The sequence below is a fragment of the Paludisphaera mucosa genome (genome assembly GCF_029589435.1).
Taxonomy (GTDB): domain Bacteria; phylum Planctomycetota; class Planctomycetia; order Isosphaerales; family Isosphaeraceae; genus Paludisphaera; species Paludisphaera mucosa.
In genome coordinates, this window is the sequence record NZ_JARRAG010000005.1 from 1 (window position 1) to 57,285 (window position 57,285).

A 57,285-nucleotide genomic window follows, 5' to 3' on the forward strand; every position below is an offset into this window, starting at 1 on the left:
GCGAGCATCTCGCGCGCGCCGTCCTCGTCGGGGACCTCGACCGCCCGGCCGGCGTCGGCCTCCAGGCCGGCGAGCTCGGCGGCGACGGCCTCGCGCTCGCGCCGCAGCCCCTGCAACTTCGATTTGGACTCGCGGACGTCGCGGTCGCCGAGCCCGGGGTCGTCCATCAGGAATCCGATCCGCCGCGTCAGCGAGCCGTCCCGCGCCCGCAGCCCCGCGAGGCGGGCCGGGTCCGGGGCCTGCAGCGCGGCCGCCGCGGCGCGGCAGGCCGCCACGACCTCCGCCGCCAGGCCCTCGTCCCTCCGGAGCCGGCGGGCCAGGGCCGCGCAGGTCAGGGTCAGGGCCAGGCCCCGGTTGAGCACCGAGCAGAGGGGCTTCAGGGCCTTGCCCGTCGCCTGGCAGTCCTTGCAGATCATCATCTTGCCGTGGCCGCCGCCGGCGTACATCCTGCGGCCGTGCGCGGCGCAGAAGAAAAGGCCGGCCAGGGTCCTGGGCCGGGAGCGGCGGTCGCCGTCGCGGGGCTTGCGGCCGGCGGCGCGGCGGTCCCCTTCGCCGAGCCGGACCTGGGCCCGGAACCAGAGGTCGTCGGGGACGATCCGCAGGGGTTCCCACTGGGCCGACATCAGGGGCTCGTCCCTGCGGACCTGGACGACGTAGTCCTCCCGGCCCTTGTAGACGGACTGGTAGCGGCCGTATTCCCACGCCCCCCGGTATCGGCCGTTGGCCAGGAGCCGGCGGACCGACGCCTGGGACCAGCCGGCGACGAGCTTGGGGTTGAGGGGGGCCGTCGGCTCGTCGTTGAGGCGGCGCGCGACCTCGGCGATCGAGACGCCGTCGCGGGCGTACCATTCGAACGCCCGCGCCACCCAGGGGGCGGCCTCGGGGTCGACCTCGTAGCGGCGGGCGGGCAGTCCTTTCTTGGTGACCCGGCCCTCGATCGCGCGGCCGACGTAGCCGAAGCCCACCGCGCCGTGGACCAGGCCCAGCGCGAACAGGCCCTCCTGGCCGGCGCGGATGTGGCCGGAGGCCGCGGCGACGACGACCTCGTCGACCATGGAGTTGGCGTGCAGCATCAGCGACCAGCGTTCGCCGTCGGCCGTGTCGATGCCGCTCGAGGTGAAGACGCAGCGCACGCCGCGTTCGACGATCTCCTCGCGGACGAACTGCAGCGACCGGTAGGACCTGCGCGAGAGCCGGTTGGTGGCGAAGATGAGGACGACCTGCAAGGCGCCGCGCCGGGCAAGGAGGGCGCGGAGCCGGTCGAAGCCGGGGCGGCGGTCCTTGCAGCCCCGGACGGCGGCGTCGTAGCAGACGTGCTCCCGGGGCACGAAGACCTTGAGCTTGAGGGCCGCCTCGAGGACGGACCGGACCTGGTCGCCGATGCTGCCCTGGGTCCTGGTGGAATAGCGTGCGTAGATCGCGCCGACGAGCTCGCACTCGTCGCGGGGGAGCCGGCGGTGGGCGTCGGCGATCAGGCCGTCGATCTCGATCTCGAGCTCGACGTCGCGGGGGGCGGGGTGCCCGTCCGGGGATGCTGGGCGGCGCATGTCTCTTCTCCTTGGGGTCGGGCGGGTCCGTGCGCGTCCGGAAGGTGTCGCGCCCCGGAAATCGCCGAGCGGCGGGCCCGAGGCCCCGCCCGACGCGCCGATCTTCGCAGGGCGCGCGCAACGGTACGGGGCCCCGAGATCCGGATTCTCGGGGCCCCGCGGGATTCCGACCTTCGAGGGCGGGCGCGACGGGGCCGGGGGCCTCCCGGCGGGCGGGGGATCCGGCGTCAGGGGCGGGCGTCGGGGGGGGGCGTCGGGGTCGCGGGCCTACGCCTGAGGCGGGCGGAGGCCGCCTTGCGCCACTTGCGGACCCGATTCTCGTGGAGGGGGAGCGACCCGGCCAGGCCGCGGACGAGGTCGGCCACGAACCCCGAGGTCCGCCTCGCCGTCCGATAGCGCGCCGAGGCGACGCGCTCCCAGTGCAGGATCTCGAACATGCGCGCCAGCCCCGCGTGGCCGGGGGGGCCCGCGGCGGCGTCGGCGAGGCCGGAGGCGAGGGCCTGCGCCCGATGCGCCCGGCGGACGTCCCGGAGCAGACGCGCGTCGCCGTCGAGGTCGTGGTGGAACGGGATGAAGACGTGGACGCCGAGGGCGCGCGGGGCGGTCGACGCGGGCGGGGCGCCCGAGACGACGGGGCCCAGGGGCTCGGGCAGGTCCCACGTCGCGGCCCCCGCGAGCGCCCAGCGGTCGCAGAATCCGGCGAAGGCCGTCGCGAAGGCGCCCGCCGCCCCCGGCCCCGCGTCGAGGCCGTCGCGACGGATCGGGAGCCTGGGGCGGGCGTCTTCCGGCAGGGCGGCCCACCGAACCCGCTGGGCCTCGAAGTCGCGGACGAAGGCGGGGTCGGTGACCAGCCGCGCCGCGCAGGCCTTGAGGCGGAGGTCGGGGTCCCCGAGGCGGCGGCCGTCGGCCTCCGAGTCCCTCGATCGGACCGAGGCGCGGGCGGCCGGCTCGGCGGAGCCGGGGGCGAGGAATCGATAGGCGACGGGAGTCCCGTCGCGGTGGAAGCCCGGGGCGGAGGCGCGCCGGCACAGCCCTGCGAGCGCCCGTTCGGCCGCCCGGGCGGGGGCGTCGATGTGCTTGGCGGCCGCCAGCGTTTCGATCAGGCCCTCCGGGAGGCCGTACACGGGGCCCTCCCGGGGGAGCTTTTCCAGCCAGGGCGCATGGCGCTCGCAGAATCGGGCCCACGGGCTAGGATTCGAAGGGTCGGGGGCGGGGGGCCGCCGCGGGCGTCCCGGGGCCGGCTCATCCGGGGGGGCGGTGCTCATGGTCGGGAGTCCTCGCGGCCTCGGGCCCGCCGGCGGGGGGCCGGCCCCCCTCGCCGCGGCGTTCGAGCAGCCAGCGGCGGGCGAGGATCCGGCCCAGGAGCCCGACCAGGCGCTCGCGTCGCGGGTCGGCCGCGTCGGCCGGGCGGGGGGGGGCCGGCGGGGGCGCGGCGTCGGACGTCTCCGGGGCGTTCGTTTCGAAGGGGGATTCCATCGGGATTCTCCTCGGGGATGGGACGCCGCCCGCGCGGCCCGCGCCCCGGGCGGGGCGGTCCGGGTCGCGGGGCGGAGGCCTTCGCATGGATCCATGAAGACGACGCGGAAAGGACTGCGATCGAGCGGCGTCCGGCCGTCGCGGAGGATGACGCGCGGCGCGCCCGATCATGGGTGCGGCCGGGCCGGGCCGTCAAGCCCGGCCCGGGGGACGATCCGGACGCCGCGGGCGCGGGCCCTCAAGGGCCCGCGCCCGCGCGATTCTCCTTCGACGCCCGAGGAAGGCCGGGGGGCGTCACGACGCGACGGCGAGCCGGGCGGCGTCGGCCCCCTCCCCGGGCCCGAGCTCCGCGGCCCCGGCGGGCGCGGGGGCGGCGAGGCCTTCGAGGTCCCAGCCGCGGCGGTGCAGGTTTTCGAGCTCGGCCGCCGGGAACCAGGCCGGCCGCGGCTGGGTCGAGGCGACGATCGGCCGGAGGGGGTCGAGCAGGGCCGCCATGAGGTCGGCCGGCGCGTACGCGACCAGGGCCGAGAGCCGCCCGCGCATCGCCTCGCAGAGCGCGAGGCGGTCCCCGGGCGTGAACTCGGCGGCGTCGGCCAGCCGGGCCGCCGCGGCGTCGACCCGGGCGCGGTCGTCGCGGCGGTCGCGCGGCCCCAGCAGGCCGAATCGTTTGTAGATCTCGAGGGCCGGGTTCGGCGCCTCGAGCCCGCCCAGCCGCGCGGTCGCGGCGTAGACCGCCGCGCCGCCCGGGGGGCGGAGGGGCCGCCCGCCTTCCACGTCGATCGCGCCCGGGGCCCCCTCGGCGGACGAGGACAGGTACTCGACCGGATAGAGGAAGCGGTCCCGCCGGCCCGGGATCCGGAGCACCGCGGGGACGCCCTCCCAGGCCTCGCGGACCTGGGACGGGGCGGGATCGCCGCCGAAGGCCCGGGCGAGCCGCGCGGCGAACTCGGCCGACCGCCGGGGTCGGACGCGGGCCGCGTAGCCCAGGTACGTCCTGGGGATCGGCGGGGCCGCGGCCGGGGCCGAGGGCCGGCGGCGGGCGATCATGTCGGCGACGCGGCGGGCCAGGTCGCCCAGCGGCGAGTCGTCGGCCCGGAGGGAGGCCGGCGAGCGGTCGCGCAGGGAGAGGTCCCAGGCCCCCTGGACGTCGTCGGCCCCGAGCGCGACGACGCCGGCGTCGTCGACGCGGGGCTGCAGGCAGGCCAGGATCGGCCGGCCGCCGGCCTCGCGGACGAGCCAGAGCCGGAGGTCGGCCGCGCGTTCGAACGGGCCGCCGAAGCGGGGGGCGTCCCACCGCGTCCACACCGCGGCCGCGCGGCCGGCGGCCTTTTCGAACCAGCTGGGATCGGTGAAGCGGAAGTCGAAAAAGTCGCTGCGGATCCGGGTCTTGCGGGGCATCGTCGGGCCTTTCGTCGGTGGGTCGGGTCGTTCCGCGGCCGCTCGCTAAGCGGCTCCAGGTCTGTATGACGCGGATTCCGCCGCGATTCAGGCCCCGCGGAGCGGATTCGAGGCGCGATCAAGCCCGCCGAGCGTCGATACGGACCGGGGTCGCCCGATCGAGGTCGCGCCGGCCGCAGCGCGAATGCCGACCTTCGGACGCGGTCCGGAATCGGTGGATCCGCCGCCCCTTGAGCGTCCGTCCCCAAGGGTCGATTTGAATGTCGAGATACTCGGGCCGCCCTCGGTCGGGCCCGCCCCGGGATCGGTATCCGAGGCCGAGACGCCCGATTCGAAAGGCGCGGAAGGGGGGCGTGGAGAAGGCCGCGGGCGCCGCGAGTCGGGCGGCCCCGGCCACGACCCCGGGCGGGGAGTCGGCTCCCCGCGGCCTCCGACCCGGCTTTGAAGCGGCCGATGCCTACGGACCGGGCGGCGTCGAGGAAGGCGAGGCGCTCGGGCGTGGAGATCGCGTCGTCCCGTCCCGAGGCCGAGACGCCCGCACGCGGCATGTTCGACGAGGCGGCGTGGAGGAAGCCGGGCGGCCGACTCCGGCGTCCGGCGCGCCCGCCGACGCGATCCGGGGGCGGCTCGGCGATCCGCCCCGGGCCGGTCGGTCCCGGCCCCGACCTTTCGAGGAGGCGATCCGTGGACGGACGTACCACCCTGGAATACATCGTCGAGAACCGCTTCGCCCTGCTCGCCGACCTCGACCTGCGGCGGGCGATCGTCCGCGACCGCGTGCGCGGCGCGGCCGAGGGGGCTCGACGGGCCTGTACCTCTACGGCCGGCCGGGGACGGCCGAGACCTATATCGTGCGAAGCGTCCTCGAGGACGAGGTCCGCGAGATCTACACCTACCAGCGGGGGCATCTCAGGCCGCCGGGGCTGTTCGATCTGCTCGCCGAGCATCCCGACGAGGTGATCGTCCTGGACGACCTCGGCGCGGTCCTGAAGAGCCACGTGGCGCTGCAGATCCTCCCGGCCGCCCTGGAGCCGCCGACGTCCCGGGACCGCGTCCGGGCCGTGAAGCATCGCCGCCGGGGCGTTGAATCCAGGGTCGACTTCGGCGGATCGATCATCTGCATCTCCAACGTCGAGCTGCACGACGACGACCTGCCGGGGGCCTTCAAGAGCCGCGTCCAGACCCTGGACTACGACCCGAGCGACGCCCAGCTCGGGGCGCTGATGCTCGACGTCGCCTCCCGGGGCTGGCCGGCGCACCGGCCGGAGACGTCGCCCGAGAAGGCGCTGGAGGTGGCGGAGCACCTCATCGCCGAGATGATCCGGCTGGGCTGCCGCTTCGACGTGCGGCTGCTGGTCGGCAAGGCCCTGCCGGACTACCAGCAGTGGGCGGACGGCGAGGCCGAGAGCGATCGGCGGGACCTGGTCACGTCCTCCATCGGGGAGCGCCTGGGCGCCGTCCGGCGCGAGGCCGTGCCGGCCGCGACGCGCGAGGCCCGGATGGCGGAGGATCGCGCGGCCGCGCGGCGGATCTTCGAGGCCCATCCGAGTCGCGAAGGGCGGGCCGAGGCCTGGATCGCGCTGACCGGCAAGTCGGAGCGGGCGTATTACCGGCGCCTGGCGGAGACGAGTTGACGTTTTCCGGGGGCGTCAATCCGTCAAACCGTCGAAGCCCGCGCGACCCGAGGGGCGCGCGGAGCGGCCCGGGGGCCGAGGGAGGTTCGACTCGAAGCCCGCGCCGAAACGGGCGGCGCGTCCGCCGTACCGGCTCGCCGGCGCAGCGAATCACGGCACATCCCCGCCGCCGCCCGGTATGCGAGCGTGATGGAGCAGGAACTCGGAGGGCGGCCGCGGTACGGCGTCGTCGCGATTCGAGTCCGAGGCGCCGGCGGTCGTCCGGCGGATTCGCGAGCATGAGATGGGGCTCGACGACGGGCTTCCCGCCAGGCGATCCGTCTGGAAACGTCGGCCTGCGATCGGCGGGGGAACCGTCGGCGAACCGGCGCATGATCGGCTTCTCGACGCCCGTGCAAACGCCCGAGAAATCAAGAATCTCGTCGCGGCGGAGGGACCGCCGGGGCGGCAGAACGAGGCCGAAACCCTCCTGCTGGTGGGAACCCCAAGAAGACTCCGCGAACCGAGAGCGACCGACTCGTCTTCGGCCCGTACCGAGCCCCCCGATGCCGCGTCGGGAAGGCGCTGGAGTGCGAGGCCCGAGGACGCACCGTCGTCGTCGCCGGGATGAGCGACGCCCCCATTCAATGGCCCTACGCGAAAAAGCGAGGCAACCGCTCGCTCATCCTCTGCGGCGACCTGGTGAAGGCCGTCGGCTTGGAATCGAAGACGGCGATCGCCCACCATTGGGGCGTCTCCGTCACGACGGTCAGGCTCTGGCGTCCTGCTCTGGGGTGCCCGCCCAGACCGTCGGCTCCTTCAGGCTCAGGCGGCACTACATCACCATCGGAAGGGAAATCTCCCGCTCGCCGGAATCCCGGGCCAAGATGAGCGCCGCCCACGCCCATCGACAGCCGTGCCCCCAGTTCCACGCCGCGGCTTTGGAGGCGGCCAAACGGCCGAAGTCCGAAGCCTGGAAGAAAGCCCTGTCGGAGCGGATGAAACGGGAATGGGCCGAGGGGACTCGCCGCAACCCATTCGGCAGGAGCGGCGATGCCGAGTAATCACATGGCTTCGGAGGCGGCCGATTCGCAGCGGAATCGGCCAAGGGGTGAGACATGGCGAAACCGCATCCGGGGAACGGTTCGGGCAGGTTCGGGGTCGGCGTCCACGACATGGGGGGATGGGTCCAGGTGAAGGCCGACGGCCGTCCGGCCGGCCCGGATGAGCTGGCCGTGTATCTCTCGCACCGGCTCGCGGAGCGGTTCCGCGAGAACGCCCAGCTTCGACTCCTGTGCGTCGTGCCGGTCAGCAAAGACGGGACGACGGTCGAGCTCCACGCCTGGTACGAGCAACACGTCTTCCCGGATAAGAGCCCCCTGGCTCGCGGGCAATGAGAGCTTAGGAATCCGCCTCCTCCTGATGAACATTCCTCCTGACCAGGTTTTTCGTTTATTGCGATTATAGCTCGCGTGTGCTAGCCTGGAGGGAGTCGAGAAAGAACGGAGGGGATGATATGCAGCTGCTCAACGGCAACGAGGTGATAACGCCGAGCAAAGCCGACGCGGCACTCGCCGAGGAATCGGGGCGAAAGCTCGCGGCCCATCTGGACCGCGACGCCGAGCTTCGCTTGGAAGTGAAGGGGACGAAGGAGGAGTTGAAGCTCCCCGCGACCGCGTTGCGGCTCCTCGTGCGTGTCCTGGCCGAGCTGGGGCGGGGGAACGCCATCACGCTCACCCCGCTCCGCGCCGAGCTGACGACGCAGCAGGCGGCCGACCTCCTGAACGTCTCCCGACCGCACCTGGTGAAGCTCCTCGACGAGGGGGCGATGCCGTCCACGAAGGTCGGCAGCCACCGGCGGGTCCTGCTCACGAACCTCATGGCCTATCGGGAGGAGTGGCACGCGAAGCGGCATGCCACCCTGGACGAACTCGCGGCGTTGAGCCAAGACCTCGAGATGGGCTACTGACATCGTGGCCCCGAGAGTCCTTTACGACGCCTGCGTGCTCTATCCGGCACCGCTCCGCGACCTCCTCATGCGTCTCGCCCTTGCGAATCTGTTTCAGGCTCGCTGGACGGACGAAATCCATGACGAGTGGACGCGTAACGTGGCGGCAAACCGCCCCGACGTCTCGCCCGAGAGCCTGGCTCGCTGCCGCAGGCTGATGAACGAGCACGTCCCGGACAGCCTGGTGACGGGCTACGAGTCGCTCATCCAGAGTCTCAGCCTTCCCGACCCGGACGACAGGCATGTGCTCGCGGCGGCGATTCACGGAGGTGCCGGGCTCATCGTGACGTTCAACCTGAGCGACTTCCCGGCCTCGGCCCTCGGCGGCTATTCCATCGAGGCGATTCACCCCGACGAGTTCCTCGCGAACCTCTGGGGCGAGTTCCCGGAGGCGGTGCTCGATGCGGTGAGCCGCCAGCGTGCCGGCCTGAAGAACCCGCCGAGGTCGGCGGGCGAGCTGCTGGCCACGCTCGAACAGTGCGGCCTCGCCGAGACGGTCGCTCGGCTGCGTGCCCACGCGGAAGAGATTTGACGAACGGGCGAATCGTGCAGCAGCTTGCTGCACGAATTCGCTCGAAGCGAGTTCCAGCCCTCGAGACGCGAGGACGGGCGACGTCCGGGCGGAATCCTCGCCGCCGGGGCGTTTAGAACAGCCGTTTCTGCTTCAAGCGACCCCGGTCCCGCACCTCGAGCATGGCGGGTAGCGGAACGGGAAGGGGTGGGGACGTCACCGTGCCCGCGAGGACGACCGCCATCGGGGTCGGCTCGGTCGTCCCTCCCGAAGCGACGGGCTCGACCCGAGCCTCCGCCTCGTCCTCCGTCCCTCCCGGGACGACCACGCCCCGCCCCCGGATGCGGGCGGTGACGGGGCGTTCGCCGGTGGACGTCCTCACGCCCCGCGACGGCGGCGGGGTCGCGTCGAGGGATTGCGAATCCTTGAGGGCCTGCACCCGCTCGGCGAGTTCCCCGGCCGACGGCAGCGGCTCTGCATTCGGGTCGGGCGGGGTCCCCGCGAGGGCGACCTTGAGGAGGTCTCGGAGCCCGGCCAATTCGGCGAAATAGGCGTTGTGCCGGAACGGCCTGCCGAGCCGGTCTTGATAGTCGCGTCGTTGTCCCTCCGCGAGGGCCAACTCGCTTTGGGCCGAGGCCCTCTGGCCGTCGGTGCCGGACGCGAGGCGTTCCACGGCGTTCATCACGGCCCGCGGCCCGTGGGAGTCGCGGGAGAGGGAGGTATGCCGCACGGCGGCCCCTTCGAGGTAGACCTCGGGGCCGGACTCCGGGTGGACCACGAAGCCGAATTGCAATCCGCGGTAGACGCCGAGCGGGAAGCGGCGGGTCCGGGGGACGAGCTCGGGCGTCGAGTCGAGGCGACGCCCGAGCACGGCCTGGACTTCGTCGCGGCGGCACTCGCGGCCGTCGACGGTCACGGGGTCGTCAGCGTGCCTCGCCAGCGTGGCGAGGTCGGCCGTGAGGTCGGCGAGCCGCTTCGCATGCCGGGCGACGGCCTCGGGCAAGTCGCGGAGATTGCGGCGGGCCAGTAACTGCTCGTCGGCGTGGTGCTTCCGCAAGGTCGAGAGCCGCTGCAATTCGGCGTCCGCCTCGGCGAGCGTCAAGACGGCGGGATCCCCCGAGGCGATGGCCTTCACCTCGGCGTACGACGACTCCTGCCCGCCGACGTCCTCGGCCCGCCGTGTGCCCGACTCGCCCGTGACGACCTGGGCGATGAACCGGGCCTTGGTCTCCAGGGCCTGCCACATGTAGGCGTCGAACGAGCCCTCGGTCACGTACCGGAAGATTTGCACCTCCTCGTTCAGGTTGCCCTGCCGGAGAATCCGGACCTCCCGCTGCTCGACCTCGGCGGGCTTCCACGGGGCGTCTAGGTGGTGCAACGCGACGAGCCTCCGCTGGACGTTGGCGCCGGTCCCCATCTTCTGCGTGCTGCCTATCAGGACCCGCACCGAGCCGTTCCTGACCTTCCCGAAGAGGACCTGGGTCTTGGCGTCGGCGTCGCCGACGGCGGCCATCTGCTCACGCGGGACGCCGCAGGCCGCGAGCTTGGCGACGAGGTCGCCGTAGGCGGAATATCCCCACGGAGTCGGGTGGACCCCCATGTCGCAGAAGACGAGCTGCGTCCCCCGATTGTGTGCGGAGGCCCGCCAAATCGACTCGATGTTGGCGACCGCCGCGTTCACCTTCGAGGCCGGGAAATCCGGGGCCCGACTCGCGATGAGGCGGGCCTCCAAGGCGAGCTTCCGGCCGTCGGTCGTGATGGCCAGGGCGTTGTCCTCGCGGGGGTCGACCTTCTGCGAGCGGATCCGCTCGTAGCGGGCCACGAGGTGCTGCTGGATGCCCCGCTGCTCGTCGGACATCGGGCAGGCGACGATTTCGGCCTTGCCCCCCGCGAGCTGGGGGCGGGGGAGGTCGAGCCTCTCGGCCGTCTGCACGTCCGAGAACGCCCGGAACATCTGCTGGAGTTCCGGCAGGTTGATGAACCGGGCGAACCGGCTGCGGGGCCTCAGGCTCGCCCCGTCCGGGGATATCTCCATCACGTCGACGACCTCGCCGAACGTCGCGGCCCAGGCGTCGAAGTGCTCGATGCCCCGGCGTGAGAGCCCCTCGGGGTCGAGGAACCGCTGCATCGTGTACATCTCGACCATCGTGTTGCTGATGGGCGTGCCGGTGGCGAAGACGAGCCCGTGCCCGGGATGATTCTCGTGGAGGTATCGACCCTTCATGAAGAGGTCGAACGCCCGCTCGCTGCCGCCCGTCTGGATGCCCGCGACCCTCTCCATCTTGGTGGGGGTTTCGAGGTTCTTGAAGTAGTGGGCCTCGTCCACGAACAGGTTGTCGACGCCGAGCTCGTCGAAGACGAGCCCGTCGTCCTTCTTCCCCTCGGCGAGGAGTTCCTTGAGGCGGGCCTCGCGTCGGGCCTTCTGCTTCTCGACGGCCTTCGTCAAATTCCGGTTCCCTCGCGAGGCGTCGCCGCGGTCCGAGTCGCGAAGGAGCTGGTCGTACTCGGCGATTTGCTCGCGGAGGAACCGGGCCTGGTAACCCGTGACATCCCGATGCGTTCGAACGAGCTGTGGGTGACGATGACGCCATCCCACTCCCCGCTGGCCATCTTCGCGGTGAGCACCTTCCTCCGCTCGCGGGCGAGGTCGTCCTTCGCGGCGATGAGCAGCCGTGCGTTGGGGTAGAGCTGCATGAACTCGCGGGCGAACTGCTCCTTTGACGGTCAGCCGAAGTTCTTGAGAACGTCGTCGGCCGTGAGGATGCCGCTGATGCTGAAGAGTCGCTGCAAGCCGTCCGAACCCAGGGAGACCTGCAAGGGGTTGCGTAGTCTCGCGTCGACCATGGCCACCAATGCGGCAGCCTCCAAGAGGCAGACCTCGTTCGTGTCCGTCTCCATCTTGATGGAGCGGATGAGGTCGTCGTAGTCGTCCTTGAACCCGCTCGAAACGACGGCGTAGTAGATGTTCCGTAGGGTCTTCTTCCGCTTCAACTCGCGGCTCTGGGTCATGACGTACTCGCGGATGGCCCGGTCGTCGGTGCCCATGCTGTAGCCGTCTTCGCGGACCTTCGCATCCCAGAGGATGGCGTACGAGTTGTCGTGCTCCAACGCGAGCCCGTCCGGGACGCGACCGCTACCCTGGCCGAGGAGCTTCGTGTCGAAGCCCAGGACGGTGAACGCGGCATGGATGCTCTTCTCGAAAGCCCTCGGCAAACTGGTCCCAGAAGCTTTGGCCACGGCCTCCAAGCCGGGCTCGTTCCGAGCCATACTCGTGAGAATGGCTACGACCGGCGGGACGTAACTTTCGGGCAACCGGGAGGACGCCGCGGCGTCCTGCACGGTCGGTGGAATCGGCGGCGTTGGCGTCGGCCTTTCTCCGTCGCGGAGCGGCTTCGAGTCGCCGTAGGGGTTTCCGCCCTTGAACCAGAAGACGTGCTCGACCCCGTACAGGTCGAAGGGACGGCCCGAGGCCTGCGTAAACAGGGCGGCCAGCTCCTCCTGGATGTGCTTGTAGGCGAGGTAGTCCTCAGCCAACTCGTCGCTCGGCTGCCAAAGGTTCAGGTCGACCATCGTGTTGACGCTGTTCGTGTAGAAGACGGGCCATGTGGCACGGTCTTGGACCTGCCAGAAGTAGGACAGGAAGAAAGGGATGCTGCCGGGGTTCGGCCGCCCTTGCTTCGTCCCCCCGCTTTCGACGAACTCGTGCCCGATTCGCTTGACGTAGCTGTGGAACGTCTTGATGCGGCTTCGGGCAATCTCCTCGCCGGTGGGCAGGGCGATGGCGGCCTTGAGCTCCTGGTCGCACTCGGCCTCGTCGTCGGCCACGTTGACGACCATGTTGAAGAACATCTGGCCCTTGATGCCCTTGAAGCCCCAGAACTCGTTGCGTTTGTTGATGCCGTCTATCTTGGATTTGAACTCGGCCAGAGGGGTTCCCCCGGTGAGATAGCTCGCGACGAGGGGCTTGAGTTCGGCGTCAATCAGACGGGCCCGTTTCAGGTCGCGACCGCCCTGAGTCTCGAGGGGCGTTCGTCCGTCGGGGTTTCTTGGAGCGGAGAGGTACTCTCGCATGACCTCGACGGCTCGGTTGCTCTGTTCCGGCGTCAACATGGCTAGATTGCCTTGTTAGCGTTTGGAGGCTCTCCAGGGAGGCGACTTGGGCTTCCTGCTCGGCGATGAGCATACCCCCCTTCGATGAAAGGCCAGAAGAGTTCTGGTCTTTAGAGAGGTACGACGTCAAATGCTCGAGGCTTGTTTTGCTTGCCCGGCCCGATGTCGAATTCCACCATCGTGCCAACGGCGAGTGACTGGAGGTCGCCTATCAGGTTAGTAATATGGACAAATAAAAGTTCCGTTGCTTGGCCATCCTGTTCGATGAACCCGAAGGCTCTTTCGGCGTCCCACGACACGACCCGGCCGAACGGGCGGCCGTAACGAGAAGACGTGACTTGGCTCATCGGCTTCGAGAGCTTGGCCAATTGTTCTTCAAGCCGCGTCTGCACCGTGCCTTGAGAAGCGTATCGAGGATGGTCGGGAAGCCGCGTGTATTTGGCGTCCTCGGTCAGGAGATAGGAGACGAAAGCCTTCAGGGCTCGTCGTCGTGCGTAAGGCAGTTCCACTTTGATGAAGTCGCCGATTTCCCGATGCACCTCCTCGCTGAGAAGCGGAGTTACCTCCATCATCGCCTCGATGTAGATCCAATCGCCCAGGGCCCATGACAAGTGTTGACGGCCCGAAGGAGCTATCTCCAGCTTAGACGTCTTCTCAATCTTGGAAATCGTCGGGTCGTATCCGAGCACAAATCCGATTCTGAGCATGGCGGCCAGCAACTGCGTGACGGCTCGTTCGTCGAATCCCATGTCGAGGAAGAATTTCTTGATAGCTTCAAGCTCAACATATCTCGAGTCAGAACCGCTCAACTGAGAGCACGTATCCTCCAAGAACTTGAGGATTCGAAGCGCGAGCAGTGGCGAAGTATCGAGCTGGGATTCAAGGGCGAAGACGTTATGCACGAACTCGTTCACAGCTGACGATGGGTAGATGTCGTACTTGCCTCGGATGATGGCCGATTTGACGTTGTCCGGGTGCACTTCCATCGACGTATGAGTTATCGAAGCTGAAAGTAGTTCCTTAACCTTAATGTGCGATGACGTGATAATCCAGCGAGTCAATTCCAGGCAGCGGCGGATGTCCTGGTTCGCGAGGTTCCCTATCCATTTGGCGACCTCGCCGGTGTTGATGAAAACCGTCTGGACGCTGCTGGTGAACATCTCGAGGTTCTCGACCTCGAGCCTGTGCTTGTTCCAGAGATAGCCTGTCCCCTTGGTCGCCTTCTTCTCGGTCTGCGTTATCTCGCCGATATAGTCAACTCGCTTCTTTAAGACGACATCCGGCGACGGCGTGGGCAGGAAGAACGACTCGTAGAAGAACGAGTGAATTGCCCCTTGTCGTGTGAGCTGCCAGCTAGTTTTATCCGTGATAGGCACCAGCACGAGGCAAAGAATGTTCTCGTATATGGAGCGAGCGTACTGGAACACGCGGTCTTGGAAGTCGATGTCGAAGTGGTCCGTGTTGTCGAAGATGAGGCAGGGGGCTTTGCGGTCAGAATGGACAATCCGGTGGAGCAAGTTCTCGAGATACTCGTGGGGACGCTGTTCGCGGCGATTGTTTATGTGTTCGCCAAACTTGTCCCTGAACTGGTTATAATCCCGGGTGTAGAGGCCCTCGAACGGCCCGTCCCGCCACCGTTCATACTCCTCGTTATAGATTCCACGAAGCTGGTCGTACGTAGGGTGTTTATCGCCGAACACCGCCCGTTCGGTCTCAACGAGTAGGTGTTGGTCCAGCCACGCCACGACCGTCTTTTCTTCACCTTCACTCTTTGAAAGGTCGACCTTGATAATCCTACAGTCGTCCCGGATTTTGCTCGGCAGTATGTCTTTAAAGAACCTCTCGATGAACGTCGACTTACCGGCTCCCTTTGTGCCAACCAAGACGATGAACTCGCGACCCCCTCCCTTAACCCGTTCGACGGTCTTCGTTATCGCGTGAGTCTCGGCCCTCGAGTCGCTCGTCTTGATGGTCTGAACCTTGTTCCGCAACTCGGTCGAGATGCGAGCAATGCTCTCTTCCGCGTGGATGCTTTCGTCGGTCGTGACGAAGCATCGCCGCCTCATCTCGGCATCATCCTCGCCTTTCAGGTCGCGGAAGAAGAGCATCATAATCTTATCAATATCGTCGTAGAGCTTGTCGTACTCCGGGGTCGTCCGCGAATCAGGTTTCCGTATGGGCGAGCGGAAATTCGAGGGGCAGAGGGGCTGGTTTCCCGCCGCTTGGAATTCAGCTTTGTATCGAAGACCCCTCACGGCTTCATAGGAAAGAAGGTCATAGAATAGGGTGAAGCGAGTTCGGACGCTTTCCAGGCTGCCGAACACGCATGCCTGGCCTTCTTCCACGTCTCGGCCCTCGCTACCTCTTCCCCGGAATACAACCCATTGCCGGCCATTCGTTACACAGGCCAGTTCGGCACTCCGAAAGCCACAGTAGAGAATCGCCTGATTCAATCCCTCCTGGAAATCGGGGCTGCTGAAGACTGAGCCATTGAGTTTGAAGTATCGCCCTGCGTGGTCAGCTTTTATACCGAGGTCTCGCTCATCCCGTTTTGCCTCGATGACCAAGCGATTGAGGCCATCCGTCTTGCATAAATAATCAATAAACTTCTTGCCTGCATCGCTCTCAAGAAAAATGGCTTCACGCGGCCACCCGAGCACCTCGATGAAGACGCGGTCAATGAGTTTGAGGCGGACATCCGCTTCGGTAACGAGGGTGTCGACGTATCGCGGAAGCTCGTCGTCGACGATTGTTTGGAATTTCTCAAATGCGACGTCGATAGGCTCCATGAAAGCCTCGCTTGGGTAGGACGTGTGTTAAATCGCGATTCGCTCGACCTCGTCGAGCGTGATTTCGTCATCGGTCCGGTTGTAAAGCTCGGTCGTCTTCGTGCTCGCATGTCCGGCCATCTTCTGGGCCTTCTCGACCGTGCCGCCCCCGGCGATGTAAGCGGTGATGCCGGTCGCTCGGAACGAGTGGTTGCAGAGCTTGTGCGTGAGCCCCGCCGCGAGGGCCCTTCGCTTCACCATGTCCCAAGCGTTCTTCCTGCCGAGCGGCTTGACGGCGAGTCTCCCGGTCTTCCCCTTGGACGTGCGGAATAGCGGCCCGCTCCTGTCGCCCTCGATGCCCGCCGCCTGGATGTAGGCGTCGAGGTACTCCTCGGCCTTGTGGTGAACCGGCACTTCGAGGAACCGGCCGCCCTTCTCGTGGAGCCGCACCCGCCACTTCTTGCCGTTCGCGTAGTAATCGTCGACGGTCGTTCCCAGCACGGCACTGATGCGGCCGAACGAGAAGGTCATCAGAGCGATGAGGGCCCGGTCCCTGAGGTCGAGCAGCGTCGAGCCTTTGATGGAGTCGAGGAGCTTCCTTGCGTCGTCGGCCGCGAGGTAGGGGGTCTTTCCCCGCGTGACGACGTGCTTCGGGCCCCGGACGAATGGCACTTAGATTTTCACAAACGGTTCCCCCGCCGCAGGATAGGAAGCCACGGGCATTCTGGCTCTGATGAGGGCGTACAACCCTCACCGGCTCGGAGCCAGATTGATGTTCAACTACGCGCAGGGACGTCTTCGGCATCAGATCGACCTCCTCCGCCAACAGTTCGTCCAGGAAGGCGGACTCCCCTTCGCCGACGTCCTATCCGCCAGCGGCCTCGAGGAGGCCCTCCGTGAGATCGAGGCGACCTGGAATGACCGCATCTACGCCCCGTTGGTAACCCTCTGGGTGTTCATCGGACAGGTGCTCAACGCCGACCAGTCCTGCCGCGCCGCCGTCGCGCGGCTGATCGCCCACCGGGTCTCACAGGGGCTCGAGCCGTGCAGCTCCGAGACGGGGGCGTATTGCCAGGCGCGGAAGCGCCTGCCCGAGCGGTTCTTCGCCGCCGTGGCCCGCCTCGTGGGGCGGAACCTGGACGCGCGAGTCGACCCGCAGTGGCTTTGGAAGGGCCGCCGCGTCTGCCTGTTCGACGGCTCGACGGTCTCCATGCCCGACACCCCGGAGAACCGCCGGGAATACCCTCTGGCCTACAACCAAGTGCCCGGGACGAGCTTCGCCCCCGCCCGGATCGGGGCGATCATCTCGCTGTCCTGCGGCGCGATCCTCGACCTGGGCGTCTGCCGCTACGCCGGCAAGGGCCAGGGCGAGGTCAGCCTGCTGCGCCAGCTGTGGGACGTGCTCCGCCCCGGCGACGTGCTGCTGGGCGACCGCCTGATGTCGGGCTGGGTCGGAATGTACCTGCTCAAGCAACGCGGGGTCGACACCGTCAGCCGCCTGTCGGCGCACCGCCGGGCCGACTTCCGCAAGGGGACCCGCCTGGGCAAGGACGATCACGTGGTCGTGTGGAAGAAGCCGTCGTCGATCCGCTCGGTGGACCGGGCGACGTACAACGCGCTGCCCGAGGCGATCACCGTCCGCGAGGTTCGCTTCCGCGTAGTGCAGCCCGGGTTCCGGACGCGGTCGGTCGTCGTCGTGACGACCATCCTGGACCCCGGGCTGGCGAGTGCGGAGGAGCTGGCTTCGCTCTACCGGGCCAGGTGGAACAACGAGTTGGATTTGCGTTCGATCAAAATCACCTTGCAGATGGATGTTTTGCGGTGCAAGACGCCGGAGCTGGTGCGCAAGGAGATCTGGGCCCACGTCCTGGCGTACAACCTGATCCGCACGGTGATGGCACAGGCGGCGACCATCGAAAATGTGGAACCTCGCTCGATCAGCTTCAAAGCGACGCTCCAGGTTCTCGAAGCGTTCCGGCCGCTGATCGCCTACCGGGCGCACAGCGGTGCGGACGACCAAGAGGAACTCTACGAGCAACTGCTCGGGGCCATCGCCGTGCATCGCGTGGCCGACCGGCCCGACCGGTTCGAGCCCCGCATGACCAGGAAGGGGCCGAGAGGGTATGAGGAATTGAAGCGGCCGCGAAGGGAGATCAAACTCCATATGCTCAAACGAGCTAGCAAAATCTAAGTGCCATTCGGCCCCGGACCGATGCGGCCGGGTTCGTTGGAATCACCTGGCCGGTCACCATCCAGTCGAGGAGCATCTTGATGGCGGCCAGGTGCTGCTTCACGGTCGGGGCCTCACGCAGCTCGGAGAGCTGCTCGATGTAGGCCGCGACGGCGACGGGCTCGATGGTCTGGAGCGTGAGGCGTCGCTCTTCGCACCAGCGGAGGAACTGGGCGGTCGCGTGGGCGTAGGCGGCCCGCGTGTTCTTGTTCCTGATTTGGGCGGTGAAGAACTCGACGAAGCGTCTCCCGGCCCGGTCGCCCTCCTGGGCGATGAGGGCGGGGAGGACTATCCTGCGGTTGTCGGCTCGGGCGAGGTCACACATCATCGTCGGCCTCGGCTGCACTCCCTTCGAAGTCCGCGACCGGCGTGAGCTGGAAGCGGTTCGTGATGAGGTGCGTGAGGCTCATCGCGAGGAACTGCTCGTAGCTCGCCCCCAACTCCTTCGCCTCGGCCGTGAGCCGCTCTCGAGACTCGGGCTCCAGGGCGATGACCAGGAACTCGCTAATCAAGTCGGCCAACTCATGCGTCGGGTCGCCCATCGGGACGGGCTCGGGGGCTTCATCGTCGTCGGGGTGGTCCATGCTCGTCCTTTGGCGTTCGACTGCATGCACTCTATGGTTCGGTTCCGACCCGGCATGCACGCATGTTTTAGCACAGGGTTCACAGGACATAAAGGGCGTTATGTCTTGCAATCAGACTGGGGTAAGGGGGCGTCGCTCCCGCCGGCCGACTGACTGCACTTAGCGCTCGACGGCGTCCGGACGCTCGAATTCCGGTCGTCCTCCCGAAAAGAATGGAACCGCGGGCGGGCCTCGTGGGCATGAGAGGGCGTCACGACGAGATTCCTGGAGGCGGGACATGGCCGGCGGGGGAAGGGCATCGATCGAAGGGGCCGTGCGGACGTTGTGGACGACCGGCGCGACGGCGGGGGTCGACGACGGCGCCTTGCTGTCCCGGTTCGCGGCCGGACGCGGCGAGGCGGCGGAGGAGGCGTTCCGCATCCTCGTGGAGAGGCACGGCCCGATGGTCCTCGACGTCTGCCGGCGGGCCGTCGGCGACCGTCAGCACGCGGAGGACGCCGCCCAGGCGGTCTTCCTGACGCTCGCCCGCAAGGCGGCGTCGGTCCGGGTGGACGGCACGCTCGCCCCGTGGCTCCACGGCACGGCCCGACGCGTCGCGGCCAGGGCCCGCTCGCGGTCGGCGGCCAGGCGTTCGGCCGAGGCGCGGGCGATCGCCGGGTCCGCGTCGCGGAGGCCCGCCGCGGCCGAGGAGGCGCCGCCGGCCGGCGACTGGGAGGCCGTGCACGACGAGGTCGACCGGCTGGCGGAGAAGTATCGGGCGCCGGTCGTCCTCTGCTGCCTGCAGGGGCGGACGTACGAGGAGGCGGCGGCGCGGATCGGCTGCCCGGTGGGGACGGTCCGCGTGCGGCTCTCCCGCGCCCGCGACCGCCTCCGCGACCGACTGGCCCGCCGCGGGTTCGGCCCGGAGCGGCTCGCCGCCGTCGGCTGGCTCGCACCCCATGCGGATCTATTGCTGGCGAGGGCCGCCGCCCCCCTCGTCGAGGCGTCGCCGGCCTGGGCGGCGGCGACGGCCGGCGCGGCCCTCGCGCTGGCCGAGGGGAGGGCGGGGTCGGGGTTGGTCTCGGCGACCGCGTTCGAACTTTACAAGGGTATGGCGAGGACTATGACGATGCAGGGATTCCAGATCGCGGCGGCCTGGACGCTTGCCGCCGGGATGACGACGGTGGGCGCGATCGCATTCTCCGCGACGGGCCTCGGGCCGGGGGGGCCGCCCGACCGCCCGGCCCGACAGGACGCCCCGCCGGCCGAGGTCCCGACGAAGGCCCCGGAGAAGCCGGCCGACCCGCTCACGGAGGCGCCCGAGGCGCTGGAGCGGCGGATCGACGACGTGCGGGGGCGGATCCTCGCCGCGGCCAGGGCGCGGCTGGATGCCCAGCGCAATTACTACAACCAGGGCCGCATCACGATCGATCGTTTCCTCGACGCGTCCCAGAACCTCATGGTCGCCGAGACGGCCGTCGCCGAGGACGACTCCGCACGGGTCGCGGCCGCCCAGGGACATCTCGACCGGATCGTCGAGATCATGGGCCGGGAGGAGGCCCGATTGAAGTCGGGCCGGGGCACGGCCGCCGACGTGACCGAGGCCCGGGCGTCCCTGGAGAACGCGACCTTGCTCTACCTCGACGCCGTGCGGACGGCCCGCCGGCTCCGCGAGGCCGACGACCTCCGCCGCCGCGTCGAGGCGCTGGAGAAGCGACTGGACGAGCCCCTCTTGAAGCCCGACCGCCCGACGTCGGGGCCGCCGTCGCCGTGACCGTCCGCGTCCCCCGGGCGGCCTCTGTATCGCGTTCCTCGTCCTCTGACCTTCGCAAACCCTCCGAACCAAGATCGGCGTCGGCCTGAGACGTCCGCGGCCTGAAGGCCATGCGAGGCCACCGTAGTCGTGGGTCCGATAAGCCGCCTTTATGTTCGCTTCGATGTCTTGAAGCCGAAGCGAGTTTTGTGCAGGGCGTCGACTTCGTCCTGCACGGGAGTCCGGGATGGCCTTTATGTCGACTCAGTTGTCCCGGTGACTCGCGTGGCACGATTTGCAACTTTTCCCCGCCGCGGCGAAAGAAGCTTCGAGCCCCCTGAGAGAGTCGGGCGAGCGTTGTCGGCCGTGCTTCGACATCGACTCGTAGAGGCCGTTCGCGAGATTCTCGGCCGATGCCATCTGCTTGAGGAACTCCTCGCCCTTGGCTTTCGACTCGGGGAGGCGAGACGACTCGCGATACAGCTCCAGCAGTTGCAAGGCCTCGGCCGTCGGGTCGACGTTCGGACGGTCGACGGGCGGCTTGAACCCCGCCTTCTGGATGGCCTTGAGGGCGTCCCATCGCTGGTCGACCTTGACCATCATCTCGACCAGGGCGGGGACTTCCGAACGCTCGGGCGGTTCGTCGGCCCCGGCAGCCTGCAACTCCTCCGTCGTGGGCGGGACGAAATCCCGGACCGAGGCGTGTAGGCCGCGATAATCGGCCGAGGTCCCCGCGACCTTCAGCCAGTCGGCCGCACGCTCCTTGCTCCACCCTTCCGACGCCATGCCGCAGACGGCCGCCGACGCCGGGCCGCGATGGATGCCGTGATGGCAATGCACGTAGACCGGGCCGGGCAGGACCTTCAACGCCTTGACCATCCGCACCGCCTGGACTCGGGGCACGCCGTCGTACCCGATGGGGAGGTGGACGTAACGCATGCCGAGTCCCTTCGCGGTCTCAACGTCCGGCGTGACGCCGTCGACGCTGATGATGGTCTTGATGCCCAGATTCTTGAGGGCCGTCAGGGCCGCGACGCCGTGCGGGTCGCCGCCGCTGAAGAGGTTCGGGCTCAAGCGGAAGGCGTTCTCGACGCCCCGGATTTCAAGCCGCTCAGGTCGTCCTCCCGGCGTCGGCTCCTGGCCATGAGCCGAGAAGAGGATGAGGATGCCGCCGAGGAGCGGCGTGAACACCCGGAGGATGACCTCGAGGGCGTGCGTTTTCGGATTCATCGCCCCGTCGCTCCCGTCGGGTGAGGACTCGGCTCAGTAGCTGTCGGAGCTGACGACCTCGCCGCCCGCCCTCGTCCCCAGGGCACGCCAGGTCGCCATCGCGATGCTGCCCTTCGTGAACCGGACCGAGCCGTCGAGCATCAACGTGTTGACCCCGCCGGGGTGATAGCTCCGAGACGTGACCACCAAGTAGGTCTGCAACGTGTCCGACGTCCCCAATCGGGCGGACGTGAAGTCGATGTCGTACTGCCGGCCGCCGTTGACGTACGGGATGACGGTGTTGGGCGAGAAGCCCGAGCTGAAGCCCGAGTGGAGGATGTGGCCGCTGACCCACTCGGTGTGGCTCCATTGGGCGTCGAACGTCCCGGGGTAGACCCCCAGCTCGTTCGGAGAGACCGGCGGCGGAACGCCGACGCCCGTCGGCTGGCCGCCGTCGTGCAAGGCGGGCTGGTACGCCTTGACCTCGGAGAAGGAGATGGTGTTCGAGAGGCCGTCGGTGACGCCCGCCAGGCGGATGTTCGCGTTGATGCCGTAAGCCCCGTCCCCGAATTGCCGCGTGGTCGGGTCCCATACCAGCCACGTCCCGGTGCAGATTCCGTAGTTGAGCGGGTAGTTGGTGAAAGTCGGCGTGACCTTGGGCTGGTCGCGGATTTCGCTCGGGCACAGGAGCATGGAGACCCGGGTCTGGGCGATGGTCACCTGGATGTTGAAGGGGATGTCGTAGTTCAGGCTGTTGTGGAGCGTCGACTGCTCGACGAACGGCAAGAGTCGGGCCTGGACGGAGTAGGACGGCATTGGCGCCAGCTGGCCGGGCTTGAAGCAGCCGGCCGGGGGCAGCATGGAGTGGGCGGACTCGTAGTTGTGAACGGCGAGGCCGAGCTGCTTGAGGTTGTTGGTGCACTGGATGCGACGGGCCGCTTCGCGGGCCGCCTGCACGGCGGGGAGCAGGAGGGCGATGAGCACCGCGATGATGGCGATGACCACCAGCAGCTCAATCAGGGTGAATCCACGGCGGTCGATTGGGCCCATGGTGCGGTCCTATCTGGCTGATGAACGGGAAAGCACCGGAAGTCCCGATTTGATGCGGCCCTCCATCATCCCGGGCGGTCGGCGGAGAATCAATACGACGTTTGTAAGATTAAGGTGTCTTGCGGACGCGGGCCCGACGCGGCGGCACGCCCCCGGTTACGTCTCTGCCCTCGGGAACGCCCTCGCCAACAGAGAGGCTAAGGCGAACACCACAAGGGTCCCCGCGACTCCCGCGAGGGCGGTCGCCGCCTTGACGTGGTTCACCCCGGGAATCGGCAGCTGATAATCGGGCATCGGGGCGGCGAGCATCGGCGGGGCTTCGCCTTCGGGCAGGAATCCGAGCCTGCCGCCGACGTACTCCAAGCCGTCGGGGAACTCGCTCGCGAACGGGGCGAGGAAGACGGCGATTCCCAACGCCGCGACCAGCCCCGCGACCGCCGTGGACAGCCACCCCGGCGACCTGAGCGGGGGCGGCTGCTGGCACGAATCGACGCCCTCGACGTCGGTCATCATCTCGGGCCGGGTCAGCAGGATGAAGCGGACGACCAGGCCCGTGATGAGGGCCTCGCCCAGGCCGATGACGGCGTGGACCAGTGCCATCCAGCTCAACACTTGCAGGAAGTCTCGCCTGTCGCCGAAGGCCGTGAGTTCGACGGTGAACGCCCCCGCGGCGAGCAGCACCGAGAACCACGCGGCGACCATCGAGCCGACCAGGATGCCGCGACGTCCCCCGACCATCCTGCGAATCGGTTCGTAGACGGCGTGGCCGCCCACGGCCCCGACCAGGCCCATGTTGACGAAGTTCGCCCCCAGGGCGGTCAGCCCGCCGTCCTGAAAGAGCAGGCATTGGACGAGCAGGACGGCCGCGATGACGACGGCCCCGGCCCAGGGGCCGAGGAGGACCGCCGAGAGCACCCCGCCGAGCAAGTGTCCGGACACTCCCGGCCCGACGGGGAAGTTCACCATCTGGGCCGCGAAGACGAAGGCCGCCGTCATCCCCATCAAGGACGTCGTGCGGATGCCGTGACGTCGTTCGACCGCCCGGAGGCCGTAGGCCAGCCCGGCCGCTCCCAGGACCGTCGTCGCGACCGCGACCCGGCCGTCCATCAAGGCGTCCGGTATGTGCATCTCACTTCGCCCGCGTCGCGAAGATGGCCTCGTCGGGCAGAGAAGCCACGCGGCGGCCTTCGGCCTCGAGCCTCTCGTGGGGGAGGTCGACGACCGAGCGGATGAACTCGGGCTTGAGGGTGAAGGTCACCGACTTGTTCGACCTCCGGTCGCTCACCACCGTCTTCAAGCCGTCGACCGACGCCTCCTCCAGACGGAGGTTCAGCTTCCCAGGACTGGTGCCGGTCGCAGCCTGAAGGCCGTCGGCGATGCAGGTGTATTGGACCTCGGCCGGGCTGTGATGCACGACGAGCAGGTTGAAATCATGCCGAGGCAGGCCGAGTTCCTTCAAGGCCCGCTCGCCCATCCGATAGCCCGCGACCGCCCACGGCCCGGTCGCACCGTGAGTCTCCTTCACCCGGGCCAGGCAGGCCGCGACCGCCGGGCCGAGTGCGGCCTCGGGGCTGATGGCGAGGGTCGCCTTATACCGGGTTTCCGAGATGCTACGCCCGTCGCGGGTCCCCGCGGTCTTGTCGACGACCTGGGTGAACAAGGTCCAGGGCCCTTCCATGAGGTCGGGGCTGGGGACCTCGCCTTGCGAGTTCGTGCGGATTTCGAGCGGGGCCTCGGCGCCGTGGAACACCTTCACCACGACGTCGGCCGCGGGCTTACCCTTCCAGGTCGCCCGCACCACCGGCGGCCCGCCCTCTTTGGAGACGAGGAGGAGCCGCACCTGGTCGTCGCCCAGGCCGAGCCCCGAAATCTGCGAAGGGTCGACGGCTTGCGTCTGGGCGTAGGCCGCGAGCTGGATGACGAAGGTCTGCCCTTGGTAGTCGACCACGCCGCGGTCGGCGTAGGCACTGAGGAGGGCCGGGCGGGGTTCGGGGAGTTTCGCCTCCAGGCCGTCGGGCAGCCGGACGACGTCGATGAGCTTCCCGCCGGACCACACCTTGGTATGGGCGATTTCGGCGACCCGCTCCGCCTCGCCGGGGGCGGGCGTGTCGCCGAACGTCAGCCTGGCCGTGCCGCCGCCGTCGAGGTGGAACCACAGCTCGTGGGCCCGCGTCGGGGCGCCCCATAGGGCGACCGCCGCCGCGAGGAGGATGGCGAGTCTACGCATCGAAGTCGTCTCCAACGTGGGAAGGCGTGTTCAGTACGCGTCGCTGCTGATGACCTCGCCGCCCGAGACGGTGGAGACGCCTTGCCACGCCGCGACGTTGACCGTGTCCTTGATGAACCGGACGCCGCCGTCGGACATCAGCACGTTCACCCCGCCCGAGTGCCGACTGCGGGCCGTCCGCCAGCCGTGCTGCGGCCCTCGAAGACAGTCGTAAGTCTTGCTGTTCGGGGCCATGTAATGGTCGTACATGGTGTGGCGGTAGTCGCCGTCGATCCAGTTGGTGTGCCGGTCGAACCGGTAGTTCGTCGAGGCCAGGCAGTCGGCGGGGACCAACGGGGCGTAGTTGAAGATGTCGGCCGGGGTGGAGATGGTGAGCGGGAGCTGGACCATGACCTCCTGCGGGTTCGGCGTGACGGTCGAATTCGGCCCGACGAGGCCCTCGCTCATCATGGCCGTGTTGCTCGTGCCGTCGGTCACGGTCGCCATGCTGGTCGTCGAGTTCAGGTACAGCACGCCGTTCGGCCTGCCCCCCGTCCAGGCGAGCCCGTCGCCGCCGGGTAGGCCGTCGCCCGAGCAGGAGGCGTAATTGCACGGGGCTTCATTGCCGTTCCTTTGGCTGCGGACGTCGCTCGGGCAGAGGAAGGACGCGACCTGCATCTGGTAGACGGTCGTGTTCTGCGGCATGTCGACGCCGTCGACGTCGTAGAGCGGGAGCATGAAGTTCATCGCGTTCGAGGCCGCCCCCAGCTCCATGTAGGGCAGGATTTGGAGGAGGGACGAGTAGCGGAAGTGCCCCGGGGCCGTCAGGCCGCTCTTCACCCACCAGTTGTTCATCGGGGCGACCCAGCCCGCCGACGGGAAGGACCCGATGGACGAGTGGTAGTTGTGCAGCGAGAGGCCGAGCTGCTTGAGGTTGTTCGTGCACTGGATGCGGCGTGCCGCCTCGCGGGCCGCCTGGACGGCCGGCAGCAGGAGGGCGATGAGCACCGCGATGATGGCGATGACCACCAGGAGCTCGATGAGCGTGAAGCCGCGGCGATTTCCCATGCCGCCCTCCTTCCGGGGAACGTGGGAAGATGCGAAACCGAGAGACGTAATACGAATGTAGCATTCGTAACACCTCCTGGGAACGGCTCGCTCCCGGTCTTCGCCCCTCGAAGCCTCGTGGCCGAGGTCGACCTCCATCCCGCCGTCGGTCGAGGTTGAATGGCCGACTATCGCGAATCGCCCCCTGTTTCGGGGCCTCGACGATACTCCATGTACTCGGCCGTCCGGGCCGCCCCCTCGGGACCGAGCAGACGCTCGACGACGTGCAGCGAGGCGTCGATTCCGGCCGAGACCCCGGCCGACGTGACCACCTTGCCGTTGTCCACGAATCGCACCCCTTCCTTCACCACCGTCTTCGGTGCGGCCTCACGCAACGCCTCGAGGGACGCCTTGTGCGTCGTCGCCTCCAGGCCGTCGAGCAGCCCGGCCTTGGCGAGCAGCAACGCCCCCGTGCACACGGAGACGACCACCTCGGCCTCGCCCGACTTCTCCTTCACCCAATCGACCACCGCCGGGTCGGCCAGCGGGATTCGGGTCGCCCCTCCCGGGAGCACCAGGACGTCGGCCTTCGGGCAATCCGAGAACGTGTAATGGGGCGTGAACGCGAACCCCAGGCTCTTGACCGGCCCCGGGGATGCGGCCACCGCGAAGACCTCGAACGCCCGGCCGCCGCCCGCCGCCGAGAACACCTCGGCGGGACCGGCGAAGTCGAGCAGCTCCATCCCCTCGTAGACCAGGACGGCGACGTTCTTCTTCGGCTTGAAGTAGGCCGCGGGGTCGGCCTTGAAGCTCGCCAGGCAACGGGGGGAGCCGAAGAGGAACAGCTTGCCCTCGTGGACGAGGAACAGGTCGGGATTGGCCGGGACTTTCGGCATCACCGTGCACTTGTCGCCTTGGGCCGCGAACCGGCCGGGAGCCTCGTCGAACCGGGCCTTGTGCTCGGCGTCGGCGAACAGGTAGCGGAACCGGCCCTCAGTCGAGCTGTATTTCTCCTCGCCCCGCTGCTCGCGGCCTTCCAGGAGCGAGACGGCGTCGAGCCCCTTGAGCACGACCTGGGCGTCGTCGCCGAATGCGTCTCCGGCCTGGACGAGGAGGAGCGTCGCGACGACGCAGGCGAATGGGACGAACTTAGGCATGGGTTGCGGCTCCTTGTTGCACGGTTTGGACGGGCCTGCGGCGGGGTCGCGTCATGAAGAAGAGCACGACGCCCAAAGCCGAGACGACGATGACGCCCGAGGTCACGGCGACCATCAGGAAGTCCCGGGCGTCCTTGTTCGGGATGAACATCCACTTGTGGAAATTGCTGAATATCGAGGCCTCGAACTGCCTCGAGTCGTCGGTGTGCCGCGTCACGCTGCCGGTCGTCGTCGAGACGTAGACCCGCGTCCCCTTGCCGTCGGCCAGGTCGAACTTGTAGACGGGCAGCACGCGGAAGATGTTGACGTATTCGGAGTCGAATTTCGTCAGGTAGCCGGTCTTCACGGGCGAACCGCCGCCCAGGAATTCCGAGGCGATTTGGGCCGCATAGGCTTGGTCCCGCCCCGCGTCGAGGCGGCCGCTCGCCGCGTTCACGTAGAACGCCCCGGGGACTCCCCGGGCGAAAATCTGATACCAGGGCTCGCCGCCGACCTGGCGGACGTTGACGGCCTCGACCACGGCCGAGGGGTCGGGGAGCTTGGCGACGGCCTCGGCGAGGGTGACCGTCGCCTTCGAGGCGTCGAGGCCCCCGCCGGTCGGGCGGACGGGCGGGGGGGCGGATTGGGTGCGACTCATCGCCGTGTGCAGGACGCCGCTCGCGGCCGACATGAACACGGTGACGCTGAAGAAGAGGCCGAGCCAGCGGTGGGCCCGCCGCACGGCCATGGGGCTCAATCGTCGTTTCATCGGGGCACCGGCTTAGAGGTCGTAGGGACAGCCCGTGTAGAGTTCGAGCGGGGCGTCGGCGAGGTCGAGCGGCTTCTCGGGCGAAGCCGTCATCTCCGCCATCAGCGAGCCCAGCTCCCGGAGCATCGGCTCCGAGTAGCCGGGCCAGTGCTTGGCGATCCGGCCTCGAGGACCGACGAGTATCGAGTAGGCGGAGTTCTCGACGCCGTAGGCGTGAATCAGATCCTCTTCGGGGGCGACGAGGAGGGGGTAGGGGACGTGGAACCGTCCCGCCCACTCCTTCGCCTTCTCGAGGTCCTGGTCGATGACCCCCCACATCGAGACCTTGGGATAGGCCGCGTGGAGCTGGTTGAAGAACGATTGGGCCGCCTCGCTGCACGGGCACCCCTTCTTGATGAAGGTGAGCAGGACGGGGCCCCCTCCGAGCATCTCGTCGAGCCGGTGCGTCTCGCCGTCGGTGGCCCGCTTGGCGAACCCCGGGGCGGGACGGTCGAGCATCGCCCGGCTCGACTCCGCCATGTCCGGGGTCACGAGGTGCTTCGCCTCCTCGATGAGGACCAGCTGCGACCCTTCCGGGGGCATGGCGGAACGGACTCGGGCCCAGGCGTAGAGCCCGCCCACCGTCGCCGAAGCGAGGATGAGCAGGGCCAAGGGGAAACGCATCATGGCGGTCGCCCTCCTTAGAATGAATCGGCGGAGAGGACCTCGCCGCCGCTTCGGGTCGCCAGGCCCCGCCAGGTCGCGAGGTTCACCGAGTCATTCACGAACTGCACGTGCCCGTCGCAGAAGAGGGCGTTCACGCCGCCGGGGTGATTGCTGCGGGCCGCGAACCAGCCCCGGTTGTGCGAGAACGTGTCCGGCACGACCGCGTTCGGGGGCAGGTAGGCGTTGAAGAGCGTGGCACTGGCCTGCCCCCAAATCCACGGCGAGCCCCGGTCGGCCCGCCAGCTCGTCGCCGAGAGGGCGTCCGCATCGGTGAGCGTGGGGGACACGCCGCCGGGAGACGCGAGCGTCCGGGAGCGGCCCGTCGAAGCGTTCGCCGCGAAGCGATAGGGCCTGGAGATGCTCGAGGCCGGCCCCGTCCGGTCGGTCCCGACGCCGAGGAGGCATTCCGACATCGCAATGGTGTTGGAGGTGCCGTCGGTCAGCTCCGCGAGGCGGCACTGGTGCGGCATCCAGAAGACCCCGTCGGAGACGAAGGCCGGGTCGTAGTAGGTCTGGAGCCCGGTGCCGAAGTTGGCCACGTAGTTGGCGCCCACGACGTCCGAGCCGACGTAGCCGCTGTACCTGGGACTCTGCCCGTCGCTCGGGCATAGGAACGTGCCCACGATGGTGCGGGCCGCCGTCATCGACGCGGGATGAATCGAGAGCGGCGAGCCGACCTGGAGCACGGGCTGATTGAAATCGACGAGCCCTTGGAGGGCCGCCTGCTCGAGGTGGGGCAGGAGCCTCGCCTGCATCGAGAAGGCGTAGACGCTGTTGGCCGCGGTGCTCCCCGCACTCGGGAAGCACTGGTTGGAGTTCTCGTAGTTGTGCATGGCGAGGCCGAGCTGCTTCAGGTTGTTCGAGCACTGCATGCGTCTCGCCGCCTCGCGGGCCGCCTGGACGGCGGGCAGCAGCAGGGCGGTGAGCACCGCGATGATGGCGATGACCACCAGCAGCTCGACCAGCGTGAAGGCCCGGCGAAGCCCCGGGAATCCTCCCGGGGCTTCGGTGCGGGTCGAGGAAGGGCGTCGCATCGTGATTCGCTTCCTCTTACTTAGAATGAATCGGACGAGACGACCTCGCCGCCGTTCCGCGTCGAGAGCCCACGCCAGGTCGAGACGGCGATGGAGTCCTTGGCGAACTGCACGTGCCCGTCGCAGAAGAGCACGTTGACGCCGCCGGGGTGGTTGCTGCGGGCCGCCTTCCACGCCGGGTTGTGCGGCGGGCTCGCCTGCCAGCAGTCGTAGAGCTTCGAGTTCGGCGTCAGGTAGTGGTTGTAGAGGGTCGTGCGGTAGTCGCCGTCCCACCAGCCGAAGCCCTTGTCGAGCCGCCAACCGCTGGGGCTCGCACAGCCCGCGTCGGAGAGCGGCGTCGAGCCGATGGCCGCCGCCCGGCGAACATCGGGAGGCAGGGGCGTCGCTCCCGTTTGCGTCGCGGCCCCACCGGCGGCGGGGCCCATGAGCTGCTCGGAGGCCGCCACGGTGTTGCTCGACCCATCGGTGACCGTCGCTATCGACTGGGCCGGGCCGAGGACGAAGGCCCCGTTCGCCCTGACCGTCGCCCCCGCGTCGCCCGGTACCGCACTACCCGGCGACCCGTCACCGGTGCAGAACTGGTAATTGCTCGGGCCGGAGGTCAGGCCGTTTCCTCCGGCCAGTTGCGAGGGCGGCTGGGCCGCGTCGCTCGGGCAGAGGAAGAAGCTCACCTTGGCCCCCATCACGGTGAGGTTGGAAGGGAACACGGTCCAGGGCGGCGTTCCGAGCACGTTCGAGGGACCCGCCGCGATGGGCCAATTCATGTTCAGAGCGTTATAGACGTTCGACTGCTCCAGGTACGGCGAGAGCTGGGCCAGCACCGACCAGCGGTAGTGCAGGACCGGGACCCCGGGATAAACCTGGCCGTCCCGCGGGTAGAGGAAGCCCACGGGGAACGAGTCGACCGTGGAGTGGTAGTTGTGCAGGGCGATGCCCAGCTGCTTCAAGTTGTTCGTGCACTGCATGCGGCGGGCGGCCTCGCGGGCCGACTGGACCGCGGGCAGGAGCAAGGCGATGAGCACCGCGATAATCGCGATGACCACGAGGAGCTCAATCAGCGTGAAGCCTCGGCGTTTCATGGGGTAGGAGTTCCAAAGAGGTCGCTCGGTGCGTAAGGCCACCTCTGGCCGGACCTTCGACGGTCGCGGTCTGGGTTAGGCCGTATCGCGTTCACATGACGGACGTAGCTCGAGCCGACGACCCGCGAGGGGCCGTGGCGATGAAGCGTCGGTGATGCGGGCCTGATGGGGTCAGGCCGGAGCGAAGCCTCTCGGGGGCCTCTCGAGACGGGAGGCGAGGCGGGCCGGAAGGCTCAAGGAGGGGGGAGCCGAGGGGAGGCGGTCGCCGGTCCGATGGTCACGCAGTCCCGGATGCCGGAGCAGGGCCGCCGCCTTCGCCGCGGGTCCGGCGAAGGTCGCAGTCGGGACCGCGGGGTCCCCGCACGGTGCGGCCCCGAGGCAGGGGCCGGAATCAGTCGCTCCCGAGGAAGACGGGGTCGACTCTCGATGCGAAGGCGTCTTCGATTTCTTCGGCCCGCAGCAGCAGGAGGCCCCGCTGCAACGGGCGCCGCAACGGCAGGAATGCGGCTCGTCGCCCCCTCCCTCCGCCTTCGCGGCCGTCGCGTGCAGCGAGGCGCCCATCGCGGGCCCGCCGGGAACGGCGAGGCCGAGCACGAGCACGGCCAGGATTTTCATCCGGTGGCGGAACCGAAGCAAAGAGGTGGCGGACGAGGGCGTGGGCATCAGGGATGGCGAAACCGTCGGGGGGCTTTGGCGAAGCCTCCATGCTCGCGGCCGGGTGCGGCGATGTCAAGGGACCGTGCTCCCGCCGTCTTCCCGGGCATAACCTCGCACATCGGGCCGTCGCTCGAGCCCGTGCTCAACCGCCTCCCTAAGGGCATAAGCCAAACGGCTTATACGCCAGACGGCATATGGTTTGCGGTCTTCGGGCCGACGAAACGCTGTTCTTGAGGGAGAGAGCGACATGGGAAGAGCCAGGAAAAGCGGGGCCCCGAAGCCGAAGGTCAGCCGGGCCCTGCGGGAGACCATCCGCGAGAAGGGCCTGACGGCCTACTCGGCCGCGAAGAAGTCGGGGGTGTCGGTGGACGCGGTCCAGCGATTCCTCAACGAGGAACGCGGCCTGTCCCTGGCGACGGTGGATAAGCTCGCCGACTCGCTCGGGCTGACCCTCTGCCCGGACGACTCGGGAGCCGAAGAAGCAAATTAGGACGAAGTCTTTCAGGGAGCCGAGCGATGGGGCTCACCAGCTTATACAAGGTGGACCATGTCCCAGGGTTCGGACGCGGATAGATATCGGATGCTCGTCGAGCACAGCCTCGACGCCCTCGCCACCATCGAGCCCGACGGCCGGGTCTCCTACGTGAGCCCCGGCATCGCTCGCGTGCTCGGGTACACGCCCGAGGAGTTCGCGGAGCTGGGCGCCTTCGATGTCGTGCATCCCGACGAGCGACGGGAGGCGGAAGCCCGATTCTCGGAGCTGCTCGAGCGGCCCGGCGGCTCGCAGACCGCCGTCATCCGGGTGCGGCATCGAGACGGAGCCTGGCGATGGATTGAGACCGTCTCCACCAATCAGCTCGACTCGGCGGGCGTCGGCGTCGTGGTCGCCAACTTCCGCGACGTCACCGACCGCAAGCGGTCCGAGGACGCCGCCCGCGAAGCCGACGAGAAGTTCCGCCACATCGTCGAGAGTGCCACCGAGTTCGCCATCTTCACGACCGACCTCGAGGGCCGCGTGGACGGCTGGAACTCGGGGGCCGTCCGCCTCCTCGGCTACGACGAAGGCGAAATCCTGGGCCGGGACTGCCGCATCTTCTTCACGCCGGAGGACAACGAGGCGGACGCGGCCAGGGGCGAGATGCACGACGCCCTGAAGCGGGGCAGCGGCGACGACGAGCGGTGGCACGTGCGGAAGGACGGGAGCCGATTCTGGGGCAGCGGCCTGATGATGCCGCTCAAGGACGACGCGGGGGCCGTCGTCGGCTACCTGAAAATCTTCCGCGACATGACCCGCGAGAAGCGGGACGCGGAGGCCCTGGCGGAGGCCGCCCGCAGGAAGAGCGAGTTCCTCGCCATCCTCGCCCACGAGCTCAGGAACCCGCTGGCGGCCATCGACAACGCATCGCAACTCCTGCTCGTCGCCGACGGCGACGACGGCCGGTCTCGGTGGTGTCGCGACGTCATCCGACGCCAGGCGGGCCGATTGGCGAGGCTCTTGGACGACCTGCTCGACGTGTCGCGAGTCGCCCAGGGGAAGATTCGGCTCCGGAAGGAGCGGCTCGACCTGAAACGCGTCGTCGGCGGGGCCGTGGACGTCGTCAGGCCGCTCGTCGACCGCAAGAAGCACTCCTTGACCATCGCGATGGCGCCCGGCGAGATGGCCGTCTTCGGCGACGCGGCCAGGCTCGAGCAGGTGCTCGTCAACCTGCTGACCAACGCCGCCAAGTACACCGACGACGGCGGCCTCATCTCGGTCATGGGGACGGGCGGCCGAGAGGTCGTGGTGACGGTGAGCGACAGCGGAATCGGCATCACGCCGGAGATGCTCCCCCGCGTCTTCGAGCTCTTCGCCCAGGTCGACCGGTCGATAGACCGCTCCGATGGCGGGCTCGGGGTCGGGCTCACCCTGTCCCGGTGGCTCGTCGAGCTGCACGGCGGGGAGATTTCGGCCCGGAGCGACGGCGAGGGGAAGGGGAGCGAATTCGTCGTCAGGCTCCCCGCCGCCGAGGCGAACGACGTTTCGCAGGCCGACGCCGACCGAGGGGATACGGCCCTCCCGAGGCGGGGGTTGCGGCTGCTCGTCGTCGAGGACAATCCCGACGCGGCCCTGGGACTCGCGATGCTCCTGGAGGCTTCCGGCCACGAAGTGGCCACGGCTTACGACGGGCCCTCGGCCGTCGAGCTCGCACGCTCCGTGCGTCCGGACGCGGTGCTCTCGGACATCGGCCTCCCCGGCATGGACGGCTACGAGGTGGCACGACGGCTCAGGGGCGACGGGGCGGGAGCCTTGTTAATCGCCATCTCGGGCTACGGCCAGGAGGAGGACCGCCGCCGCTCCCGCGAGGCCGGATTCGACCACCATTTCATCAAGCCCGTGGACTACGAATCCCTGTCCGAGCTGCTCGCTCGGCTGACTCCCCGCGAGGTCGGGGCCTGACCGCCTCACCATGTCGACTCGTTCGAGGGGACTCATTCGGCCCGGGTCACCAGATGCCGAAACGTGAGATTCAGCCTCTCTTCCACGGGCTTCGCCGTCTTCGAAATCTGGTGCAGCCAATTCGCCTGCGTCCCGCCTCGCATGACGAGGAGGCTGCCGTGCGTCAGTTCGACGCTCGCCTTCAGCTCCTTCCGCCGCTTGTGCTTGAGCTGGAAGTTCCTCGTGCCGCCGAAGCTGACCGAGGCGATGACGGGGTCTTCGCCGAACTCAGGCTCGTCGTCCGCGTGCCAGCCCATGCCGTCCCGGCCGTCTCGATAGCGGTTGAGGAGGACGCCGTTGAAGGACACGCCCACGGCGGCTTCCACGGCGTGTTTGACCTCGGCCAGGGCCGTCGTCCAGGGCAGGGGCTCGTTCACGATGCCCGAGTAGACGTAGCGGGCCCCCGCATCGCCGTACCACGCGGTGAGGCGGGGCAGCGGCTTCAGCTCGCCGAACATCTTCATCGAGTCCTGCCGCCATCGCGTCGTCTCGACGAGCTGCCGGAGGAGTCGGTCCGCTGCGTCCGTGGGGAAGAAGGATGGGTGGAAGACGACCTCGGCCTCGGGGAGGTCGAGCGTCAGGAACGGGCGAGCGGAGTCGGTCGTGGATTCAGACATCGCCCATCTCCTTACAAGGTTCTACGCGTCCCGCCACGGATTGAGGAGGCGGACGCCGCTCGCCTTGAAATCGCCCTCGTTCCTGGTCATGACGTGCAGGCCGTGGCGGAGTGCGGTCGCGGCGATGAGCCCGTCGGCCGCGTGGACTATGAGCCCTTTCTTCTGGGCCCGTGCCGACAGCTCGCCCCAGATCTTGCCGGTCTCGACGTCGATGGGGACGATGCGTTCGGAGAACTAACCCTCCAGGGCGGCGAGCCACGCGGTCAGCTCGGTTCGCTTTTTGCCGGCCGCGAGCAGTCCGATGCCTTTGACGATTTCTCCCACCGAGACGACGCTCAGGAAGAGCTTCTCGTCAGGGACCGCCGAGACGGCCGCGACCACCCCGGCGTCGGGCTTCGGCTTCCGCAGCTCGGCGATGGTGCAGGTGTCGAGGAGCACCTTCACAGCTCGACGTCCCGCATGGGGCTCCGGTCGCGTTCCAGGTCGAGCCCATCGAAGGACGGCCCGCCCATGAGGAATTCCTTGAAGCTCTGACGCTGGCCGGTCAGCTCCGCATACTTCTCGGCCGAGATGACCACCACGGCGTCTTTCCGGCGAGTGATGGTCTGCGGCCCCTCGGAGAGGGCGAGGTTGACGACCTCGCTCAATCGGTTCTTCGCGTCGGCCAAGTTCCAGGTCATCGGGTGCCTCCATGATAGCTAGCCAGTCTAGCCATCATGTCACACATGGGGAGTCACGGCAAGGATTAAACAAGCCCCCTGCCGGAGTCCGATTACCGGACATAACGCCCTTTATGTCTGGTAGTGTGGATGCGGCCTGGAGGAATCGAAGGTCTCCAGGATGACGCTCTCGAACCTCTCGAGGGTTGGCGTAGAGGCCGCGGGAATCGCCACGCCGAACGGGCGCTTCGTCAAGGATGGGATGCGGCCTCGCCCGGGAGCCCATCGAGCTTCGCCCGCCACGCGGGGACCTGCTCCTCCCTGCCGGTCGACGCGTAAAGCTGCACGACCCGTCCGACCGCCTGGTCCAGCCGATTCCAGAGCCAGGCGGGGATCTCCGCCTCGCGGGATTTCATCCCCTCGCAGCCGGAGAGGAGCAGCGGCTCCGCCGCTGCATACTCCTCCCGACCGAGCAGGATGCCGCCGAGCAGGCTCTGCGTATGGAAGCGGTTCCAGTCGTCCGGCGTCTTGACGTCCCGGATCGCCAGGCTCTCCCGCAGGAGCGGCTCGGCCTCGGCCCACCGCCGCTGGTCCGCCAGCATGCCGCCGAGGATGGCGAGGGTGCCGGCCACGTGCGGGTGATCGAGGCCGAGTCTTCGCCGCCGCCCCGCGAGCGCCTCGCGGAGCATCGGCTCGGCCCGCGCGGAATCGCCCTGGTCGATGTAGGCGGCGGCGAGGCTGTTCTCGACGTTGAGCGTGTCGGGGTGATCGCGGCCGAGCGTCGCCCGCATGCCGTCGAGCGTCCGCTCCCACAGCGGGACCGCGAGGTCCACGCGGTCGGTCGCCCGTCGTGCGAAGGCGAGTTCGTGCCGAAGGCCGAGCGTGACGGGATCGTCCGGGCCCGGATCTTTCGTCCGGGCGTCCAACGCCGCCTCGAGGATGGGGATCGCGAGGTCGTGCCGGCCGGTCGCCATGTAAGCCTTGGCGAGGCTGTCCCGGCAGTAGATCGTCTGGGGATGGCTCGGCCCCAGCTTTCTCGCCTGGATCGCCAGGCACTCGACGAGCGGCGCGATCGCCAGCTCGTTCCGGCCGGCCGCCATGTAAGCGCCCGCGAGGCTGCTCCGGCAGCCGAGCGCGTCGGGGTGGTCGGCGCCGAACTTCGCCGTCCAGGCCGCCAGGTTGCGCTCGAAGAGGGGGATGGCCCGGTCGACCCGGCCGGCCATCAGATAGGTGCCGGCGAGGTCGTGTTCGCTGCAGAGCGTATGCCTGTGGCCGGGTCCCAGCGTCGCCCTCCTCGCGGTCAGCGTCCGTTCGTGCATGGTCGTCGCCAGGTCGATCCGGCCGGAGGACCGGTACGCGTGGGCCAGGTTGTACTGGGTGTTGAGAGTGTCCGGGTGGTCCGGGCCCAGCACGGCCGACTGGGATGCGAGGGTCCGCTCGAACAGGGGGAGGGCCCGAACCAGATCGCCCGCGACGCTGTAGGCTTCGGCGAGGTCGCTCTGGCTGTCGAGGGTCGCGGGATGGTCGGGGCCGAGGAGGGCCTTGCGAACGTCCACCGCGCGCTCATGCTGACGGATCGCCAGCTTCGACTCCCCCAGGTAATCGTAGGTCTGGCCGAGCACCTGCCGCAGGGATCCCTCGACGGCCGGCTGGTCCCGGAACGCCGCGGCGATCGTCGGCTCGGCGGCGTCCAGGGCGTGGCGGATGGTCACGTCCTTGCCCAGCCCGCCCTCCACGCCCTCCGGGCGGGTCGCCGCCAACACCTGATCCTGGAAGAACCTCAGGACCGCCCTGGATTCCTCCGCCGACCGACCCGCCTTCTCGCCTTCGGCCTTGGCCGCGGCCTCGGCCCGCGTGGCCCGGATCGCCTGCCAGGCGCTCAACACGCTCCCGATCGCCAGGAGGGTCGAGAAGGCCGAGACGGCCGCCAGCGCCGTCCTGTGCCTGCCCACGAACTTCCGCAGCCGATAGGAGGCCGAGGGCGGGCAGGCTTCCACCGGGTCGCCGTCGAGGTGGCGCCGGACGTCCCGGGCGAAGCCGTCGGCCGTCTCGTAGCGTCGCGAGCGGTCCTTCTCCAACGCCTTCATGACGATCCAGTCCAGCTCGCCGCGCATCAGCCTGGAGAGCTTCGTCGCCTCGGTCCTCCGCATGGCCGAGATCGCGGGCAGGCGGTCCCCCGAGCTGCTGAGGCGGGTGCTGGGCCTGGGCGGCTCCTCCTCCTTGATCCGCTTGAGGATCTCGACGTAGCCCGCCTGGGCCAGCTTGGCCCTCTCCAGCGGGGTGCTCCCGGTCATCAACTCGTAGAGCAGGACGCCGAGCGAATAGACGTCGCTGCGCGTATCGACCCCCAGCGCGCTCATCTCGGCCTGCTCGGGGCTCATGTATTCGAGCGTGCCCACGATCGAGCCGAACTCGGTGAACATGGTGCGCTCGGTGAGCCGCCGGTCGACGGCCTTGGCGATCCCGAAGTCGATCACCTTGGGGACCGGCTCGCCATCGTAGAGGGTCACGAGGATGTTCGAAGGCTTGATGTCGCGGTGGACGACCCCCTTCTGGTGGGCGTGCTGGACCGCATGGCAGACGGGGATGAACAGCTCGAGCCGCTCGCGGGGGTCGAGCGCGGCCTCGTCGCAGTACTGGGTGATCGGGACGCCGTTGACCAGCTCCATCACGAAATAGGGGCGGCCGCCCTCCGTCGCCCCGGCCTCCAGGACGCGGGCGATGCTCTGGTGGTCCATCATGGCGAGCGCCTGGCGTTCGGCCTCGAACCGGGCGACGACCTGGGCGCTGTCCATGCCCGCCTTGATGATCTTGAGGGCGACCCTGCGGCGGACCGGAATCTCCTGCTCGGCCATGTAGACGACGCCCATGCCCCCCTCGCCGATCGGCTGGAGCAGCTTGTAGGGGCCGATGCGGGCCCCGGGGCCTTCCATCGTCGGAACCGAGGCCGTCCGACCGAAGGCCGAGGCCGTCTCGCCGGGCGGCGTCGCGGCGTGATCCATCGTGACGGCGTCGCTCGTCGCGGCCGCCCGACCGTCGCCGTCCTCCGGTCGGTCGTGCGACTGGAGCAAGTCCTCGACCCGCCGTCGCAGCGCAGCGTCCGTCGAGCACTCGCGGTCCAGGAAATCGCGCCGGGACGCGGGATCTAGATGTTCCACGGCCGCCAGGAAGACGTCTCGACAGCGTCGGGGGTCGGGCGCGATGGGACGATCCTCATCTCGGGGCCGGGCTTCCATGCGACGGACGTCCGTCGCGACGGCCGCGGACGGCATCGTGGTTGATCGTCGGAGATTCTCGTCCTCTCGGCGCGGCGGGTGCATCGCGAAGACGGGCCCGCAATGTCGCCGCACGTCGTAGTTCGCCAATCATCATGAGGTCGTGGGCCGGCCGAAGCCAGCATATCCTCGCAGGCGTCGGGGATTCGGCTCGGGGATTCCGGAGCGGCCGACTAAGAACCTCCGATCGATGGATCTTACCACGCATCACCGGCTCGGGCCGCCGGGAGGGCCAAGCTGGGTTCGCTGGAGATGGAGGGCGTGGACCTCGCGTGGGTCTGATAATGGGCGTTATGTTCATTCCTGGAATTATAGTCCGATTGCAGCGATTGTGCGTGCCGCGAAACGCCATCGACCTCATCGACCCAGAGTGTCGCGACATACCGGAAATCGGGCCTCGTCTCTTCGAGATTTCCTCCTGAAGGAGTTCGACGAACATCGACTTCGCGAACTCGGGCGACGTCGGCCCGGCTTGCTTACGACTGCTTGAAGTCCGAAGATGGGGATTCGACGACCAGAACACTCCCCGGAACGCCTCGAATCCAGAACATCCATATATTTTATGACCAACACGGCTTCGGAGCATGAAGAGAATCCGTCAGGTTCGAAAGCTTCATGGTATCAGGTGACGCTCTCCGCCATCGGCGACGCCGTCCTGACCACCGACCCCGACGGCGTGGTGACATACATGAACCCGGTGGCCGAATCGCTCACCGGATGGTCGGCGGCCGAGGCCGCCGGCCAACGCCTGGAAGTCGTCTTTCGCATCGTCAACGAGGAGACGCGAAAGCCCAGCGAGCAGCCCGTGAGGAAGGTCATCGACACGGGCCTCGTCCGCGGCCTCGCGAACCACACGCTGCTCATCACCCGCGACGGGCGGGAGCTCGCCATCGACGACAGTGCAGCCCCCGTCTGGGGCGAAGGCGGCGAGCTCGTCGGCGTCGTCATGGTGTTTCGAGACGTCACGGAACGCAGGTTGAATGAACACCTCGTCGACACGGCCAGGAATTTCGCCGAGAGCATCATCAGCACGGTGCGGGAGCCGCTCCTCGTCCTGAACGCCGATCTCCACGTCAAGTCGGCCAACCGTTCCTTTTACGAGACCTTCCGGGTCGCACCTTCCGAGACCGAGGGTCGGTTCATCTACGACCTCGGCGATGGGCAGTGGGACATCCCGGCGCTCAGGACCTTGCTCGAAGAAGTCATCCCTCGCGACAGCACGTTCAACGACTTCGAAGTGGAGCACGACTTCGAGGACGTCGGCCGGAAGACGATGTTGCTCAACGCCCGACGCTTCCCCCCCGAAGGAAAGTGGGACCTCATCCTCCTCGCCATCGCCGACGTCACCGAACGCAGACGACTCGATCGGGAACGCGAAGCCATGTTGCTGGAGGCCGAAGCGGCGAGGACCAAGGCGGAGGCGACCGCCGTCAAACTCGCGGAAGCCGACCTGCACAAGAATCAGTTCCTGGCGATGCTCGCCCACGAGCTCAGGAACCCGCTCGCGGCCGTGCGGAACGCCGTGGAAGTCGCATCCCGCTCCGGTTCGAGGGAAGACCTCGAGTGGAGCCGGGACGTGACCGCCCGGCAGGTCGGCAACTTCTCCCACCTCATCAACGACCTCCTGGACGTCGCCCGGATCACCGAGGGCAAGATCCTGCTCCGCAAGGAACTCATCGATGCGGCACAGGTCGCCCTCTATGCCGTCGCGGCCGTAAAACCCATCGTCGAAGAACGGAAGCACGAGCTTCTGCTCTCGTTCACGTCCACCGACTTGAAGCTCGAAGCCGACTCCACCCGATTGGAGCAGATCCTCGTCAACCTCCTCACGAACGCCGCCAAATACACGCCGGCCGGAGGGCACATCCAGCTCATCGTCGGCGTCGAAGGGGGCGACGTGGTGTTTCGCGTGCGGGACGACGGCCTCGGCATAGCTCCCGAGCTGCTCCCGCGGATGTTCGACCTTTTCACCCAGGCCGACCGTTCGCTCGACCGCTCGGAGGGCGGGCTCGGCATCGGGCTCACGCTCGTCAGGTCGCTGGCCGAGCTCCACGGCGGCAACGTCACCGCGACGAGCGACGGCCCCGGCGAGGGGAGCGAGTTCGTCGTCCGACTTCCCGCCTCTGAAGCCCGGACCGAGGCCGCGTCCGAGGCAAATGAGGAACCCGAGGCTTCGACGGCCCGACGGTTCCGCGTGCTCGTCGTCGATGACAACGTGGACACGGCGGACGGTATGGCGATGCTGCTCAAACTCTCCGGCCATGACGCCCGCGTCGCCCACTCCGCCGAATCCGCCCTCGACGTGGCCCGTGATTTCCTGCCGGAGGTGATGCTCCTCGACATCGGCCTCCCGGGTATGAACGGATATGAGCTGGCGTCCGCATTTCGAGGGCTGGAGTCGAGCAAAGGTTCCGTCCTGATCGCCGTCTCCGGCTACGGCGAACCCCAGGCGCGAGACCGCTCGAAGGAAGCGGGGTTCGACCACCACCTCGTGAAGCCTGCGAGTTTCGACGCCGTCCTCGCCCTCCTCGGCGACGTCTAGGAATCCGCGTCGGGACGAGTCGCGGCCGGGTCCGGATCCCACGTCGGCGGGCCGGGGGCCTCGATCGATCGCGGCGTCGACGGGGCCGTCGCGGCGTAATGCACGCTAGCGGACATTTCCCTTGCATCCTGAAGCGAATTCGTATTTAATGTTTTTGGGATCAAAATATTTTGTTTAATGAATAAATTTCGACGCGCGGTCGGGGGACGGTTTCACGCCGACGGGTCCTACCCGTCGAACGGGATCGACGCCGGGAAGACCGCCGTCGCCGGGCGGCTGCGACGGGGTCCCATGGGGCGGGGCCGGGCCGGCTGCTCAAGGGCGTCGGGGCGACGTGCCTGGCGGCGACGAGGCGGAGCGACGGACGCGCGTGGGCCGGATCCGAAGGCCGAGAGCCTCCACCCTTCACCCTGAAAGCTGGGGAGCATGTCCAAAGACGCCCGGACGGTCGTGGTCTCGCTGGCCGTCCTGAGGTTGGCCGTCCCGCGCGAGGGGGGCCGCGGATTCCCATGCCCCACCTGCGAGGAACCCCTCGACGTCCATCAACCCGACTGCGGCAACCCCGACCGCATGCTGGGCGTCTGCTACGGCTGCAGGAGGTGGACCGTGATCGACGTGATCCCCGGGGCCGACGAGGTCGCGGTCATGCAGTTGTCGAATGCCGCAGGCTTCGAGGAGGGCCGGCCCGCCGCCGGGACCCTTGCGACGCCGCGAGGGCCGGCGTCGTCGCGCGCACCTCAGTCGCCTGGGCCGCGGACTCGCACCCGAATCGACGAGGCGTCGCCATGCTCGTCCGACTCGAGGACGCCCAAGGCCGGCCCATATTCGTCGAATCGGACGCCGTCGCGCCCTTCGGCGGCGCCCAGGTCGCCATGGACCACACGGTCGAGCAGGTCGCCGGGATGATCGAGGCCGCCGTGGCCGCGTCCCGATCCGCCCGGGCCCCGCGGTGACCTGAGCACACGGCTCCGCCGGACGTCGAGGCGGCCCGCGACGCCTGGAAACTCGTGATCGAGAACCAATGGCCCGGCGTCGCGAGGTCGTTCACCGTCTCATTCGATGGTCAGCCGGCGTAGGGGCATGCCTGCTGGCCCCAGCCGGCCGGCGTTCTCGTCGCTGGCGGAGGGGGCTTCCGATTCCCGCGACCTGATCTGGGTGCTCGGGACGGAGCGGCCGAGGACCGTCGGCGTCTCGTGGATCGACGACCATGATCGCGCTCACGGCCGGACCATGTGGAAGGCGGGCCGATAGCCCTCGGTCTCGTCGCACGCGCCGACGTCCCACGCATCGCCCGTCACATTCGGCTGGACGCGCTGCGAATCCTGGCGTCGTTCGCCGGACGCGGCACTCATGGGGGGCAGGTCCAGGCACCCGCGCCGCCGCTTCGACGGGAGAGGCCGCCGACGCGGAGCCGCTTCAGATGAGGCGGTCCTTCATGATGCTCATGCGAGAGGCGGGGTCCAGCCCGTCGACGATGGGCGAGGCGATGAACGCGACGACGACCGTCGAGGGGATCATCGACGACACGCCTGAGCGGGCGGAGGCGGGGATCGGGCGCGCGTACGGGTGGGTCTTCCACGACCCGACATCCGACGTCCGGAAGGCCTACGTCCGAGGCCGAGGCCCCGCCGAGAAGCCGCACGCCGCGGCGAAGGCCGAGCTCGACGCGCGGCGCGCGACCGCGCGGCCGCCCATCCGGGGTCGACCGAGGGCCGCGTCATCGCGGCCGTGGAGCGTCGGCGGACCGAGGGCGGAAGCTGAAGTCCGCAAGTTTTCGTCAGGCTCCGTCCTTCGGCGTCCATTTGTGGTCCCGCCGCTTCCTGACCCGCTCGCCGACGTCGTCGACGTCGAACGCGGGTATGTCCAGCCGGCCCACCTGCCGGCCCCACGTGCGCCGCACTTCGGTCGTCTCGGCCTCGGGGGAGGGGTCTCCCTGCGTCGGCTCGCCGGCGGGCTCGGGCGTCGGCTCGGAGGAGGGCTCGGGCGTCGTCGGGGGCGTCGGCACCGGCTTTTCCACGCTCGCCGACACGCGCCGGAAGGCCCCTTTCGCCGTTTTCATGCGCCACATCTCCTCCAGCCGGGCGGCGTCCTCCCGTTCCAGTTCGGGACAGATCATGTCGTGCCGTCCTTGAGTGACGATCATATTTATTATCAACTCGACTTATTTCCAAATAAGCAAATCATGAACCAATTCACGCTTTAAACTTCGCGGATCGGGGCCGGCGACGACCAAACATTTCGGGGATCGATTAATATTAAGCTTGAATTTATGATAATTTGCTTGATTAACATATGGAGGTCGGCGTACCGTGTAGCCGTGGCAGGGGTCGGCGTCGACACCTAATCGCGGCTGACGGTTCGGAACCGTCGCCGCTTCCCCTGACTCGCCCTGAGAACGCCGCCGGTCGTCTTGCGAAGCCGCGAGGGCCGGCGGCGTCGCGCGCACCTCGGTCGTCTGGAATCTGCACTCGAACCCGAACCGACGAGGCGTCGTCATGTTTGTCCGACTCGAGGACGCCCGAGGCCGGCCCGCATTCGTCGAATCGGGCGGTGCCGTCGCCGTGGACCATGCGCCCGAGGAAGTCGCCGAAATGATCGAGGTCGCCGCCGGGCCGCGTGGGGCCGGGTCGTGGTCCCGCCGCCGGACGTTGCAGCCGGTCGAATGCGTGGAGGACGTATGAGCGTCGACGCCAGGATCATCAAGGTGGACCGCGACACCTGGAGGATCGCGGTCGCGAACCATGGACCCGGCGTCGCGAGATCGATCGCCGTCTCCATCGATGGGAAGCCGGCGCAGGGGCATGCCTGCTGGGCCCCCGGCCGGCCCGGGTTCTCGTCGCTGGAGGAAGGGGCTTCCGACTCCCGCGACCTGATCCTGGCGTTCGAGGTGGAGAGGCCGAGGGCCATCGCCGTCTCATGGATCGACGGCGGCGGCCGCAGGTGCGACCAGCTCGTGGTGGTGCCGAGATGAAGCCCGACGCTGCATCCGGTCGGACGCCGGCCTCGCCGAACCGAGCAGATGGAACGGATGCGGGCGATGCAGCCCGACGCGCCGTGCCTGCTCATGCGGGGTTCGGGCCGGCGGGCCCGCGCCGGAGGAACCGGCGACGACTCGCACCATCACGACCCGCTGCGACCGAGGCCGTGAGGACCGTCGCGGCCCCCGAGTTGTACCGCCCCGTGCGTCGGGCGGGCTTTCGCACGGAGGGACGCCGGTCCCCGCGGGTGGTTCTCGGCGACGCCCTCCCCGTGCTCCGGGCCTCGTCCGCCGGCAGGTCGACGAGGCCTCGGAGGCCCAGGCGGGCCGGATGACCTATGCACGACGGAACGCTCGGAGTCAACCGGAATCCGAACGTTCCGGACGCTTCCGAGGGATGACTGCGACGACGGGCGTCGGCCCGAGGATCGACGTCCGTCCGGCCCACGCACCGACCCGCGACGGGGCGCGTCGCGGGCGCCGCCGGTCCCCGCTTGACGGTTCTCGACGACGCCCGCGACGCCCCGCATCCCCCTTGTTCGGAGTTCGCCGGGGACGCGGGAGCCCATGTGGGCCGCGAGAAATATAGGCGGCGGCGAAGGGTCGCGATCCTAATGCTGTCGAATATCGACGCGACGACCTCGGCGGGCGAGGCCGGATGTAACGCGAGGTTGGACGCACCGACGTCCCACGAAACCAAGGGCCGGCGAGGCGGGATTTTACGAGCGCGAGTCTCGCGCGGCGGCTCAGCGGCCGAGGAGCCGGCTGGCCCCCATGCGGATCGCCACCCAGAGGCGGCGGCCGGGGAGCCAGCGGGCGTCGATCCCCGGGTGGGGCTGGGGCGGGACGTCGTGTCGCAAGTAGACCTCCACGGGCAACACCGTCGAATCGACCTCCACGGTCGTCAGCTCGCTCCACCAGGCCTGCTCGGATGCGTCCGCCTCGGGGACGGCCGCGGGCGGTGGAGGTGCGGGGGCCGGGGGGCTGCCGCCCCACCACCGCCGGCCGCCGGCCTGGGGTGCGGCGGCCGCCGGCCGAGAAACGAAGGCCAGGGTGGCGGGCTGTTCGGACGAGGCGTCGGTGATGTCGATCAGCTCGGGGCGCGCATTCATGGTTGACCTCTGGGGGTTGTGGGTGCGCGCCCCATTGTAGCCACCCTATGCTTATTAAACTCGCTACAATCCCCCTGATCCTCAAATAGCCTACATCCCTTAAAGTCAACGCACCTGTGACGTCTGGTTGGATGTCCCCTGAGGGCCAGCCGATCTGCTCGAGGGCGTTGCCCCGCGCGATAGAAATAAAGCAGGCCGGTGCCCTCGCGGGCTCCGGCTTTCTTCGTCTGAGATCATCGTCGCCAGCGGCTATTCTCCGCTCAATGCGTCTTCCCCCTCGTGCCAGACTCGGAGACGAAAGAGGCCGCCTTCCCACAGTGAGATCGTTTCGACGTTGAGCACGCGGATCCCCGCCGAGGCGATCCAGTCGTTCGCGGCCTCGACGGCCTGGTCGAACGTCATCGACTCGGCGTCCTTCCCGAGGCCGAAGAATCCCGGCCGGGCGAGCTTCTGCTGAAAGTCGCGATAAGCGATCAAGCCGCCCTCCTTCCGATCGAATCGGTCACGCCGCGTCTTCCGACTCGGACGACCCCGACGACCGCACCACGCGATGGTCTGGGACGTGGCGGTCCAGAAGGGCCGCGACGTATTCGGAGATCGTCCGGCCGCGGCGGTGTGACTGCACCAGGATCCGCTCGAACAGGTCGTCGGGCAGGTGGATGGTCCGCGGCTTGATTCGCTTCGCCGACGAGGCGGCGGCGCGGGCCTTGGCGGACGCGGCGCCCCCCCTGCCCTTCGACGGGCTCGGCTCGGCCTCGGCCATCTCCTCGACCTCGGGCTCGAACGGCTTAGGCTGCGTCTTCTCGCGCTCCAGGACCCCGGCGAGCATGCTCGGTTTCTTCGGATCGGCCATGGGAAAGCACCTCGTCGATCAGGGCTTCGAACGCCGTCGCGGCGGGCGACTTCGGCGCGTGGTCTAGGATCGTCAGGCCGCGGGCGTGGGCGGCCTCGATGGCGGCTGAGAGCGGGATCGTGGCTTTGTGGACCAGCCCGCCGAACGTTTCGCGGAGCTGACGTTCCACATCGCGGCTGGTGGCGTCCTTGCGGGCCTTGCACAACACCAGGCCGGCGAGCCTGAGCCCGGGGTTGTAGGCGTCGCGGATCTCCTCCACGGCCCGCCTGAGGTCCACCAGGCCGAGCACCGCGTACATCGCGGCGTCGACCGGAGCGACGACTTCCGTGGCCGCCGTCAGGACGTTGATCGTCGACAGGTTGAGCGACGGGCCCGAGTCGATGAGGACCTCGTCGTACCCGCGGACGTCGACCAGGGCCGACCGGAGGCGCGTGTCCCGCCCGAGCTCCTGGGCGAGGGCGATGTTCGCCCCGCCGAGGGAAGATCCGGCCGGCAGGACGTCGAGCCCCTCGGTGGGCGTCGGCCGGATCGCGTCGACCGCGGCGGCGTGGCGCAGGAGGACCTCGCCCAAGCCGACGTCTCCGCCCCCCTGCCCTCGCGTCACCGTCCAGGTCGCATGCCCCTGCGCGTCAGCGTCGATCAGCAGCACGCGCCGGCCGCGCTTCGCCAGCCCGACGGCGATGGTCGCCGCGCAGGTCGACTTGCCGACACCGCCCTTGAGGTTCACGAACGCGATCCGTCGCATCGGCCTTATCCCCATTCCTGGAAGGATCATCGTTCGCGACGGCCTGGGGCTTGAGCGTCGGGACGTCCAAACGTCGGAGGATCGCGGCGCCGGCCCTCTCAGAGGCTATCCGGTAAGACTCCAGGGCCGTACGTTGTTGGGGTGGAAGGACGCCCCGACGACCCGCCGCCCCAAGGACGACCCGCGTGCGCAAGCCCTATCCCTCGGATCTGACCGACGAGCAATGGGCGATCCTGGAGCCCATGATCACGATCAATACGGACGGGCGGCCGCGGATCATTGACATGCGCGAGGTCGTCGACGCGATCCTTTATCTGAACCGCTCGGGCTGCCAGTGGGACATGCTGCCGCACGACCTGCCGGCGAAGAGCACGGTCTACGACCACTTCGCCCGCTGGCGCGACGACGGCACCTGGAAGCGGGTCCAGGAGGCCCTGCGGCGGCGGGTCCGCGAGGCGGCCGGCCGCGACCCGGCCCCCAAGGTCGGCTGCATCGACAGCCAGACGGTCAAGGGGGCCGAGGTGGGCGGGACTCGGGGCTACGACGGCGGCAAGAAGCCGTCGGGCCGGAAGCGTCACATCGTCGTGGACTCGCTGGGCCTGCTGCTGGCCGTGCTGGTCTCGGCGGCGAACCTCGACGACGGGACGTGGGCCCCGCGCGTGCTGGCCCGCCTGACCGCCGGGCAGTGCACGCGGCTGGAGGCCGTGCGGGGCGACGCCAAGTACCGGAACCACGCGCTGGACCGCTGGCTGGCGGACGGGCGAAGGATCGGGGCGTACGTCGTGGAAGTCGTCGAGCGGCCGCCCGGCTCGGTCGGGTTCGTCCACGTCGCGAAACGCTGGGTCGTGGAGCGGACGTTCGCCTGGATCGGCCGCTCGCGGCGCAACAGCCGCGACTACGAGCGGCTGGAGATCTCGTCCGAGGCGATGATCATGCTCGGGTCGATCCATCGCATGCTCCGGACGTTGGAACCCGATCTATACGATCCGCCCGCGCCCTTCAAATACCGCGAAAACCAGGGATTGGTTACCGGATAGCTTCTTACAGGGCGAACGTGGGGTCGATGACGCCGTAGTCCCGGTCGTCCTTCCAACAGCCTGCCTGCCGGCTGTCGCCGAAGTGGGACCCGGCCGAGGACGCAGCACCGGCGCTCGTGGCATCGCCGTCGATCGAGAAAGACTTCTCGCAGTCGTCGGTCCATTCGATCGCGCCGACCCCTTACGCCCGGCTATCCGCCGAGGGCCGGAACTGGTGCGGCGTATTCACGAGCGCGCCGGACGCTCGCGGGTCAGGCCTTTGGATCAGGGCGTCTTCGAATGCCGTGGCAATCCGGTGGGACGAGAACTTTGGTAGAACCGCTGCATGCTTCGTTGAGTGCTCCGAATTCGGCCGTGGACATGGGGCCGCCATCTAGAAAGAGGGCGGGGGACGAGGATGGCCGGAGGACGACCCTGCCGAGGGTTCACCCTGATCGAGGCGATCGTGGTCGTCGCGGTGATCGGCGTGCTGGTCGCCCTGCTGCTGCCGGCCGTCCAGGCGGCGCGCGAGGCCGCCCGTCGGATGGGATGCGTCGGCAACCTGAAGCAGCTCGCCCTGGCGGCGGCCGGATACGAGCATCAGGTGGGCTGCTATCCGATGGGGAACCCCGTCCGCACGGACGCCAGGTTCCCCCAGGCCGTCCTCGACGGCCACAGCGTCTTCGTCGCGCTGCTGCCCTTCCTGGAGCAGAAGCCGCTCTTCGACGCGTTCAACTTCGACAGGTCGATCAACTACTGCGACAACGCGACGGCCATCGCCACGAGGGTGGCCGTCCTCTCCTGCCCGAGCGACCACGCGGCCGGCGGGCCGAAGCCCGCCCTCTACTGGCTGATCGACGCCGTAGGGCCGTCGATGACGAACATCTCCTCGTACGCCGGCTGTTCGGGGATGGTCTATCGATATCCGGCGTCGGCCGCGGAGATCGCGAGGATGCCGCTCCACAACCGGCAGTGCGACGGCGTGTTCTTCGTGGACAGCCGCGTCCGCCGGGCGGAGATCGCGGACGGCGCGAGCAACACTCTCATGTTCTGCGAGCGGGCCCACGCGCGACTGACGATCCCCGGGCCCGACGAGTACCACTGGTGGTCCGACGGCTGGATGTGCGACAACCATTTCCTGACGGCGTTCCCGATCAACCCGACCATCGCCCCAGACCCGGCCGGCTACTACGGCTACACGGCGCAACTCTGGGCGGCCTCCAGCCTGCACGGGGGCGGCGCGAACTTCGCGATGTGCGACGGATCGGTACGGTTCCTCAAGGACTCGATCGACACCATGGCCGTCGACGGCAACGGCATCCCGGTGGGGGTCGCTGGCAACGTCGAAGTCGGCGTCACCTTCGCCCCCGGGACGAGGTTCGGGGTGTATCAGCATCTCGGCAGCAGGGCGGGCGGAGAGGTCGTGGGCGCGGACGCTTACTGAAGGCGCGCCGGCCCGGGTCGCGCGAGCCCGCCTGAGTCGCTAAGCCGGCCTCGCGTCCCGGGCGGGCCGTCGGCCCCGCACCCGATCGAGAGCCCGGTCCGCGTCGGCCGTGCGCCGAGGGGTCCGGGTCCATCGCGATCACGGGGGACTTCGGGAAACGCCTTGCCGCGGCCTCGCGAGTCCGCAAACATAATTGCATGCCGGCACTGGCCGGCGGCCCGACGCCGGGGCCGGACGCGGCGACGGACGTCATCCTCATGGGCGAACGCCAGGCCGTCACGCAGATCCTCGATGCCATCGGCGGCGGCGACCCGAAGGCCGCCCGCGAGCTGCTCCCCCTCGTCTACGACGAGCTCCGCGCCCTGGCCTCGCGCCGCCTCGCGGGCGAGTCGCCCGGGCAGACCCTCCAGGCCACCGCCCTGGTGCACGAGGCGTACCTGCGGCTGGTGGGGCCCGACGACCCCCGGCCCTGGAACGACCGCCGGCACTTCTACGCCGCCGCCGCCGAGGCGATGCGTCGCATCCTGATCGATCGCGCCCGCGACCGTAGGCGCCTAAAGCGGGGGGGGACGCGACGTCGCGAGCCCCTGGCGCTGGAGCACCTCCTGGACGACGACGCCCCGCCCGACGACCTGATCGCCCTCGACGAGGCGGTGGAGAGGCTGACGCAGGTCGACCCCGGCGCCGCCGAGCTGGCCAAGCTCCGCCTCTTCGCCGGCCTGGGGCTGGGAGAGTCGGCCAGGACGCTCGGCATGCCCCGGCGCTCGGCCGACCGCCTGTGGGCCTTCGCCCGGTCCTGGCTCTTCGTGGCCTTGAACCCGCCCGACCCGGCGGGCTGACGCCCGGAATCTTGGCGCACCCGCGGCCCGGACGGGGCTTACTCGGGGGATCCCTCCTCAAACTCTAGAGGCCTCGATGCCCCCCCGCGATCTCCGCTCGATATTCCTCGGTGCCGTCGACCTCCCCCCCGGCCCGGGTCGGGACGCCTTCCTCGACGAGGCGTGCGACGGCGGCCCGGCGCTGCGCGCCCAAATGGAGGCCCTGCTGCGGGCCCACGAAGCCGCCGGCGGCTTCGTCGACTCCCCGACCACCGGGGCGTCCCCCGACGCCGACGCTCCCCCGGGGGCGGCGGTCGATGCCGAGGCGTCGCGGACGGGGATCGGGTCGCGCATCGGGCCCTACAAGCTCCTCCAGGTCATCGGCGAGGGGGGGATGGGCGTGGTCTTCATGGCCGAGCAGGAGAGGCCCGTGCGTCGCAGGGTCGCCCTGAAGGTCATCCGGGCCGGCATGGACACCGGCCAGGTCGTGGCGCGGTTCGAGGCCGAGCGGCAGGCCCTCGCCCTGATGGATCATCCCAACATCGCCAGGATCCTCGACGGAGGCGCCACCGACGCGGGCCGGCCCTACTTCGTGATGGAGCTGATCGCGGGCGTCCCCATCACCCGATTCTGCGACGAGGCCGGGCTCTCGCTCCAGGAGCGGCTGAAATTGTTCACGGCCGTCTGCGGCGCGGTCCAGCACGCACACCAGAAGGGGGTCGTCCATCGCGACCTGAAGCCCTCCAACATCCTGGTCGCGACGGTCGACGGCCGACCGACGCCCAAGGTGATCGACTTCGGCGTGGCCAAGGCGATCGAGCAGCGGCTGACCGAGCGGACGATGTTCACGCAGTTCGGCGCGCTCGTCGGCACGCCCCAGTACATGAGCCCCGAGCAGGCCGACGTCGGCGGCCTGGACGTAGACACGCGGAGCGACGTCTACTCGCTCGGGGTGATCCTGTACGAGCTGCTCACCGGCAGCACCCCCCTGGAGCGCGACGGCCTCGTGGGGGCGGCCGTCGCCGCGATCCTGCTCCGCATCCGCGAGGAGGAGCCGCCCCGGCCCAGCACGCGCATCTCGGAGTCGTCGCAGAAGCTGGCCTCCCTGTCCGCCGTCCGCGGCGTCGAGCCGGCGCGGCTGACGAGGATCGTCCGCGGCGACCTCGACTGGATCGTGATGAAGGCGCTGGAGAAGCAGAGGTCGCGCCGCTACGACTCGGCGGCCGGGCTCGCCCGGGACGTCCGCCGACACCTCGACGGCGACCCGGTGGAGGCCCGCCCGCCGTCCTCGCGTTACAAGCTGGGCAAGTTCGCCCGCAAGCATCGCGCGGCGCTGGCCGCGGCCGCCGGCCTCGCGCTGATCCTCGCGGCCGCGACGGCGGTCAGCGCCGCGATGGCCGTCGCGGCCTCGAGGGCGAGGGCGCGGTCGGAGGCCGCCCGCAAGGAGGCCGAGGCGACCACGCGCATCCTGATCGACCTGTTCCGCCTGCCCGACCCGAAGCTGCGGCGGAAGAACGTCCGGGTGGGAGAGCTGCTCGACGGGGCGATCGAGAAGGTCGAGGGCGACGAGGCCGTCTCCGACGGCCTCCGGGCGAGGGTGCTGCGCCAGCTGAAGTCGGCCCGAGACGCGGCGGGGGCGCCGGGCCCCAGGATGGCCGACCTGATGACCGGGGCCGTCCGCGACGTGATCGGGGGCGGCGCGACCATCCCGCCGAGGGTGCGCGGCAGGCTCCTCTACGCCCTGGGCCTGACGTGCCTCACCCTCAACAACGACGGCGCGGCCTCGCACGACGCGATGGCGGAGGCGGCGCGGATCGGGGACGAACTCCTCGATCCGGACGACCCCGAGCTGCTCGCGACGCGGGCCGAGGTGGTCAACGAGGGCATCCCCCGGCCGTTCGACGACCGCCTGGAACGCTATGCGCGAGAGACCATCCGACGCTGCGAGCGCACGCTCGGCCGCGACGACGGGCTCACGCTCCACGCCCGCAGCCTCCTGGCCATTTATCTGGGCGACAATCGGCGGTTCGACGGGACGGTCGAATTCGCGCGGGAGACGTTGAGGCTGGCGGAGAGCCGCTACCGGCCGTGGGACGAGCCCGTATACGAGGCGAGGACGGTCCTCGGGTCCCTCCATCACCAGACCGGGGATTTCCAGGAGGCTTACGCGGTCGCCGGCCGCAATTACGAGGCGATGTCCCGGCCGCCGGGCCCGGGCCCCCGTTCCTACGACGCGATCCTCGTCCAGGGCCAGCTCGCCCAGCAGGCGTACCAGACGAGCCGCCTCGAAGAATCCATCGACGTTCGGAAGGACGTCGTCGAGAAGTGCGTCGAACTCCTGGGCGAGGGCCATTCCCTGACCCTGGCGAACCGGAGACAGTTGGGCGCCGCCCAGTGGGATCTCGGTCGGCGGGAGGAGGGCATGGCGGAGATGCGCCGCGTCCTGGCGCGCGCCCGCGTGGAACTCGGCGAAGCCGACCTCTTCACCCTCCAGCTGCGATCCCTCGTCGTCCGGCTGGACGCCCTCCCGCCCGCGAACGCCGCCGAGGCGATCCCCGAGCTGCGGGCGGTGGCGGCCTCGATCGGCGACGATTTGAGCGCGACGTCGAGATTCCTCTTGATGGACGAGGTGAAATTTTCGCTCGTCTATTGCGAGTTGTGGACGGGCCGGTTCGAGCAGGCCGAGAAGGACTGCGAGGACTTGGTCGCGCTCGTGGAGGACCGCCGCCGCAGATTCGGACGCGACGATTGGATCCGGCAGAGGGAATTCCGGGCCAAGCTGCAGCTGGCGGCCGCGCGGCTCTGCCTGTCGAAGTTCGCCGACGCCCGCCTGCTGGTCGACGAGGTGGCCGGACAGATCCCCGAGGGCGAGGAGGACATGGGCGAGCTCCTGAACGAGGCCCGCTACCAACGGGCGGCCATCTGCACGCTCGAGGGGCGGGCGGCCGAAGCCCTCGAAATCTCGAAGGACATCGAACGGCATCACGAGAGCCTCGACCTCCCCCGCGACGTGATCCCCCATCGCCTGCGGCTGCTCGAGGCCGATTGTCATTTCCAACTCGGCCGCTACGACGAGGCCGAGCGTCTCTGGGATGAGACGATCCCGCACCTGCCCCCGGACTTGGCGGAGTTCCGCCTGCGTTGGGGCATCCAATCCCGTCAGGGCGCCGTCTACATGAAGCGAGGGGAATACGCCAGGGCCGAGCCCTTGATCACGGCCGGTTATCAGGAGATGAAGGACCGCGAGCGGCTGGTCGAACCCTCCATCCGGCCCCGGCTGGCCGAGAACGCCCGGCGGGTCGTGGACCTCTACGAGCGTTGGGGCAAGCCGGACCGGGCCGCCGAGTGGCGGGCGCGGGTGGGGCGGCTCGACTCGCCGGGGCTCCCGGAGGACGTCTTCGCGCGACCATGATCCGTCCCGCCCCCGACCGTGGTCCGGGGACGATCCGCGCGCGGCTCGATCCACCCTACGGTCCTCATGCTCGAGGCGACGGTCGTCCTACGCCCGCCCGGAGGGACCTCGCGAGCCCCGGTCGGGTCGCCCCGCGGGGCGCGACACCGCCGGCGTCGTGAATGGGTTCGGACGTAGCGCCGCCGAATCGATGCATCCGTCCGTCGGCCTTGCGTCCGACGCACGATCGCCTCGGAAAAAACATCGGCCGAGCTGGCGCATGTCGTGGAGGGACGGTGCTTATGGGGGGGTGAGGGCCGCCAGTCGCGGCGACCGGACTCGAACCCTGAACCCCGAACGGGAACGCCCCATGAATCTCCTGAACCTACTCCGAGGCGGGAAGCGAAGCATCCGACCGTCGGCCCGTCGTCGGACGCTTTTCGCCGGCCGCGTCCTGGAGGGCCTGGAAGATCGTCGACTGCTGGCGACCTATGCGACCTCGTCCGGCCTGAGACTCGCCCTCGCAGACGGTCCGACGCCGAGATCCGAGGCGGTCGTCGAGAATACAGACGCCAGGGTGCCGGCCGGTTGGCTCGCGCCCTCCGACGGCCTCCCTCCCCTGCGACCCCTCTTGCCCCGAAACGGCGATGCGAGGCCTTTTCCGTCGCGGGGCGTCGGCGAGGGTGCCTATGGGCCCAGAACTTCAGTCCGCATTGCAATACCCACGCCGACTCCCCCGAGGCCGACTCCCACGCCGACTCCCCCGAGGCCGACTCCCACGCCGACTCCCCCGAGGCCGACTCCCACGCCGACGGGTTTGGAGACCTATGAAGCGGGAGACCTGAACATCTCGGTCGACATCGGCGACGTCAACGCGGACGGCAAGCCGGACGTACTGGTGTCGAATCACAATAACGACGGTGAGCCGTCGCTCAACATCCTGCTGAACAAGGGGGATGGCACGTTACTGCCGAAGGTCGGGTACGACGGCGGCCTTCATGCCGACCAGGCGAAGCTGGCGGACATGGACGGCGACGGGAAGCTCGACGTCGTGGCGATGAACTGGGGAGGCCAGGTGAGCGTCCTGAAGGGCCGCGGCGACGGCACCTTCGCGCCCCGGGCCGCCTATCCGAGCGGCGGTGAATCGCAGACCGGGATGGCGGTCGTCGACCTCAACGGGGATGGCAGGCTGGATGTGGCCACGTCCCAGTATTATACGGGATATGTCAACGTATTGCTGAACGACGGGGATGGAACTTTGAGGCCTGTTGTCAGCCGTCGGACGACCTCGGGCGTCTTCTGGGTCGCGGCGGCCGACGTGGACTCGGACGGGAAGGCCGACCTGATCTCGGCGACCTGGGACTCGCGCGAGGGCAACGTGTTCCTGAACCGCGGGGACGGCGAGTTCGCCGCCCCGACGACGTTCGGCCTCGGCTACAACGTCACGCACCTGGCCGTCGGCGACCTCGACCGGGACGGAAAGGCCGACCTGGTCGCCTCGAACACGGGCGACGGGACGATCGGCGTGCTGCTGGGCCGGGGCGACGGGACGTTCGCCCCCCAGAAGACGTATGCGGCGCCGGGCGTCGGCAACGCGGCCGTCGCCGACCTCGACCGCGACGGCGTGCCGGACGTGGTCGCGACCGACTTCGGCGACGGGGCGATCAGCCTCTTCCGGGGGGTCGGCGACGGGACGTTCGGGGCCCGCCGGGCGATCGCGATGGGGGCGGGCCCGGCCGGGGTCGCCGTCGGCGACCTGGACGGCGACGGCCTGGCCGACGTCGTGACGGCCAACCGGAACGACCGACGCATAAGCATCTTGAGGGGCAGGTTTCGACCGGGTTCGTGATCCGAGCCGATGCGACGTGGAGGTGCAAGGGCGGCCCCGGGGTCGCCCTTCTTCATGCCCCGCCTTCCGAGATCACCTTCGGCAGATACGGGTCGCCTGGCCGTTCGAAAGCGCGGGAAGGTCGGTCCGGCGGCCGGCTCGACGAGCCGCCGTCGCATCCGCTGGGACGATCGGCCTGGGGGCGTTGCAGGCGGCCGTCCATCGAACAGGCCCCCTACTCCGTCCAAGCCGAACCTAGGTGCCATTATCGGACGCAGTAAGGACCCGACTCAAAGGACTTGGCTTAACGAGACGACACGGCGGCCGCCCGGGCTTCCGCCCTGAATCGAATCCTCGCCACAGGTTCAGTTTGCGTAACGGCGTTCTGGGTTCGACCCTTATAAGTCGGCGGGCGACTCTTCCGGATCGGCGCGGGAGCTGTCGACGGCGTCGCCTGATGAGTCCCTTCGGCCATCGCCTTTAGGAGGCTCAGGGCGGACGCCGAGCCGACCGACTTAACGATCGTGAACTCGGCGATCGACCCGATGACCTGGTTGAACGTCGAAGCCGGCTCCGTAAGCCGTGGTTCGGACTTCGCGCCGGACTTGACGGCTCGGCCGTCGCGTAGGGGTGCATTTAGTTGGCGAAAGCCCGCGGCATTCCAGGGAGCCGACGCCGCCGCTGCCGACAGCCTTCGACGCATAACGACCGACGGCGTCGGTGATTGGACGACGCCCGCCGGGCCGCGTCGTCATCACCGTAGCAAGCCGCGCCTAAATGGCCGCAAGGTCCATCACGGGTCAACGACGGCGGAGGATCGACGGGCGGCGATTCGCTCCGGCGAGGATGCCGCCGTCGAAGGCCGCGGCGTAGCCGATCGACGGGACGGCGATCCGGAACCGTCGCTGGAGTCGGAGGCGGCTGTTGAACGACAGGGTGACCGAGCGGGTCGCGGGGTCGTAAGTCGCGGCGCGGACCGGGATCCGCACGCCGACGCCGCGAGGCCCGATCGGGCCGGTCACGACGTATCGGTCCGGATTCGAGGCGACGGAGGTGTCGACGTCGCCGCTGAATGTCAAGACGAGGGTCGTCGGTTGGGCGTGGAAGCCGTATCGGAGGAGGTTGACGACGGACGGGATCAGCGGGGCGTTCGGCTGGATGACCGTCGACACCGATCCCGAGGCGCTCTGCGCGACGTCGGCGTTCCCGGAAAACACCGCCCGGAAGTCGTGGACGCCGGGTGCGAGGTCGGCGAGCGACAGGCTCGCCGCGCCGCCGACCAGCGGCGCGGAGCCGATCAAGACGTCGCCGTCGTAGAAGAACACCGTCCCGGTCAGGTCGACCGCGCCGGGAGACGTCGCGACGATCGACGAGGTGAGGGTCGCCGATCGCCCTGAGACCGCGACCGTCAGCGACGAGGCGGTCGTCGCCGGGGCCACGACGACGGCGACCGGAGCGTTCGAAGTCGCGGAGGAAAAGTTTGCATCTCCGGAATAGACGGCTCGGATCAGGTGGTTCCCGGCCCTCAGGGAACTCGTCGTGAACGACGCGAAGCCGGAGCTCGCGCCCGCCGATCCAGCGTCCAGGCCGGCGAGGCGTAGCTGCCCGATGGGCGCGGAGCCGAGAAAGACCTCGCCGTCGTAGAAGGCGACGGTCCCGGTCATCAGGGTCACGCCGTCGGACGGCGCCGCGAAGGCGGCCGTCAGCGTCACGTCCTGGCCGAAGAAGACCTGCGACGGCGAGGCCGAGATCTCGCCGGAGGCGGTTGTCGACCTCTCGACGACCACGACGACGGGACCGGACGTGGTCGGAGCGAACAGGGCGTCGCCGCTGTAGCTGGCGGTGAGCGTCGCGGCGCCGACCGCGAGACCGGCCGGGATGGTATAGACGGCGACGCCGTTCGGGCCGATCGGGACCTCGGCCAGGATGGTCTCGCCGATGCGGAAGACGACGGTCCCCGTCGGAATCGGCCCTGGTCCTTCACGCGAGATCGTCGCGGCGACGGTGATCGGTCCGCCGAAGACGGCGGGGTCGGGGGACGCGACGACGCTCGCGGACGTGGCGGTTTTCACGGAGACGTCGACCACGATCGCCCCGAGGTCGGCGACGGCGGCGATCGCGTTTCCGGCCAGGTCTTTCACGCCGCCGGCGACCACCGAGATCACATACTCGCCCTGGAAGCTCCCGGCCCAGGTGGCCGCGGGGGCGGCGACGGTGTAGGTGACGACGTCGCCGACGACCGTGAAGCCGGTCACCGTCGCGCCGTTGCCCACCGTGATGTTCCCGACCCCGAAGGTCGAAGGGTCGATCCCCGAGGCCCCGCCGCCGTAGGCGATTCTCACTGTCGTCGTCGACGCCTCGCCCGCCGCGGCGTTGACCGGAGGTGCGGCCGTCAGAGTCGCCGTCGGGAGGGCCGTGGCGACGAGGAACGATCCGAGGTCGGCGACGGCTGCGATCGCGTTTCCGGCCAGGTCCTTCACGCCGCCGGCGACCACCGAGATCACATACTCGCCCTGGAAGCTCCCGGCCCAGGTGGCCGCGGGGGCGGCGACGGTGTAGGTGACGACGTCGCCGACGACCGTGAAGCCGGTCACCGTCGCGCCGTTGCCCACCGTGATGTTCCCGACCCCGAAGGTCGAAGGGTCGATCCCCGAGGCGCCGCC

49 protein-coding genes (1 of these 49 only partly in view) are annotated in these 57,285 nt (G+C 68.9%); 16 read left to right on the forward strand and 33 right to left on the reverse strand.

Annotation, left to right across the window (positions count from 1 at the left end; translation table 11 throughout):
* The 4 genes from PZE19_RS31420 to PZE19_RS31435 form a co-directional block, all read right to left on the reverse strand.
* Positions 1 to 1,547 (reverse strand): recombinase family protein (locus PZE19_RS31420; protein WP_277864627.1); only part of this gene is annotated, 1,547 nt, incomplete at its 3' end.
* Positions 1,548 to 1,774: 227 nt separating this feature from the next.
* Positions 1,775 to 2,671, reverse strand: a complete 897-nt coding sequence (locus PZE19_RS31425; protein WP_277864628.1) for a hypothetical protein — start codon at positions 2,669 to 2,671, stop codon at positions 1,775 to 1,777.
* Positions 2,672 to 2,789: 118 nt separating this feature from the next.
* A complete protein-coding gene (locus PZE19_RS31430; RefSeq protein ID WP_277864629.1) occupies positions 2,790 to 3,023 on the reverse strand; it encodes a hypothetical protein in 234 nt (77 codons plus the stop codon).
* A 294-nt stretch (positions 3,024 to 3,317) separates the two neighbouring features.
* Positions 3,318 to 4,421, reverse strand: a complete 1,104-nt coding sequence (locus PZE19_RS31435; protein ID WP_277864630.1) for a hypothetical protein — start codon at positions 4,419 to 4,421, stop codon at positions 3,318 to 3,320.
* A gap of 851 nt (positions 4,422 to 5,272) precedes the next feature.
* Here PZE19_RS31435 and PZE19_RS31440 point away from each other — a divergent pair.
* From PZE19_RS31440 to PZE19_RS31455, 4 genes are all read left to right on the forward strand, one after another.
* On the forward strand, positions 5,273 to 6,055 hold the full coding sequence (locus PZE19_RS31440; protein ID WP_277864631.1) for a hypothetical protein: 783 nt from the start codon (positions 5,273 to 5,275) through the stop codon (positions 6,053 to 6,055).
* Positions 6,056 to 7,152: 1,097 nt separating this feature from the next.
* On the forward strand, positions 7,153 to 7,431 hold the full coding sequence (locus PZE19_RS31445; RefSeq protein WP_277864632.1) for a hypothetical protein: 279 nt from the start codon (positions 7,153 to 7,155) through the stop codon (positions 7,429 to 7,431).
* Positions 7,432 to 7,550: 119 nt separating this feature from the next.
* On the forward strand, positions 7,551 to 8,003 hold the full coding sequence (locus PZE19_RS31450) for an excisionase family DNA-binding protein (protein WP_277864633.1): 453 nt from the start codon (positions 7,551 to 7,553) through the stop codon (positions 8,001 to 8,003).
* 1 nt (position 8,004) lies between these two features.
* On the forward strand, positions 8,005 to 8,574 hold the full coding sequence (locus PZE19_RS31455) for a VapC50 family PIN domain-containing toxin (RefSeq protein ID WP_368411427.1): 570 nt from the start codon (positions 8,005 to 8,007) through the stop codon (positions 8,572 to 8,574).
* Positions 8,575 to 8,686: 112 nt separating this feature from the next.
* Here PZE19_RS31455 and PZE19_RS31460 read toward each other — a convergent pair whose 3' ends face one another.
* From PZE19_RS31460 to PZE19_RS31480, 5 genes are all read right to left on the reverse strand, one after another.
* The gene (locus PZE19_RS31460) at positions 8,687 to 11,065 is read right to left on the reverse strand and encodes a helicase-like domain-containing protein (protein ID WP_497059068.1); all 2,379 of its coding nucleotides are present in this window, start codon (positions 11,063 to 11,065) and stop codon (positions 8,687 to 8,689) included.
* Positions 10,996 to 11,247 (reverse strand): helicase-like domain-containing protein, encoded by a 252-nt coding sequence (locus tag PZE19_RS31465; protein ID WP_277864636.1) that lies wholly within the window; start codon positions 11,245 to 11,247, stop codon positions 10,996 to 10,998. Before PZE19_RS31465 ends, PZE19_RS31460 begins: the two co-directional genes overlap by 70 nt.
* 30 nt (positions 11,248 to 11,277) lie before the next feature.
* On the reverse strand, positions 11,278 to 12,663 hold the full coding sequence (locus PZE19_RS31470; RefSeq protein ID WP_277864637.1) for a restriction endonuclease FokI C-terminal domain-containing protein: 1,386 nt from the start codon (positions 12,661 to 12,663) through the stop codon (positions 11,278 to 11,280).
* Between the two features lie 110 nt (positions 12,664 to 12,773).
* Complete coding sequence (locus PZE19_RS31475) at positions 12,774 to 15,452, reverse strand: cold shock domain-containing protein (protein WP_277864638.1); 2,679 nt, start codon at positions 15,450 to 15,452, stop codon at positions 12,774 to 12,776.
* Between the two features lie 27 nt (positions 15,453 to 15,479).
* Positions 15,480 to 16,103 carry a tyrosine-type recombinase/integrase gene (locus PZE19_RS31480; RefSeq protein WP_277864639.1) on the reverse strand — a complete coding sequence of 208 codons (624 nt, stop codon included), beginning with the start codon at positions 16,101 to 16,103 and terminating at the stop codon, positions 15,480 to 15,482.
* 100 nt (positions 16,104 to 16,203) lie between these two features.
* On the opposite strand from PZE19_RS31480, the gene PZE19_RS31485 reads away from it, so the two are divergent.
* Positions 16,204 to 17,622 (forward strand): IS4 family transposase, encoded by a 1,419-nt coding sequence (locus PZE19_RS31485; protein ID WP_277858735.1) that lies wholly within the window; start codon positions 16,204 to 16,206, stop codon positions 17,620 to 17,622.
* Here PZE19_RS31485 and PZE19_RS31490 read toward each other — a convergent pair.
* Both PZE19_RS31490 and PZE19_RS31495 read right to left on the reverse strand, forming a co-directional pair.
* Entirely contained in the window at positions 17,609 to 17,989 is a 381-nt protein-coding gene (locus PZE19_RS31490; RefSeq protein WP_277864640.1) for a phage integrase N-terminal SAM-like domain-containing protein, read from the reverse strand. The two genes, PZE19_RS31485 and PZE19_RS31490, sit on opposite strands and share 14 nt — an antisense overlap.
* A complete protein-coding gene (locus tag PZE19_RS31495) occupies positions 17,979 to 18,245 on the reverse strand; it encodes a BRCT domain-containing protein (RefSeq protein ID WP_277864641.1) in 267 nt (88 codons plus the stop codon). Before PZE19_RS31495 ends, PZE19_RS31490 begins: the two co-directional genes overlap by 11 nt.
* A 313-nt stretch (positions 18,246 to 18,558) precedes the next feature.
* Here PZE19_RS31495 and PZE19_RS31500 point away from each other — a divergent pair, with 313 nt between their 5' ends.
* On the forward strand, positions 18,559 to 19,998 hold the full coding sequence (locus PZE19_RS31500) for an RNA polymerase sigma factor (RefSeq protein ID WP_277864642.1): 1,440 nt from the start codon (positions 18,559 to 18,561) through the stop codon (positions 19,996 to 19,998).
* A gap of 243 nt (positions 19,999 to 20,241) precedes the next feature.
* On the opposite strand, the gene PZE19_RS31505 is transcribed toward PZE19_RS31500, so the two are convergent.
* The 10 genes from PZE19_RS31505 to PZE19_RS31550 all read right to left on the reverse strand — a co-directional run bounded on the left by PZE19_RS31505 (position 20,242) and on the right by PZE19_RS31550 (position 30,212).
* Complete coding sequence (locus PZE19_RS31505) at positions 20,242 to 21,207, reverse strand: hypothetical protein (RefSeq protein ID WP_277864643.1); 966 nt, start codon at positions 21,205 to 21,207, stop codon at positions 20,242 to 20,244.
* A gap of 33 nt (positions 21,208 to 21,240) precedes the next feature.
* Positions 21,241 to 22,236, reverse strand: coding sequence for a DUF1559 domain-containing protein (locus tag PZE19_RS31510; RefSeq protein ID WP_277864644.1), 996 nt, complete (start codon positions 22,234 to 22,236; stop codon positions 21,241 to 21,243).
* Positions 22,237 to 22,392: 156 nt separating this feature from the next.
* A complete protein-coding gene (locus tag PZE19_RS31515; RefSeq protein ID WP_277864645.1) occupies positions 22,393 to 23,364 on the reverse strand; it encodes an energy-coupling factor ABC transporter permease in 972 nt (323 codons plus the stop codon).
* A 1-nt stretch (position 23,365) separates the two neighbouring features.
* Positions 23,366 to 24,463 (reverse strand): formylmethanofuran dehydrogenase subunit E family protein, encoded by a 1,098-nt coding sequence (locus PZE19_RS31520; protein WP_277864646.1) that lies wholly within the window; start codon positions 24,461 to 24,463, stop codon positions 23,366 to 23,368.
* A gap of 30 nt (positions 24,464 to 24,493) precedes the next feature.
* Positions 24,494 to 25,510 carry a DUF1559 domain-containing protein gene (locus tag PZE19_RS31525; protein WP_277864647.1) on the reverse strand — a complete coding sequence of 339 codons (1,017 nt, stop codon included), beginning with the start codon at positions 25,508 to 25,510 and terminating at the stop codon, positions 24,494 to 24,496.
* A 167-nt stretch (positions 25,511 to 25,677) separates the two neighbouring features.
* On the reverse strand, positions 25,678 to 26,646 hold the full coding sequence (locus PZE19_RS31530) for a DJ-1/PfpI family protein (RefSeq protein ID WP_277864648.1): 969 nt from the start codon (positions 26,644 to 26,646) through the stop codon (positions 25,678 to 25,680).
* Positions 26,639 to 27,394, reverse strand: a complete 756-nt coding sequence (locus PZE19_RS31535) for a PepSY domain-containing protein (RefSeq protein ID WP_277864649.1) — start codon at positions 27,392 to 27,394, stop codon at positions 26,639 to 26,641. Before PZE19_RS31535 ends, PZE19_RS31530 begins: the two co-directional genes overlap by 8 nt.
* Positions 27,395 to 27,406: 12 nt before the next feature.
* Entirely contained in the window at positions 27,407 to 28,060 is a 654-nt protein-coding gene (locus PZE19_RS31540) for a peroxiredoxin family protein (protein ID WP_277864650.1), read from the reverse strand.
* A 14-nt stretch (positions 28,061 to 28,074) separates the two neighbouring features.
* On the reverse strand, positions 28,075 to 29,133 hold the full coding sequence (locus tag PZE19_RS31545; RefSeq protein WP_277864651.1) for a DUF1559 family PulG-like putative transporter: 1,059 nt from the start codon (positions 29,131 to 29,133) through the stop codon (positions 28,075 to 28,077).
* Between the two features lie 20 nt (positions 29,134 to 29,153).
* Positions 29,154 to 30,212, reverse strand: a complete 1,059-nt coding sequence (locus PZE19_RS31550; RefSeq protein ID WP_277864652.1) for a DUF1559 domain-containing protein — start codon at positions 30,210 to 30,212, stop codon at positions 29,154 to 29,156.
* A gap of 904 nt (positions 30,213 to 31,116) precedes the next feature.
* Here PZE19_RS31550 and PZE19_RS31555 point away from each other — a divergent pair.
* Complete coding sequence (locus tag PZE19_RS31555; protein ID WP_277864653.1) at positions 31,117 to 31,359, forward strand: helix-turn-helix domain-containing protein; 243 nt, start codon at positions 31,117 to 31,119, stop codon at positions 31,357 to 31,359.
* A 90-nt stretch (positions 31,360 to 31,449) separates the two neighbouring features.
* Positions 31,450 to 33,306: a PAS domain-containing hybrid sensor histidine kinase/response regulator gene (locus tag PZE19_RS31560; protein WP_277864654.1), complete on the forward strand. Its 1,857-nt coding sequence runs from the start codon at positions 31,450 to 31,452 to the stop codon at positions 33,304 to 33,306.
* Between the two features lie 32 nt (positions 33,307 to 33,338).
* On the opposite strand, the gene PZE19_RS31565 is transcribed toward PZE19_RS31560, so the two are convergent.
* From PZE19_RS31565 to PZE19_RS31580, 5 genes are all read right to left on the reverse strand, one after another.
* Complete coding sequence (locus PZE19_RS31565; protein WP_277864655.1) at positions 33,339 to 33,962, reverse strand: alpha-ketoglutarate-dependent dioxygenase AlkB family protein; 624 nt, start codon at positions 33,960 to 33,962, stop codon at positions 33,339 to 33,341.
* A gap of 21 nt (positions 33,963 to 33,983) precedes the next feature.
* Entirely contained in the window at positions 33,984 to 34,184 is a 201-nt protein-coding gene (locus tag PZE19_RS33320) for a PIN domain-containing protein (protein ID WP_368411428.1), read from the reverse strand.
* A 12-nt stretch (positions 34,185 to 34,196) separates the two neighbouring features.
* A complete protein-coding gene (locus PZE19_RS31570; RefSeq protein ID WP_277864656.1) occupies positions 34,197 to 34,406 on the reverse strand; it encodes a PIN domain-containing protein in 210 nt (69 codons plus the stop codon).
* Positions 34,403 to 34,642, reverse strand: a complete 240-nt coding sequence (locus PZE19_RS31575) for a type II toxin-antitoxin system prevent-host-death family antitoxin (protein WP_277864657.1) — start codon at positions 34,640 to 34,642, stop codon at positions 34,403 to 34,405. Before PZE19_RS31575 ends, PZE19_RS31570 begins: the two co-directional genes overlap by 4 nt.
* A 230-nt stretch (positions 34,643 to 34,872) precedes the next feature.
* Positions 34,873 to 37,893, reverse strand: coding sequence for a serine/threonine-protein kinase (locus PZE19_RS31580; protein ID WP_277864658.1), 3,021 nt, complete (start codon positions 37,891 to 37,893; stop codon positions 34,873 to 34,875).
* Between the two features lie 628 nt (positions 37,894 to 38,521).
* Here PZE19_RS31580 and PZE19_RS31585 point away from each other — a divergent pair.
* Positions 38,522 to 40,438 carry a hybrid sensor histidine kinase/response regulator gene (locus tag PZE19_RS31585; RefSeq protein WP_277864659.1) on the forward strand — a complete coding sequence of 639 codons (1,917 nt, stop codon included), beginning with the start codon at positions 38,522 to 38,524 and terminating at the stop codon, positions 40,436 to 40,438.
* Between the two features lie 785 nt (positions 40,439 to 41,223).
* Positions 41,224 to 41,391: a hypothetical protein gene (locus tag PZE19_RS31590; protein ID WP_277864660.1), complete on the forward strand. Its 168-nt coding sequence runs from the start codon at positions 41,224 to 41,226 to the stop codon at positions 41,389 to 41,391.
* A gap of 264 nt (positions 41,392 to 41,655) precedes the next feature.
* Here PZE19_RS31590 and PZE19_RS31595 read toward each other — a convergent pair whose 3' ends face one another.
* On the reverse strand, positions 41,656 to 41,790 hold the full coding sequence (locus PZE19_RS31595) for a hypothetical protein (RefSeq protein WP_277864661.1): 135 nt from the start codon (positions 41,788 to 41,790) through the stop codon (positions 41,656 to 41,658).
* A gap of 425 nt (positions 41,791 to 42,215) precedes the next feature.
* The gene (locus tag PZE19_RS31600) at positions 42,216 to 42,554 is read right to left on the reverse strand and encodes a hypothetical protein (RefSeq protein WP_277864662.1); all 339 of its coding nucleotides are present in this window, start codon (positions 42,552 to 42,554) and stop codon (positions 42,216 to 42,218) included.
* A gap of 561 nt (positions 42,555 to 43,115) precedes the next feature.
* On the opposite strand from PZE19_RS31600, the gene PZE19_RS31605 reads away from it, so the two are divergent.
* Complete coding sequence (locus tag PZE19_RS31605) at positions 43,116 to 43,409, forward strand: hypothetical protein (RefSeq protein WP_277864663.1); 294 nt, start codon at positions 43,116 to 43,118, stop codon at positions 43,407 to 43,409.
* 752 nt (positions 43,410 to 44,161) lie between these two features.
* On the opposite strand, the gene PZE19_RS31610 is transcribed toward PZE19_RS31605, so the two are convergent.
* From PZE19_RS31610 to PZE19_RS31625, 4 genes are all read right to left on the reverse strand, one after another.
* Positions 44,162 to 44,527 (reverse strand): hypothetical protein, encoded by a 366-nt coding sequence (locus PZE19_RS31610; RefSeq protein WP_277864664.1) that lies wholly within the window; start codon positions 44,525 to 44,527, stop codon positions 44,162 to 44,164.
* Positions 44,528 to 44,776: 249 nt separating this feature from the next.
* Entirely contained in the window at positions 44,777 to 45,004 is a 228-nt protein-coding gene (locus PZE19_RS31615; protein ID WP_277864665.1) for a hypothetical protein, read from the reverse strand.
* Positions 45,005 to 45,029: 25 nt separating this feature from the next.
* On the reverse strand, positions 45,030 to 45,356 hold the full coding sequence (locus PZE19_RS31620) for a hypothetical protein (RefSeq protein ID WP_277864666.1): 327 nt from the start codon (positions 45,354 to 45,356) through the stop codon (positions 45,030 to 45,032).
* Positions 45,316 to 46,125, reverse strand: a complete 810-nt coding sequence (locus PZE19_RS31625) for a ParA family protein (RefSeq protein ID WP_277864667.1) — start codon at positions 46,123 to 46,125, stop codon at positions 45,316 to 45,318. Before PZE19_RS31625 ends, PZE19_RS31620 begins: the two co-directional genes overlap by 41 nt.
* Before the next feature lie 185 nt (positions 46,126 to 46,310).
* On the opposite strand from PZE19_RS31625, the gene PZE19_RS31630 reads away from it, so the two are divergent.
* The 5 genes from PZE19_RS31630 to PZE19_RS31650 all read left to right on the forward strand — a co-directional run bounded on the left by PZE19_RS31630 (position 46,311) and on the right by PZE19_RS31650 (position 54,643).
* A complete protein-coding gene (locus PZE19_RS31630; protein WP_277864668.1) occupies positions 46,311 to 47,162 on the forward strand; it encodes an IS5 family transposase in 852 nt (283 codons plus the stop codon).
* Positions 47,163 to 47,559: 397 nt separating this feature from the next.
* On the forward strand, positions 47,560 to 48,585 hold the full coding sequence (locus PZE19_RS31635) for a DUF1559 domain-containing protein (RefSeq protein ID WP_277864669.1): 1,026 nt from the start codon (positions 47,560 to 47,562) through the stop codon (positions 48,583 to 48,585).
* Positions 48,586 to 48,842: 257 nt separating this feature from the next.
* The gene (locus tag PZE19_RS31640) at positions 48,843 to 49,424 is read left to right on the forward strand and encodes an ECF-type sigma factor (RefSeq protein WP_368411429.1); all 582 of its coding nucleotides are present in this window, start codon (positions 48,843 to 48,845) and stop codon (positions 49,422 to 49,424) included.
* A 76-nt stretch (positions 49,425 to 49,500) separates the two neighbouring features.
* Entirely contained in the window at positions 49,501 to 52,815 is a 3,315-nt protein-coding gene (locus PZE19_RS31645) for a serine/threonine-protein kinase (RefSeq protein ID WP_277864671.1), read from the forward strand.
* 796 nt (positions 52,816 to 53,611) lie between these two features.
* The gene (locus PZE19_RS31650; protein ID WP_277864672.1) at positions 53,612 to 54,643 is read left to right on the forward strand and encodes an FG-GAP repeat domain-containing protein; all 1,032 of its coding nucleotides are present in this window, start codon (positions 53,612 to 53,614) and stop codon (positions 54,641 to 54,643) included.
* Between the two features lie 779 nt (positions 54,644 to 55,422).
* Here the strand turns inward: PZE19_RS31650 and PZE19_RS31655 are convergent.
* Positions 55,423 to 57,285 carry the end of a beta strand repeat-containing protein gene (locus PZE19_RS31655; RefSeq protein WP_277864673.1) on the reverse strand. 3,954 nt of this gene lie beyond the right edge of the window, so 1,863 of the gene's 5,817 nt are visible here — the last part of the coding sequence; its start codon lies beyond the right edge, outside the window; the stop codon is at positions 55,423 to 55,425.

What these genes read in the sequence shown, in the direction of transcription:
- PZE19_RS31430 (WP_277864629.1), bottom strand. Translation starts at nt 3,023, where the DNA reads ATGGAATCCCCCTTCGAAACGAACGCCCCGGAGACGTCCGACGCCGCG.
- PZE19_RS31435 (WP_277864630.1), bottom strand. Translation starts at nt 4,421, where the DNA reads ATGCCCCGCAAGACCCGGATCCGCAGCGACTTTTTCGACTTCCGCTTC.
- PZE19_RS31445 (WP_277864632.1), top strand. Translation starts at nt 7,153, where the DNA reads ATGGCGAAACCGCATCCGGGGAACGGTTCGGGCAGGTTCGGGGTCGGC.
- PZE19_RS31450 (WP_277864633.1), top strand. Translation starts at nt 7,551, where the DNA reads ATGCAGCTGCTCAACGGCAACGAGGTGATAACGCCGAGCAAAGCCGAC.
- PZE19_RS31465 (WP_277864636.1), bottom strand. Translation starts at nt 11,247, where the DNA reads ATGCAGCTCTACCCCAACGCACGGCTGCTCATCGCCGCGAAGGACGAC.
- PZE19_RS31470 (WP_277864637.1), bottom strand. Translation starts at nt 12,663, where the DNA reads ATGTTGACGCCGGAACAGAGCAACCGAGCCGTCGAGGTCATGCGAGAG.
- PZE19_RS31475 (WP_277864638.1), bottom strand. Translation starts at nt 15,452, where the DNA reads ATGGAGCCTATCGACGTCGCATTTGAGAAATTCCAAACAATCGTCGAC.
- PZE19_RS31485 (WP_277858735.1), top strand. Translation starts at nt 16,204, where the DNA reads ATGTTCAACTACGCGCAGGGACGTCTTCGGCATCAGATCGACCTCCTC.
- PZE19_RS31490 (WP_277864640.1), bottom strand. Translation starts at nt 17,989, where the DNA reads ATGATGTGTGACCTCGCCCGAGCCGACAACCGCAGGATAGTCCTCCCC.
- PZE19_RS31495 (WP_277864641.1), bottom strand. Translation starts at nt 18,245, where the DNA reads ATGGACCACCCCGACGACGATGAAGCCCCCGAGCCCGTCCCGATGGGC.
- PZE19_RS31505 (WP_277864643.1), bottom strand. Translation starts at nt 21,207, where the DNA reads ATGAATCCGAAAACGCACGCCCTCGAGGTCATCCTCCGGGTGTTCACG.
- PZE19_RS31510 (WP_277864644.1), bottom strand. Translation starts at nt 22,236, where the DNA reads ATGGGCCCAATCGACCGCCGTGGATTCACCCTGATTGAGCTGCTGGTG.
- PZE19_RS31515 (WP_277864645.1), bottom strand. Translation starts at nt 23,364, where the DNA reads ATGCACATACCGGACGCCTTGATGGACGGCCGGGTCGCGGTCGCGACG.
- PZE19_RS31520 (WP_277864646.1), bottom strand. Translation starts at nt 24,463, where the DNA reads ATGCGTAGACTCGCCATCCTCCTCGCGGCGGCGGTCGCCCTATGGGGC.
- PZE19_RS31525 (WP_277864647.1), bottom strand. Translation starts at nt 25,510, where the DNA reads ATGGGAAATCGCCGCGGCTTCACGCTCATCGAGCTCCTGGTGGTCATC.
- PZE19_RS31530 (WP_277864648.1), bottom strand. Translation starts at nt 26,646, where the DNA reads ATGCCTAAGTTCGTCCCATTCGCCTGCGTCGTCGCGACGCTCCTCCTC.
- PZE19_RS31535 (WP_277864649.1), bottom strand. Translation starts at nt 27,394, where the DNA reads ATGAAACGACGATTGAGCCCCATGGCCGTGCGGCGGGCCCACCGCTGG.
- PZE19_RS31540 (WP_277864650.1), bottom strand. Translation starts at nt 28,060, where the DNA reads ATGATGCGTTTCCCCTTGGCCCTGCTCATCCTCGCTTCGGCGACGGTG.
- PZE19_RS31545 (WP_277864651.1), bottom strand. Translation starts at nt 29,133, where the DNA reads ATGCGACGCCCTTCCTCGACCCGCACCGAAGCCCCGGGAGGATTCCCG.
- PZE19_RS31550 (WP_277864652.1), bottom strand. Translation starts at nt 30,212, where the DNA reads ATGAAACGCCGAGGCTTCACGCTGATTGAGCTCCTCGTGGTCATCGCG.
- PZE19_RS31555 (WP_277864653.1), top strand. Translation starts at nt 31,117, where the DNA reads ATGGGAAGAGCCAGGAAAAGCGGGGCCCCGAAGCCGAAGGTCAGCCGG.
- PZE19_RS31560 (WP_277864654.1), top strand. Translation starts at nt 31,450, where the DNA reads ATGCTCGTCGAGCACAGCCTCGACGCCCTCGCCACCATCGAGCCCGAC.
- PZE19_RS31565 (WP_277864655.1), bottom strand. Translation starts at nt 33,962, where the DNA reads ATGTCTGAATCCACGACCGACTCCGCTCGCCCGTTCCTGACGCTCGAC.
- PZE19_RS31575 (WP_277864657.1), bottom strand. Translation starts at nt 34,642, where the DNA reads ATGACCTGGAACTTGGCCGACGCGAAGAACCGATTGAGCGAGGTCGTC.
- PZE19_RS31580 (WP_277864658.1), bottom strand. Translation starts at nt 37,893, where the DNA reads ATGCCGTCCGCGGCCGTCGCGACGGACGTCCGTCGCATGGAAGCCCGG.
- PZE19_RS31590 (WP_277864660.1), top strand. Translation starts at nt 41,224, where the DNA reads ATGCTCGTCCGACTCGAGGACGCCCAAGGCCGGCCCATATTCGTCGAA.
- PZE19_RS31595 (WP_277864661.1), bottom strand. Translation starts at nt 41,790, where the DNA reads ATGAGTGCCGCGTCCGGCGAACGACGCCAGGATTCGCAGCGCGTCCAG.
- PZE19_RS31600 (WP_277864662.1), bottom strand. Translation starts at nt 42,554, where the DNA reads ATGATCTGTCCCGAACTGGAACGGGAGGACGCCGCCCGGCTGGAGGAG.
- PZE19_RS31605 (WP_277864663.1), top strand. Translation starts at nt 43,116, where the DNA reads ATGAGCGTCGACGCCAGGATCATCAAGGTGGACCGCGACACCTGGAGG.
- PZE19_RS31610 (WP_277864664.1), bottom strand. Translation starts at nt 44,527, where the DNA reads ATGAATGCGCGCCCCGAGCTGATCGACATCACCGACGCCTCGTCCGAA.
- PZE19_RS31620 (WP_277864666.1), bottom strand. Translation starts at nt 45,356, where the DNA reads ATGCTCGCCGGGGTCCTGGAGCGCGAGAAGACGCAGCCTAAGCCGTTC.
- PZE19_RS31625 (WP_277864667.1), bottom strand. Translation starts at nt 46,125, where the DNA reads ATGCGACGGATCGCGTTCGTGAACCTCAAGGGCGGTGTCGGCAAGTCG.
- PZE19_RS31635 (WP_277864669.1), top strand. Translation starts at nt 47,560, where the DNA reads ATGGCCGGAGGACGACCCTGCCGAGGGTTCACCCTGATCGAGGCGATC.
- PZE19_RS31640 (WP_368411429.1), top strand. Translation starts at nt 48,843, where the DNA reads ATGGGCGAACGCCAGGCCGTCACGCAGATCCTCGATGCCATCGGCGGC.
- PZE19_RS31645 (WP_277864671.1), top strand. Translation starts at nt 49,501, where the DNA reads ATGCCCCCCCGCGATCTCCGCTCGATATTCCTCGGTGCCGTCGACCTC.